Source organism: Patescibacteria group bacterium (assembly GCA_041665585.1).
GTDB lineage: Bacteria > Patescibacteriota > Gracilibacteria > JAHISY01 > JAHISY01 > JAHISY01.
Window position 1 is genome coordinate 170,569 of record JBAYIN010000001.1, and the last position, 57,127, is coordinate 227,695.

Here is a 57,127-nt window from a genome sequence, read left to right on the forward strand (position 1 = left end):
GATGGAATAATAATCAAATTAATATCATTAGTCAAACCTTCTGTTAAAGCAGAAAATCGTGGTTATCAATAAATCAGAGAAATCAAAGTTAAGCTTGATTTGCAAAAAATCAGTTTTTTTGTTAAAATAACAGCGTGAAAATAAAAACAAAAATCGGATTTTTGGCGCTCGTTTTTGTCTTTCTGGCGAGTCCGGTTTTCGCAGAATTATTTTCCGGCAGTGGTGTCGGTCCGACGGCAAGCTTCAGTGTGTCACCTTCGGTCGCCATCACTGGGAGCCCGATTGTTTTCGATGCGTCCGCTTCCCGCAATGCGATTGGCAGTACATCCGGCCTGCAGTTTCGCTGGGATTTCGAAGGCAATTATGCGTGGACGAGTTGGTCGAGCACTGCGAAAACGAAACACACTTTCACCGAGGCAAAAGATTACACGGCGCGTTTGCAGGTCAAAGATGCCGACGGCTTGGTCGACGAGACCGCATTCAAAGTCTTCGTCGGGATAAAATACATGAGCTCGTCGCCGGTGGCGCGGATTTATGTCGACCCGGCGAGTGGGGATACCACTACGAATTTTCATTTTCAAGTCTCCGTTTTTTCCAATATCGGTACGCCGACGGATCGGCTCGAAGTGCGGTGGGACTGGAATCACGACGGCACTTGGGATACGACTTGGTCCAAGGCTCGTGATTTTTTTCATGTTTTTCCTGACGCACTGAATCAAGAAGTTTGGCTCGAGGTGCGTGACGCAGATGGCTCAAGCTCGATTGAAAAAGGTATTTATGTCGAAGGCAAAGAGGACGACTCGATTCGCAATAAAGAAATCGGCTTGATTCACCTCTCAGAAGTTAGCGCGCCGCTCGCGAGCTTCACGACTTCGGCGACCTCGGTCGATCAAGGCGCGACTGTTTTGTTTGACGCGACGCCGTCAATTCGTGCAGCTGAATTTCGCTGGGATTTCGACGGCGATGGTCGTTTCGATAATTCCTGGAATGCAGCCAATCAAAAGGTGCAGCGCGTTTACAAAAATGTTGGCGTTTTTACGGCGACGCTAGAAGTGCGCAGTGCGGCAGGTGAGATCGACAAGACGACGCGGACGATTACCGTCATCGACCAATCGAATATTCTGCCGACAGCGAGTTTTACTTTGTACAATTCCACGAATCCTTCGCTCGGATTGGCACTGGCAATTTTGAACGACAAAGTTAAATTCACGGCGACCGTACGCGATGAGGATGGTATAGCGAGCAAAGCTCAGGTTCGCTGGGATTTCGACGGCGATGGTGCTTGGGACACGAATTTTTCTTCGACCAAAACTGCGACTTACCAATTCACCGCGACCGGCACGAAGTTTCCGCGACTCGAGGTGCGCGATGAGCTCGGTGCTCTCGCGACTGTGATTGGCCAGATCGAAATTGTGGCGAACACTGCGCCACGAGCGAATTTAAAAATTTCTCCGGCGAGTGGTGCGCCGGGCGCGACCTTCCGTTTCGATGCAGCTTCCTCGCGCGACGATCAGAGTGGTAAGACTAATCTGCAGTACCGTTTTGATTTTGATGGTGATGGAATTTTCGACACTAAGTTCAGTGGCACATCGGCGTATTCCAAAAAAATCGGACGCGCGGGCAATCTGACTGCGACAGTCGAAGTGCGCGATCGTGCCAATGCGACAGGACGGGCGAAGGCGACTTTTGCTGTCATCGTGCCGACGACGCCGATTGCGGGATTTGTCGTCGAGCCGCGTGTCGGCACCTTCGCGACTAATTTCGAATTCGATGCCTCGGCTTCGCGCGATCCGGCAGGTAGCAAATTGAGCTATCGTTGGGATCTGGATTACCGTGGCGAGAATGACATTGATTTTTCGTCAGGGTGGAGCACTAGTCCGATTTTTCGCTACCGATTTTCCACAGTTGGAGATTATTCGCTTCGGCTTGTCGTGCGCAATGCCGCCGGGCTGCAGGACGAGGTTTTCGGCAAAATCAAAATTCACGCAGAAAGTCTCTCGCTCCAATTTTTGCGTCAAAAGGGCATTATCTCGAATGAGGAAAATCCGGACGGACTGATCACGCGCGCCGAGCTGGCACAGATTATCGTGAAGGCGACCAAGATTTCCGCGCTCGCGCCACGCATCGCGCAGTTCACCGATGTTCCGGCGAGCGATGTGAATGCGCGCTACGCCGCGGCGGTGAGTGCCCGCGGTTGGATTTCGCCGCGCAATAATTTTGCGTGGCAGCCAAATGGTTCAGTCAATCGCGCTGAGGCGGCGAAGATCGTAATCGCGGCGCTGTATCCGCGTGTCGCGACTAAGAATAGTCTCATGTTTTTCGATGTGCCCGAATCAGCGTGGTACGCGCGTTTCGCTGAGACGGCGGCGGCTCAAAATTTGATTGCGACTGAGGATCACAGATTTAACCCAGCGCTACCGGTCACGCGCGCCGAGATTGCGCGTATGGTGGCAGTGCTGCTTGATCGCTATCCTGCGACGCGAATTTCCGCGCAATCATCCACCCCAGTCGCTCAAGAATTCTTCACCAAAATTCTCGCCAAGCTCGGTTTGGCTGATTGATTTAGCGTTCAGAAAATGTTAAAATAACCCGATAAAAATACCCAAAAATTGCAATTCAAAGTTCCCCAGAACGTGCAAATTGAAGACAAAATTTTGCCTTTCATGACGCTGCGCCAACTCATCATTTGCGGTGTGGGCGGCGGATTGACCTACCTCATTTACCTCGTGCTGGAATTTCAACCTTTCGCGATTTGGGCGCCACCAGTCTTGGTGCTCGGGCTACTGACAGTGGCGATTGCCTTCCTCAAAATTCAGGGCATTCCGTTCGTCCAATTTTTACTCCTGTTGCTTGAGCGTTATCTGAATCCGACGAAACGCGTCTGGACCAAATCTGTGGATGATGTTTTTCCGCAAAAATCTACGACCGCTAAATCGGCGGCTGCCGACAAGAATTCGCCACTAGTTAAGAAAAAATACTCTGCGGAAGAAATCGCGCGGCTCACGCAAGTGCTGGATACCAGCCAAAAAGTTTAATTTTTTTTTATGGATACTGTTCGCCAAAGTACACACAAAGATCCTGCTGGGAGCACGCAGCTCTATCTACGCATTGCTGAAATTCACGACGCCGTTGTTGTTTTGAAAAACGGCGGAATGCGCGCAGTCATCGAAGTCGAAAGTGTGAATGTCAATTTGAAATCGGAGGACGAGCAGACGGCGCTCGCCTTCGCTTACCAAAACTTTCTCAATTCGCTGGAGTTTCCGATTCAGATTGTGGTGCGTTCCAAGAAACTCGACATCTCGAATTATCTTGCGAAATTAAAAGACGCGGGCAAGAAACAAACCAACGAAGCCCTCAAGAGCCAAATTGGGGAGTATTCTGAATATGTGCGCCGACTGGTTGAGTTTGCCGACATTATGGAAAAAAGTTTTTATGTAATCGTGCCTTATAATCCGGCGAGTGCGATTTCGATGAATGTGCTGCAGAATTTTTGGAATTTTGTTCATCCGGCTGATACGAACAGTGCTTTTGAAAAGCGTAAAAAAGAATTTGCGACAATCAACAAAAAGCTTGAACAAAATGTCGAGCAGATTGAGGGTGGTCTCGCTAATTGTGGTCTCAAAACACGCCGTCTTCCGACTGCGGAACTGATTCAACTTTTTTACGGCATCTATAACCCGCTCACTGCGCGCAATGAAAAGGTCGAGAACCTAACGCAATTCGATTTGACCGACGCGCAGGCGGCGTAAAATTTTTCCGATTTCCTGCAGCGGAAAACCGATGACGGTCTCGGCTGCACCATCGATTTTTTGAACGAAATTTTTCGGCAGACTCTGAATCGCGTAACCCGCCGCAAAATTTTCAACCGGATTTTCCGCGACATATTTTTCGATTGCCGCATCTGAAATGTTGGTGAATTCAACCAAACTTTTTGCGTGACCGACGATTTCGCGTTCATCAGTTTTCACGCAAAAGCCGGAAATGACCGCATGTTGTTTGCCTGCGAGCGCGCGCAAAAATTCCGCAGCTTCTCGCTTGTCACGCGGTTTGCCCAAAATTTTTCCAGCCAGCTCGCCGAGCGTGTCGCCGCCGATGGTCACTGAATTTTTTTCAAAAACCGCACGCGCTTTTTCCGTCGCCAAAAATTCGGCGTTTGCCGTCGCGGATTTTTTCCGGTCGAGTCGTTCGTCGATTTCAGGAATTCTAATTTCAAAATCCGCCACTAGTTTGCGCAGCAGCTCGCTGCGCCGTGGGCTCGACGACGCGAGAATGATTTTCATATGCAGAGTGGGGAGAGCACGCGCAGTTCGCGCACGATTTTTTTCAATTCACGGACTGTGCGCTGGAGATCTTTGGCCGTAGTCGTTTTGCCGAGTGAAAAACGGATGCTGCCGTGCAGCCATTCGTGCGGAATTTTGAGCGCGCGTAGGACAGAGCTTGGCTCGAGACTGGCGGAGCTGCAGGCTGAGCCGCTCGACGCGCTGATGCCGACGAAGTCGAGCCGCAGCAAAATACTTTCACCCTCGATGCCAAAAAAAGAAATATTCGCATTGCCCGGCAGGCGATTCACGGCAGAGCCATTCAGCTGTGCTTGTGGAATTTCGCGCAAAACTTGCGCGACGAAATTAGCGCGTAATTTCGTGAGGCGTGCGGCTTCTTTCGCACGAATTTTTTCCGCTAATTTCAATGCCTCTGCCGCGCCGATGATGCCCGCGACATTTTCCGTGCCAGCGCGAATGCCGTTTTCCTGATGACCGCCCGAGATTTGCGGAATCAATTTCACGCCGTTTTTCACGAATAAAATCCCGACGCCTTTCGGTCCATAAAATTTGTGCGCGGAGAGTGAGAGCAGGTCGACCTTGAGATGGCGGACATCGAGCTCGAGTATTCCGCCGGCCTGCACGGCGTCAGTGTGCAGTCGAATTTCCGGTCGATTTTTTTCTAAAAATTTTCCAATTTCACGCACGGGCTGGAGCGTGCCGATTTCGTTATTCGCGAGCATGATCGAGATCAATTTCGTATTTTGGCGCAGTGCTGCCGTGACCGCAGCGACCTCCACAATTCCATTGTGTGCGACGGGAATTTTCGTCAGCTCAATACCGTTTTTCGCCAAAATTTCTGCTGTCCGCAAAACCGCCGGATGTTCGATTTCTGAAATAATTAAATGGTCACCCGGTTTTAAAACACCGCGCAGTGCGAGATTGTCCGACTCGCTGCCGCCACTCGTGAAAATAATTTCGCTTGGCTCGCAGTGCAAAATTTCCGCGACTTCTCGCCGTGCTTTTTCCACCGCATTTTTCGCTGTCTGACCCTGCGCGTGAATCGAGCCGGGATTCCCAAAATTTTCTGCCAAGAACGGCAGCATTTTTTTCAGCACTTCCGGAGCGAGCGGAGTCGTCGCGGCGTGGTCGAGGTAGATGGGTTGTTGAGTCATTGAGTCGTTAAGTCGTTAAGTCGTTAAGTCATTAAGTCACTGGGTTCGGAGGGTGATTGGTTAATTGGTTCGGAGGGTTGTGGGTCATTAGGTTCGGAGGGTCAATTGGTCATTAGTCATTGGTCAGTTGGTTGGGAATTTTTTTGCGGACAACTTTTTTGGCAAAAGCTGCAGCAACTCTTGTCTGAGTTGGCGTCAATTTTTTCCGCAAGCATTTTCGTGATTTTCTCGACGCAGCGACCGCAGCCGGTTCCGGCTTTCGTGCGTTTTTGAAATTCCGCGAAGGTGCGGTCACCGGCGCGCACTGCGAGCTCGAGCTCGCGTTCGCTCACGCCGAGGCACTCACAAATTATTTTTGCTGCTGGTTTTTTCGGTGTGCCTTTTTGTTCCAAATAATTTTCAATCGCCGCACGCAGTGCTTTGTCGCCGAGCACGGAGCAGTGAATTTTATTCGTCGGTAGACCGCCGAGTTTTTTCAAAATATCGTCGGGCGTGATTTTGAGCGCGTCCGTGATTGGCATGCCGCCTTTCGTGAGCACCATTTCCGACAGCATCGAGGTCGAGGCGAGTGCGCTCGCGCAGCCGAAAGTTTTCCAACGCAGGTCGATGATGCGGTCATCTTGCACCTTGATCCACATTTTCATCACATCGCCGCAGGCGGGCGAGCCGACCTCGCCGACACCGTCGGCGGCGAATTTTTCGCCTTCGGCTAAAAAATTCTGCGGATGCAAAAAGTGTTTTTTGACAGTTGCGGAATAGAGCCAGTCGTTCATTGGAATTAAATTAAATCGGTGATTTTAATCTTCGCCAGTTCGGCGTTGAGATTTTTTTGCACTTTCGCGAGACGGAGCACGATTTTACATTTAGCCGCATGCGCACAGCCGGCCGATTTTTTAGCTAGGCAGGCGTGTAGTGTGAGATTGTGCTCGACTGCCGCGAGTACATCTTGGAGTGAAATTTTTTCCGGACTTCGGGCGAGCGTGTAGCCGGAGCGCTGATTCGCAATCACGAGTTTCCCGGCGCGCAATTTCTGAAAAACATTGCGTAAAAAATAGAGCGATAATTTTTCTTCCCGGGCAATCGCGCCGACGCTCGCAGACGAGTGCTCGGCGCTCGCGAGATGGGTGAGCCCGAGGAGCGCGTATTCGGCAGCTTTGGAAAATTGCATCGCCGACAGCTTAACACTAATTTTGTATTAAACAAAGCATGGAGCATGAAACATGAAACATGAAGCATGAAGCACATAGCATGGAGCGGTTAGCTGTTAAGTCATTGGTCATTTAGTTCGGAGGGTCATTGGTCAGTTGGTCAATAAACCGAATTTAGAAACATTGGAACATGGAACACGAAGTATTGAGCGTTGAGCGCGGAGAGAATTTTCGAATTTTCAAGGCTCTAAATTTCCAAGTTTCCGAGGGGTAATTTTCTAATTTTTAAATAAATCTCAATTTCTAATTTTTAAAAATTTGGATTTAGACCTTATTTATAAAATTAAAAATTGTAAAAATTTAAAAATTTGTAGACTCCCGCAAGTTCACGCCGCTAAATCTCCCCAACCCTGCCTACAGGCAGGCCCTCTTTACAAAAGAGGCGCTTTTCAAGCGCTCTCTGTGTTTCATGCTCCATTTCAAGTTCCATGCAAAGGTCTTGCTTTTTGATTTAGCCCGTAATAAAATTATCTCCTTTTTTGTCAACTCGGCTTCGCGGCTTGAAAATGCGAATTCGCGCGACTGACCCAAAAAAGTTTTCCGAAGACTTGCATTCTTGTATAAATCATTTACTCTTTATCTCCCACTCACAATTCATCCAAAAATTTAACCCACCCAAAAATGGAGCTCAAATCTTTCTTCGGTTCTCGCACCCGCGTGAAATTGATGGGACTTTTTTTGATGCACCCCAAAAACGAATTTTTCATTCGTGAGATTACGCGCAAGCTTTCCGAGCAAATTAACTCGGTGCGCCGTGAGCTTAATAATCTCAAAAAGGTGGGGATGCTGCGGACATCTTCGAAAAACCGCAAAAAGTACTATTACATCAACGAAAATTTTGCTTTGCTCGAAGAATTCAAAAACATCTTCGTCAAAGTCGCGAATCCGCAGGATGAAATTATCAAAGCCGTGAGTGCGCTCGGGAAAATCGATTTCCTACTTTTCTCGGGTCAATTTGTCGGCGTGAAGGGCGAGGTCGACATGCTCATCGTCGGCGAGATCGACAAAGAAGGTCTGAAGAAATATCTCGAAGAAGAGCTGGCGGCTGCCAAAATCAAATTTACCGTGATGTCGCGCGCGGATTTCCTTTACCGTCTCGACTGCAAGGACAAATTCGTACTCGACTTGCTGACCAAAGAGGAGAAAAATGTGCCAATCAACAATCTCAAGAAATATATCGATGTTCGGATTAAGGCTCGAAATTAGTTTGCAAAAGCCTCGCTGACTGCTAAAATCACGCGGCTATTTTTCCATTTAATATGAATCAACAATTACTCGCTCATGTCGCTGCCAAGAGTCTGCGTGCCAAAATGCCCGAGCTGGCTGCGGGGATGACTGTGAAGGTCTCACAAAAGATTCGTGAAGGCGAGAAGGAACGCGTCCAAAATTTCGAAGGACTTGTGATCGCGACCAACGGCGGCAAAGGTATCGCTGCGACATTCACTGTCCGCAAAATTTTTGACGGCATCGGTGTCGAGAAAGTTTTCCCATTGCACAGCAAAAATGTCGTCAAAATTGAAATTATCAAAAAAGCCAAAGTCCGCCGCAGCAAGCTTTATTACGCGCGTGATTTGCGCGGTAAAGCAGCGCGCATGACTGAAACTTATGTCAATGAAAATGTTTACGACGAAGAAGCGGACAAAAAAGTCGCAGCGGAATTGAAGAAAAAAGAGGAGGCGGCTGCCGCGAAAGTGGAGGCTGAGAAAGCCGCAGCAGCAGCTCCGCAGGTTGAGTCCGAAGTTCCGGCAGCAGCTGAAGCCGAGCCGAAAAAAGAGCAAGCTTAATTTAACTTTAAGTTAATTCAAAAGAGCCGCTTCGTTTGAGCGGCTTTTTTCGTGTACTCAGCCTTCGGCGAGCGCGTCTGCGCCGCCGATGATTTCCAAAATCTCGGTCGTGATCGAAGCCTGGCGCGCTTTATTCATTTCGAGCGTGAGCGTGTCAATCAATTCGCCGGCATTTTCACTCGCTGATTTCATCGCGACCATGCGTGCGGATTGTTCACTCGCATTGGATTCGAGGAGCGCCTGATAGACGATGGTCTCGAGGAAGCGCGGAAGCAAGCGCTCGAAAACTGCTGTGCCGCTCGGCTCAAAAACATATTCAATCTGCGCCGCCACTTTCGTTTCCGCGTCAGCCACCGGAGGAGTGAAGGGCAGCAAAGTTCGCTCCACGATGCGCTGCTGCATCGTATTCACGAAATGGTTGTAGACGAGGCGCACTTCGTCGAATTCGCCATCCAGGAATCCTTGCACGACGAGTCGTGTAATCGGGGCGGTTTTCACGAATTCGGGTTTGTCTGACAGTCCTTCGAATTCCGCGACGACACTCCCGCCGACATGTTTGAAAAATTGCAGACCTTTGCGTCCGACGCAGAGAACCGCTTTTTCCTCAGTCTCGCCGAGTTGTTTTGTGTTGAGGTAGCGGATGATATTCGAATTAAACGCGCCGCAGAGTCCGCGGTCACCCGTGAAAAGCAGGAAAAGAATTTTCTTCGGATTCTCACGGCGCAAAAAATAAGGGTGCTCGAGATTGCCTTTCGAGCGCGCGACGAGTCCTTCGATCAGGCGTGCGAGTTCGTCGGCGTACGGTCGTCCGGCGAGCGCGGCGTCTTGCGCCTTTTTCATTTTGGACGCAGAAACCATCTCCATCGCCCGCGTGATTTTTTGCGTGGAATTAATTGATTTCAGACGGCGGCGGAGGTCGAGCAAACTCATTTAGTGCCTAGTTTTTAGCTATTAGAAATTATTCAGTCCAGCCTTTTTTGAAATCTTCAATCGCGGCGCGCAAATCTTTCTCGGTCTGTTCCTCGATTTTGCCGCTCGTGGCGATTTCCTTTTCGATTTTCGCGTAATTGGTTTGCATGAACTCGCCGAAATCTTTTTCGAATTTCGAAATTTTTTCGACGGGCACTTCGTCGAGATAGCCCGCATTGGTCGCGAAAATAATTTCAATCTGGTTCACGACGGAGAGCGGGGAATACTGACCTTGTTTCAAAATTTCGACGATACGACGACCGCGTTCGATTTGTCTCTTCGTCGCGGCATCGAGATCGGAGCCGATCTGGGAAAACGCTTCCAGCTCACGGAATTGCGCGAGCGAGAGACGCAGATTGCCCGAAACCTTTTTCATCGCTTTCGTCTGGGCGGCGCCACCGACGCGGCTGACCGAGAGACCGGCATTGACGGCTGGGCGAATGCCTTTGTAAAAAAGATCCGATTCGAGGTAAATCTGACCGTCCGTAATCGAAATCACATTCGTCGGAATATACGCTGAAACATCGTTTGCTTGGGTCTCGATGATTGGCAGAGCCGTGATCGAGCCACCACCGAGTTTGTCGCTCAGGCGCACCGCGCGTTCGAGCAGGCGGGAATGCAGATAAAAAATATCTCCCGGATAAGCTTCGCGTCCCGGCGGGCGGCGCAGGAGCAGAGAAATTTGGCGGTAAGCTGCGGCGTGCTTCGAGAGATCATCGTAAACAATCAAAACATCTTTGCCCGCATTCATAAATTCTTCCGCCATCGTGACGCCGGCGAATGGTGCGAGAAATTGCTGGGCAGCCGGATCACTCGCATTCGCGGCGACGACAGTCGTGTAATTCATCGCGCCAAATTCATCTAATTTCGCGACAATCTTCGCGACGGTCGAAGCTTTTTGACCGATGGCGACATAGAAACACAAACAATTTTTACCTTTCTGATTGATAATCGTGTCGATGGCAATCGCGGTTTTGCCAGTTTGGCGGTCGCCGATGATGAGCTCGCGTTGACCGCGTCCGACTGGAATCATCGAGTCAATCGCTTTGATGCCAGTCTGCAGTGGCGTATCGACTCCTTGGCGCTCAATAATGCCAGGCGCTTTCACTTCGACGAGGCGGGTTTTCTTCGTCGCGATTTTGCCTTTGCCGTCGATTGGCAGACCGAGCGTATTCACGACGCGTCCGATCAGTGCTTCGCCGACGGGGACCTCCATAATTTTCCCAGTCGTTTTCACTTCGTCGCCTTCCTTCAATTCTGGATTTTCTTCGAGCAACATCACACCGACGGTGTCTTCTTCGAGGTTCAGCACGACGCCGGTTTTGCCGCCGGGGAATTCCAAAATTTCCGCCATCGCCGCGCCGGATAGTCCGCTCACTTTCGTGATGCCGTCGCCGACTTCGATGACGGTGCCGAGATTGGATTTCTCAGTTGTCGCTTTAAAATCCTTAATTTGCTGAGCGAGAGCAGATGAGATTTCTGAGGCGGAGAGTTTCATTGTATTAAGGATTAAGTTTGTAAGAAGTAAGGACTAAGAACTAAGAAGTATTTAGTTCAGAGCTTTTTGCAGTCGGCTCAGTTTCCCTGTGAGCGAGAGATCGATGAGCTCGTCGCCGAGGAGGATTTTCACGCCGCCCAGGATTTGGGCATTCACGCGCGGTTCGACCGCGATTTCGCGTCCGGTCATTTTGCGCAGTGCGGCGGCGAGTCCGCGCAGTTCTTTTTCGTCGAGGACGCGCGCGCTTTCGATGAGCGCCGTCGCGACGCCGCCCGATTCATTTAGCACGGCACGGAAGCTCTCAGCGATGCCAGCGATTTCAGACATGCGCCCATGATGGACGACGAGTTTCAAAAAATTTTCAAACTTTTCGCCGGCTTTGCCGAAAACCTTAGTAACAACTTTTTCTTTTTCCACTGTCGCGATGCGGGAATTCGCGAAGAAATTCTGGGCCGTTTTTTCACTCAAAACTTCCGCCGCGAGATCGAGATTCTCAGCAGTTTCTTTCAATTCTGCGACCGAAACTTTCTCGCCGAGCGCGAGCGCCAGTGCGCGGGCGTAACGGAGAGAAGTTTTGCTCATTTGAGGGTGGAGATTTCGGTAATCGCATCGGCGACGAATTTCGACTGGTCTTTCGCATCAATCGTGCGCTGCAAAAGTTTCTCGGTGGCGAGGATTACGATTTTTGCGACTTCATTTTGAATCTGACGCGCGGCGTCGTCGCGTTCTTTCGCGATGACGGCACGACCTTCCTCGACGATTTTGCCGACTTTCGACTTGGCGGTCTCGACCAATTCATTCGCCTGAGTAGTGGCGGCTTCTTTCGAGGCGGCGATGATCTCACTCGCTTTTTGCTGCGCTTTTTTGAATTCCTTTTGCGTGAGTTCTTCGACGCGCGCGAGCTTATCTTCGACGAGTTGCGCGTGTTCTTCGGCTTTGGCGATGCGCTCCTTGCGCTCGTCAAGTAATTTCAAAACCGGCTTGTAAACCAAAAATGTGAGAATCGCGAGGAGAACAAAAAAATTCACCGCCTGCGCGAGCATCACTGCCGGATCGATTCCGAGGCTCGAAAGAATTTCCATAATAATGATTTAAACGTTCGAAATGCTCTAATTGTTCTAGATGTTCGATTGTCCGCTGCGGCGGACTTGTTCTAGTTGTTCGAAATGTTCTAAGTGTTCAATCACTCGCTGCGCTCGTTTGTTCTAAATGTCGCATAAATCACACATTTAGAACAATTCGAACAAACGCAGTGATCGAACATCTCGAGCAGGAGACTAGACGAATTTCAAAATGAGCGCGACGACGAGCGCGTAAATCGCGACCGCTTCGGCAAACGCAATCGCGAGAATCATCGCAGCTTGCACTTTACCGGCAGCTTCTGGATTGCGACCGATGGCTTCGACACCTTTCGAGCCGATCATTCCGATGGCGAGTGAAGGCATGACCGCGCCGATGGCGATCGTTCCAGCGACCGAGAGAAGTTTGATGGTTTCGGTATCCATTTTGAGGGGGTTAAAAATTAATTCCGTGAGATTTTAGCGAAACGCGCGCGCGAGGCAAGTATTCTGAATAATTTTAGTGTGCTGCACTCGCCATTTTGAAGAAAACCAAAGTTAAAACTGAAAAAACGAGGGCTTGAATCAGTCCGACGAAAATCTCCAAACCGTAAAATGGCATTGGCACGACGAAAGGTGCGAGCGAGATAATGACCGCAAGCAGCACTTCGCCAGCGAAGATATTGCCGAAGAGTCGAAATGAAAAGGAAATCATTTTCGAAAATTCCGAGACGATTTCCAGGATGCCGACGAAGAAGTGTATCGGATTCGAAAAGTTAAAAAACTTTTTGAAATAACCGCCGCCGAGTGAGGCGATGCCCATCACTTGGACGAGGATGACCGCGACGAAGGCGAGGGCGAGCGTGAAGCTGAGGTCAGCTGTGCCTGCGCGAAAAATCGGTACGAAGACAGCATGGTGCTCGGCAGATTCAGCGTGTGCTCCTTCCTCCACGGTTTCGTTTTCAGCGATTACTTCAGTGCTCTCAGAGAGGCTGACCACATCGGGCGCGACCAAGCTTTCGCCGCTAAGCTCTTCATTTTGGGCGAGTGGTGCTTCAGGGATTGCCGATTCTTCCGTAGTTTTTTCTTCTTCGAAGAAACCAATCGAACCGACGCCGGGTAGCAGTCCGGCCCAATTATTCAAAAGCACGAAGAGGAAAATAGTGAAGACAATCGGGAAAAACTGACGCGCTTGTTTGAAATTATTCGTCACACTCTCAGCGAGATCGTGAAAACTCTCAATCGCCAGCTCAATGACATTTTGTACGCCGGCGGGACTGCGCTTCAAGCGCGCGCGAAAAACCACAGCGAAAATTCCGACCAAGACGAGGACGACCCAAGTCGTGAGCAGCGAATTCGTGACCGGCAGTGGGCCGAGGTCGAAGATTTTTTCGGCAGTGAGAGAAACATGCATTTTAGTTGGTAGTTTGTAGCCCCGAAGGGGTCCCTTTGGGATTAATAGTTTTTAGTCGTTTTTTTATCGTCCCGCGCGATAGCTTGCAAAGGCTGCACAATTTTCCATACAAGCAGGATTGAAGAGATGAATCCGAGAGCGAGCCCAATCCAGAAAAAAAATTTCGTCCCGTATTTTTCATCGAGCCAATGGCCACCGAAGACGCACAAGATCGTGGTCGTCGCGACGGAGAAGCCGAGCTGTAGACTCATTCCTACGACTACTTTCAGCGGCAGCATTTCAGATTTAGCCATGCGAAGCGCGAGGAGTTTAGTTTCGAAAATTCTAACGGTCAACATTTTTCTTCACATAAAAGACTGCAAAAATAGCTTTTTTAAAATCACAAAATTTTATCGTCAAGCGAAAATACTATTTTTAAGGCACTTCGTTAAACGCCTTTAAAAAGCCCTATTTTTTCAGATTGAACAAATTTTGAATTCAGGAAAATGCTTTCGAGCTCAGCCTTTTCACGGCTGGGCGTTGCCGTGCGCAAAAAAGAGTTTTAGGATTTTGCCAATTTAACCCCTATCAAATGGCTACCAAAGCCCTCACTCAGGCGCAGGTCATTGCGCTCGTCGCAGAAAAAGCGGGAATCTCCAAAAAGGAAGGTAAAGTCGTCCTCGAGACACTTCAGGCTGCTCTCGTCAAAAACGATAAAGTTGCCACTCCATTTGGAATCTTCTCGAAAAAGGTCAAACCGGCTCGCCCGGCTCGCAAAGGCACCAACCCTTTCACCGGAGAGGAAATGATGTTCAAAGCGAAACCGAAACAGACAGTCCTCAAATATCGTCCGAACAAAGCGACGAAAGACGCGCTTAACTAAAAATAGTTTTTCAATCAAATTAAAAGCCCTGCCATTCCCTTGGGATTCCGGTGGGGCTTTTTTGTGAGTAATTTCCAATTACGCGAATCTCGAAATTAATCTTCGGTTTGAGTTGCGCAAAATTTTCAAATTTTCAAGTCTCGTAATTTTTAATTTTTTTATCCATGTTATTTTTAACCCCGGAATTAATTCCGGGGTTAGGAGTGCTGGCGCTGGAAATTCCAGTGTTTTGATTTTTGAGCTTTGAGCCTTGATGCACACCTGTCGTTAACCCACCACTTAAGTGGTGGGTTAACTCTGAGTTGGGACTTAAGTTTTATTTGAAAATTCCCTGTTCCCAAGTTACGAGATTTGGGTTGTCTGGGTTTTAATGTTTGGGCATGATTTTGTAGCTCGCACTGTATTTCTCATTGATTGTCGTCTCACCATTTTTCGCGACTTCGCGCGTCCAAAACATGCGCAGTCCGGCGAGGCGCAGATTCGTCACTGGATCGCCATTCGGATAAAAAGGTCCGGCGAGCTTCACGGCGCGACCATCACTCGTGCCGAAAAAATTCACGCGCAGGCTGGTGCCGTCGATGGCAGTTTGTATCAGGATTGGTGCGCCGGTGTCATTCAAAAATTTCAAATCGGCGGAGCCGGGATAAATCGTCGCGTCGAGCCCGGGTGGATCGTAGTAGCTCACTTTCATCGAGTGCGGTTTTTGGTCGGTGATTGGCACGCCGGCAGACAACGCCGTGCGGAAAAAAGTCGTCGAAACCTGACAGACTCCGCCGCCGACTTCCGGAATGATGTCGCCTTCTTTGATGACGAGCTCTTGGCGGTAGCCATTCGCGAGCGTCACCGGACCGAGTGCACCGACGAAAGAAAACTCTGCGCCCGGCTCGATAATTTTGCCGTTCAGCCGTCCGGCGGCGACGCGGATATTGTGCTGGCGATTCGTCGGCGAGCCGGCGTAATTCGTCACATCTTCACCGATGAGCTCGCGGATGCCGACATTTTTCAAATCTTCCGCGACTTTCACCGGCGCAGGCAAAACCCGAAACGGAATTAGGAGCTCGCGCTGGCCGTCGGCGATCGCTGCCAAAAGCTCTGTAAATAAAGCGTCACCGTCGATAGCGCGACCATTTTGCGCGATGCCGTCGAAAGCGACTGCGCCGTCGAGATTGCGCGTGATGGTGACATCGCGCGGCAACTCGCCGAGCAAAGGATTAAGCTCGTCTGTGATGAATTTGGTCACGAGTTCTTTCTTCAAAAAAATACTGTCGCTGTCGAAACCAAACCACGCGATGCGGTCGGCGAGATTGAGCTCGAAGCGCTCGTATTCGGTTTTTTTCAAAACCATTTTTTCACTGACAATTTTAGTGAGGCGCTCGCGAAAGGGCTCGAGTTCGCTTGCGAAAACTTTTGGCTCGATTGGCTCGTTCGCAATCACGACTTTCGCGCTCGAAAATTTCCCGGCGTTTTTTTGCACTGCGTCCACGATCTTGGTGAAATCTGTTTTGCGCCCACTTTTTTCCGGCAAAATCTCGAGTGTGCCAGTAGCATTCAAAAAAACTCGCGCGTCGGTCGCGCTGTATTCGAGCTCCGGGAAGTGCGTGAGCAAAACGCGGCGCAGCCTTTTGGCATTCAGACTCGTCGGTAGCGCGACTTCGCTGAAATTAAAAATCTCATTTTTCAAAACACCGACCTGCGTCGCGACGGAGAATCTCAAATCAAATTCCGCCGGTAAAATTTCGGCTGTCTGACCGGTAAATTCGAAAACGAGCGGTCGCAGTGTGTAATTTCCTGCGCGTGTTTCGAGCTCGCTGATGGCCTCGTCCGCCGTGACGAGCGAATACTCCGCGTCTGCGATGCGAATCCCGAAAGGCAGGCGCTCGACGAATTGATTGCGCACGGTGAAATAACCGACTTCCAGAAGGAGAAAAATGCCAAAAATCGCAAAGAACGGGAGAAAATTCTGAATTTCCCGTTTTTTGCTTGGACGCATTTTCTTCAGCAGTTTTTTCAACGAATAAACTTTGTACTCAGTAATTTTAGCAAATTTCTTCGCTGTCATTTTTTAGCTTTTTAATTTTTGTCTGAATCACTCTCATCAGAGTTAACCCCCGAGATATCTCGGGGGTTAACGGCTTCTATGGAAAATTTTCGCCAGATCTTTTTTGGCAACTGGTTTCGCTTTGAATTGCAGCGAAGTTTCAATTACAAAATCCTCCCTAACCCTGCCTACCGGCAGGCAGGCCTCCTTTGCGAAAGGAGGGAATTACAAAAGAGCAGTTTTAAAAGCCCCCCTTTGTAAAGAGGGGTTGGGGAGATTTTTATAGCTTAAATTTTGAAATTATTTGTAAATTTTTTAGCAAATCTCGCCGCCGCCGAGGCAAACATTTCCGCGGAAGAAGGCGACGGTCTGACCGGGCGTGATGGCGCGCACCGGTTCGTCGAATTCGAAAATTGCCCGTGTTTTTAGCAGCGTGATGCGGCCGGGTTCGGCGGGCGCACGATAACGAATTTGTGCGAGAATTTTCGCGCCATTTTTCGGTGGTGCGCCGACCCAGCTCAATTTTTTCGCGGTTAATTTTCGCGCAAAAAGTTCGCGGTCGGGGGCGACGATGAGTTCATTTTTCGCAAAATCAAAACCCGCGACGAAAAACGGCTCGGGCATACCGCCGAGCTCGACGCCGCGGCGTTGACCGAGCGTGTAAAGCGGTAGTCCATGATGTTCGCCGACGCTTGTGCCGTCGGTCGTCCGGATTTTGCCTGGACGAAAAATTTTCTTCGGCAGATTTTGCTGCAAAAAATCGCTGACTTCCATGCCTTCCAGGAAGCAGATTCCGGCGCTTTCCTTCTTCTCCGCAAAATTGCGGAAGCCTATTTTTACAGCCATTTTCTTGACTTCAGTTTTCTTCAAATTGCCGAGCGGGAAAATCACTTGCTTTAATTTTTCTTCCGTCAGGCGACAGAGGAAGTACGACTGGTCTTTCGTCGCGTCGCGACCGCGCAAAAGTTTATTTTTTTCAATGCGCGCGTAGTGTCCGGTCGCCAACTTCTCACAGCCGAGTTCGCGCATTTTGGTCATTAATTTTCCAAATTTAATTTGGGGATTGCAGACGACGCAGGGATTTGGCGTGCGATTTCGCGCATAATTGCGCAGGAAATCGGCGACGACTTGCTGCTCGAATTCAGCCCGAAAATTCAAAACATAGAAGGGGATTGCGAGCTTCGCGGCGACTTCGCGCGCGGCGGCGACGGAATTTGCTTGGTTTGGGTTAACCCCCGAGTTAACTCGGGGGTTAACTTTACTAAAAAGATCGAGATGGACGGCAATCAGCTCGTGTCCCGCTTTTTGCAAAAGCGCGGCTGAGACGGCCGAGTCCACTCCTCCCGAGATGGCGAGCAGGATTTTCATTGCAAATTATTCGACACGCTCAATCGCTGCGCCGAGATTCTGCAATTTCTCGGCAAAATTTTCGTAGCCGCGGTCGATGTATTCCACATTCGTAATCTCCGAAATGCCTTTCGCGGAGAGTGCGGCGAGGACCATCGCTGCACCGGCGCGCAGGTCGCAGCTCGCGATTTTCGCGCCACGCAATTTGTCACCGCCGAAGACGACGGCTTGGTGCGGATTGAAAACCTCGACGCGCGCGCCCATTTTTTCCAGCTCAAAAAGATAATTCAGCCGACCCTCGAAGAGCGTTTCAAAAATTCTCGACTTGCCTTGCGCCTGAGTCAAGAGCACGCCGAAGGGCGCCTGCAAATCAGTCGGAAAGCCTGGAAAAACAGCCGTTTTGATCTCGATTGGATTAAATTTCTTAGTCGGTTTGATTTCCAAAAAATTTGGTCCGACAAAAAAATTCGCGCCAACTTCCTGGAGCTTCTGGAAAAAGGAATCGAGCTGTTTCGGTACGACGCTTTCGATCCTGACATGTCCGCCAGTCAGCAGCCCGGCGAGCGCGAAAGTGCCCGCTTCGAGATAATCCGGAGTCACGGTATGTGTCGCGCTGCCTAGCTTCGGCGTACCCGAGATTTTCAAAGTGTGGCTGCCGACGCCCGTGATTTTCACGCCCAATTTTTTCAAAAATTCGCAGACATCGACGACATGCGGCTCGTAGGCCGCCATGCGAATTTTCGTTTCTTCGGGTGAAAGCGCGGCTGCCATCAAGGCATTTTCCGTCGCCGTCACGGACATTTCCGGCAGATTGAACGCGGTGGGTTTAATCCCATTTTTCGCTTCGAATTTCAAAACATTGTCCGTCGAACTATTACGACAGCCCAGTTTTTCGAGCGCGAAAGCGTGGGCGTGGATCGAGCGTTTGCCGATGACGCAGCCGCCCGGGAAAGCGATTTCCGCCTTGCCGGCGCGCGCGAGGAGCGGACCGAGCAGCAAGATCGAAGCGCGCATTTTGCCGGCGAATTCCGCCGGAATTTTCGTAGTTTTAATTTTCGCCGTCTGAATTGTCACGACATTTTTCGCAAACGAAAATTTCGCACCGAGAATTGTCAAAATCTCGAGCATGAGGCGCACATCCGCGACATCAGGAATATTGCGTAAGACGCATTCCTGCTCGGTCAAAAGTGTCGCCGCCAGCAGCGGCAGCGCCGCATTTTTCGAGCCGGAAACTTTCACGACGCCAGACAAGGGCTGACCGCCGCGAATGATAAATTTACTCACCTTTACAGGATACAGGATTAAGGAGTAAGAATTAAGGATTAAGGAGTAAGGAGTAAGTTTGCAAGGACTAAGGATTAAGGATTAAGAGTTGATCTTAGTCCTTAAGAAATTTAGGGAAAAGATTTGCTTTTTGGCGCAAATTTAAATAAATTGAGGTCTTCTAATAGTTATTTCAAAATGGTAAACAGAAATGTACTTGCGGAAATTCCGCACGCTGCCGCTAATGATGATGTGTCTCGAGAGCTTGATTTGCGGATTCAGGTTGGTGAGAAGACGATTTCGAAAGTTATCGAGGCAAGGGATAATTTAGCAGCAGTTTTAAGTCCAGCAGCAGCAAAAGATGGGCGTACAGAGATGCCTGATTTTTTGCAGTTTTACAATGCTGAATCGGGTGAGTTCGATCCAAATCCATTTGATATGATTGGCGGTTATGATTGTGACAGGGGCTGACGAATAAGCGTTGATTTCCGCGCCCATTTTTGCTAGAATTAGCAAAACAACTCCAAAATTAAACCAAAAAAAATGAGCAACCTTTCCAAAATTGCCCTGATCAAAGAGATGATCGATTCAGCCGAAGCGAGTCTTCGCGGTGCGAAGCAGCTGCTTTCGGAATTCACCGGCGAGGGTGGCGGCGCGCAGATCCGTTCCAATTTCGCGCGCGCAGCGAGCAAGCTCGACACTTCATACGACGAAGGCGGCAAAATTATTGAAGGTATTTTCGACGGCAAGTCGATGATTGGTCCGGACAAACGCGAATATCCGATTCCGGCGAATTACGCCTCCAAATCCAAACTCGTTCCGGGTGATGTGATGAAGCTGACAGTCGCGCCGGACGGCGGATTTACCTACAAACAAATCGGGCCGGTCGAACGCAAACGCGTCGTCGGACCGCTCACCTCAGAAGACGGACAGTACAAAGTCATCGCGGCTGGTCGGGCTTACAAAGTTTTGTTGGCTTCAATCACTTTTTACCGCGCTGAACCGGGCGACGAAGTTGTCCTGCTCGTGCCGGCATCAGGCGAGTCTGAATGGGGCGCGATCGACAATGTGATCCCGCGCTTGCAGGCTGAGGTCGAAGCCGAGGAAAAAATCATTTCTGAATCGAAAAAAGCTGCGAATGCGATTAGCTTCGAAGACGACGACGATTCATTCACGATTTCCGAGGAAAAGCCGAAAAAACGCGCTCCGCGCAAGAAAAAGGAGGAAGACTGAGGCTTGAGTCTTTGAGTCGCTAAGTCTTTGAGTCATTGGGTTCGGAGGGTGAAGGTCATTTAATATTTAAAATTGAAAATTTGAAAGTAATCGATTATTGGTTTGGAGGGTCATTGGTCATTTGGTTCGGAGGGTCGTTAAGTCATTGAGTTGTTGAGTCATTAGGTTTGGAGGGTCATTGGTCATGCGCACATTTTTAACTATGCCGTTAACGACATGGAGCTTTATTGGATTACGGCTTGTTGGTTGCGGCGCTAATTCCCGTTGATTTCGCGGACGAGATTCACTAATTCCCCAACATGGCTGAAAATGTAATCGGCACGATTTTTCGTGAATTCGGCGCGGTCGCAGACGCCTGTCAAAACACCGACGAAAGGCGCACCCGCATTTTTCGCCGACTCGAGATCGAGGAGCGAATCACCGACAAAAAGAATTTCGCGCGGCTTAACTCCGAGTTTTTCGCAGGCGAAAAGGATTGGCTCGGGATCCGGCTTCGGCTTCGCGACCAGGTCGCGACCGACGACGACCGCGAAGAAATCCCAAATTCCAAGCTCGCGTGCGAGCTTTTCCACGACTGCGACGCGCTTCGTCGAGACGATGCCGAGCTTGAGATGGCGCGATTGCAAGAATTCCAGGGTTGGACGGGTCTCGGCTACGAGGGCAATTTCGTTCGAATTATTGTGTGTTAATTCGATTTCGCGGAAGCGTTTTTCGAGTGCGTCGGCATTTTCGCTTGGGGCAATTTCCTGAAAAATCTCCGTCAGTGGGCGACCAATCAATTTGCGCAGGGCATTCCCGGGTGGAATGGGCAGCTGCTTTTCTGCTAAAACCTGCTTAAAAATAGAGACGAGAAGGTCGATCGAGTGGACGAGCGTCCCGTCGAAGTCGAAGCAAATGGCTTTCAATTTCATGCGTCCAGTTTTAAATCGTCACGCGCCAATTTGCAAACTTGTTTTTTGCACGAAAAAGACTAAAATTACCGCTAAAAATTCCGAAATAATACCCCAAAAAGTCAAGCCAAAAGGTTGGAAAAAAGAGGGCACCCGTGTCTAAAATCCTTGAAAGCAATTTTTTCCACCGTCTAAATCTAGTAGGTATCAGAATCTAATCCACCACATATGTTGTTTCGATCGAGAGTAAGCATCGCTGCCCGCCGGGAAAGAATCCAGAAACTCAAACAGCAGCACCCGAGTTCACCACGACGCCGACTCGCCATCCAGGTCTGCACACTCGCCAGCTCCGTTCTGCTCGCACCATTCTTCTTGCCAGGTGGCGCAGTCGCTGAATTGGCTGAAGCGGATTATGGAGGTGGCGGACCACTGGCGATTGATTCGCCGACATTCATGCTCGATACACTGGCGATGACGGAAGATGGATTTCTCATCAAAAATGCCGGTCAAAGTGCGGAGGTCGATAATTCCGGGCTGAGTGATCCGATCAAATACACCATCGAGAGTGGCGATGTACTATCGTCGATTGCACGCCGTTTCGGTGTTTCGATGGACACCATCATTTGGGAAAATAACATTTCCAATCCACAACAGCTGAAACCGGGCACGGAGCTTTCGATTTTGCCGGTTTCGGGAGTCATGCATGAGGTGAAAGCAGGTGATACGCTCGCCGCGGTCGCGAAAAAGTACGGCGTCGAGGCGGACAAGATTTCCAAGCAAAACAGCTTGGCTGATGGCACCGAATTAGTCGCAGGCGCAAAAATTATCGTTCCGGGTGGTAAGAAAATTATCGCTGCGCCACCAGCGTCGAAACGCAATTACATTGCTTCTGCTCCGGGAACCTACGCGAGCTACCGCGCGCCGGCTTCGGTCGACGGTGCCATCATCGTCGCGAATGGAGCGCAAGACAAAGACGGGGCGTGGATGATCAAGCCGACGAATGGCAATTATTCCCAGTATTTCAAAAGCGGGCACTGGGCGGTCGACATCGCTGACCGTGGCAAGCCGCCGATTCACGCTGCTGCCGACGGTACAGTCGTGAAGTCGCAGTGCGGTTGGAATGGTGGTTACGGTTGCGTGATTGTCATCGACCACGGTGATGGCTTCCAAACTTTGTACGCGCATCTCTCGGAATTGGCTGTGTCGGCTGGAGATTCCGTCAAGCAGAGCCAGAAGATTGGCACGATGGGCAACACCGGTCGCGTCTACGGTGCGACTGGTATCCACCTGCACTTCGAGGTCGTGGACAACGGCACCAAGAGAAATCCGCTCGCTTTCTACTAGATCGCGGGCGGAATCTAGAAAGCAAAGCTCAGCATCTCGTGCTGGATTTTGCTGTGAAAATGTAAGCAAAGAAAAAGGACCGGCTGCGAAGAATTGCAAACCGGCCCAATTTTCCCCTCTCCAAAGACTGAGAAACTTAAATTTTCCGTCCGAGAGCGACCGAAAAATCGCGGTATTCGCATTCATCGACTTCGACTGTTGAGATGATTGTAGTCTCGACGCGCTCGAACTCGTCAGCAGAAAGGACGACTTCCCAGCCGTCTTTATCGACGGCCGAGGAATAAAAAATGGTGTCGGCGGTAATTACGCCGCTGACGATGATAGTCGTGAACTTTGGAGCTGGGGTGATGGGGGCAGGGGCGGTGAGGTTACAATTCATCCACACAATCGTTGGGGCTGCGATAGTCAGGAAAGATACGATTACTGCAGCATAAACAGTTGGTGCCATTTTTTTAAACATTGTGGTTCCTTTCGAGAGTGGCTTTTCAAGAGCACAGCTCTCTTCTTAAAAAGTTAGTTGGTTAGCCGAGATTGGCGACTCACTCGCGAATTTCACAAGCAAATCGCCAACCTCGACTGAGTAGTGGAGAGGGGATTCGGTCTCGGATCAGCGACTTCCCTCGCGGGTTTCGCCAACCACCAAACCGAATGAATCCCCACTACGCGCGATTTCAAGGAGCAAAAAATAAACCGGGAAATAGAAATCTAAACCATAAATTGGTATTTGTCAATAGCGAAAATCGCCTAAACCACAACGCATGATTTTTCTTCGAAAATTAAGCCTGTTTCCGTAGCAGCGCGCGCATCTCCGGTGTGATTGCGCGTAGCAAAAGCAGCATCACGCCGTAGACCAAGCCGCCGACCGGAATCAAGAGCAGGATGCCCTTATTCGCTCCGAAGAAATTCAAGAAGAACGGCTCGAGCCACCAAACCGCGCCGCCCATCACGCTGGCCGCGACGAAAGCTTTCGCTGTCGTCCGCAGATTGAAAGAGATCTCAATCATTTTGCGCAGGAAGATGTAGTCGAGCGTGCAGACGAAAATCTGGCTCAGGACGCTGGCGATGGCCGCTCCGCGAAAGCCCCAGATTGGGATGACGGCGAGATTGAGCACAAGATTCAGAGCGACAGCCGAGGAATTCACATAAAAGAGCTTGATTTGACCATTGCCGGCGAGTAGCGCGAAACCGAGTAGATTGCCGAAGTAAGCGAGCAGCATGGTGAGAAGTAGGATTTGCAGCGCGAGATCCGAGCCGTAGAAGCCGATGGCGGGATTCGACAAAAATTCTGGTGCGGAGACGAGCGCGACGATGGGATAAGCGAGGACGCTGCCGCCGATGACGATCGGCAGAGCGATGACGCTCAAAAATTCAAAAGAATATTGCAGCATTTTTTTCAGGCGTTCGCGATTCGTGCGAAAAAGCCGCGAGATAGCCGGGAGTGTACTATTCAAAAATAAAATCGAAATGACGGCGAGATTTTCCATCACGCGTGCGGCGACGCCGTAAATGCCGACCTCTGTGCTGTCGCGCATCAGTGAGAGCAGAATCACATCCATGCGGACATAAATCGTCGCGAGCAGGACGGCACCGCCGTAGGGCAGAGTTTTGATCAGGATTTCTTTCCAAAAACGGAAATCAAAACGCAGTCGCAGTCGGTCGCGGCGCGCTCCCAAAAAAACGATGGCGACCTGAAAAATTCCGCCAGCGATGCCGGCGATGAGCAGCTGGAAAAATCCGGCTTCGGGATTGTCCGGGAAATATCTGAAAATGGTCGCCAGCATCCAGCCGAGTGCGATGAATTTCGAGACGACGAGCCCGAGCACATTCCACTGCATGCGCAGGTCGACCTGCAGCAGAGATGAAACTGTCCCGAACATGATTGTCAAAAAGGTCGTAGCACTGGCAATCGCTACGCCAAGGCGAATCGGGGTGCCGGCGTATTTGGGAACCAAAAAAACTGCGACAATCGATGCCAGCATCGCGAAAACCGCGAGACAGATTCTCAGCGCGAAAATATTGCCGAAGATTTCAGCGCGTTTTTCGGGGTGCGCGCTGATCTCTTTCACCGTGATTTGGAAAATGCCGAAGTCGGCGATGATGGCGAAGAAGGCGAGAAATCCATAAACCGTGGTGTAGGCACCGTAGCCGGACGCGCCGAGGTAGCTCGAAATCAGCTTCAAAATTACGATCGAGATTCCAGCGGTCGTGAGTTGCCCGAGCATTTGAATGGCAGTATTCGATAAAACTTTACGGGCAGTACTCATTTGTAAGGAATAAGTTTGTAAGGATTAAGGAGTAAGTTAGCTAGGAGTCGAAAAATTCTTGCAGAATTATCCGGGCAGATTCGGAATCCACCAAATTTTTTTGCTCGCGCGAATTTAAGTTTGCGGTTTGAAGATTGCTGGTCGCGATTTTGCTCGTGAAGCGTTCGTCCACGAATTCCAGCGGAATCGCGATTTTCGCATCCAGTCGCTCGGCAAATTTGCGCACGATGCCAGTTTGCTCAGTTTCTTCGCGGAAACCACGGGGCAGCCCGATTAAAATTTTTTCAATGCCTTCGCGTTCGATGAGCTCGACGAGATTATCCAGCGCATCGCCGTCATTCAGCAAAAAAGTTCGGGCATTCGCCACGCCGATTTCCGAGTCGCCGACAGCCACGCCGATTCTCCGCCCGCCGAAATCGAGCGCGAGCAGCTTCATTTACAGAGCTTCGCTAAAAAACCACTGCGCGAAATTCAACAAATTGAAATTGGCATTCGCCTGACGCGATTCGCGCAGATACCAAGTCGGGAGATTCGCGAGGCGGTCGCGTTTGAGTGCGATGTGACCGAGATTGAAGCCTTCGACTTTTTTATCGACGACATAGGAATAAGTCGGCGTGTAGAGCATGACTGCCGGAACTTCCTCGCTCAGGACTGCCCGCAGATTCGCGAGGCGCTTGCGGCGTTCGGTCGAGTCGAAGCTGGAGCGGATTTGCTCGAGCCAAGCATTCACAGACGAGGATTTCAGATTCGATAAATTGCTGCCGCCTTCGCGCGCTTCGCTCGAATGCCAGAAAGAATAAGCGTCGAGGTTGTAGCCGAGATTTTGACCGAAGAGCACGATATCGTAATCGCGCTTATTCAGTCGCGCCAAGAAGTCGTCCTCCGGCAAACGCTCGATGGTGAGCTTCACACCGCGTTCGCGCCACTGCCGCGCGATTTCCTCGGCGACGGACAAGAATTCCGGTTGGTTTTCCGAAATCAAAAGTTTGAGCGCGAGTGGTTCTTCGTCTTTGTAGCGTAACAGTAGGGAATTTGGCGTGTCACTGCTTGGAGTGGTGACCGCGGGAGTCGGTGTCGGAGCTGGCGCAGCCGGAGTTTTCGCGACGGCAGCCTGCTGCTCGCCGAGCCATTTTTCCCGCGCGGCGGCATCTGCGGAATAAAAAATCTTCACGCGGTCGAACTCACCAATTTGGTTGGCGACGACAAATTCATTTTCACCTTCTTTCAAAGTCCCGAGCGCGACTGAGGCTTTGTAGGTCCAGTCGGCGTCACCGGCGGTGAATTTCGAAAGCTGATAACCATTCACGATTATCTTGGTCGCATCGGTCGGTGTGGTGCCTCCGACGAAAAATTCCGTCTCCGCTGTCGCGAAAAAATCTTGGCTCGTCGGCTGATTGATAAATTTCGGCGATTTCTTGACGACGGGTGTGGAGGTGGCGCCCACGGTGACATTGGCACTGGCGGGATACAGCCAGCCGGCGTCGAAAAGCGCGCCGTCGGCACGGGCGGCGGCGAATTCGTATTTCCAATCCGCCGAGGCGATTTCGAGCAGCGGCGTGTCGATGACTTTCACGCGACCGCCGCGCGCCTCCGCGACTTTGTCTTTATTCGTCGCGAGCTGGAGACCGAGCCGCAATTTCTGGTCGCTCAAAATCGGGCGTTCAGTATTGAAAAAAAGTCCGACATACTGCGGCAGTGTGAAATCGTGCAGCTCCAGGCGCGCATCATTGCCAAAACTTTTCACGCTTTTGTCGCTCAAATCTTTGGTGCCGAGAATCCCGTCCAAATTGGCGAGCAGCTCATCTTCATCGCTGAAAATTCGGAAAATCACTGAGTCGATGTACGGCTGTCCGGCGTAGAAACCGTCGAAAGCCGAAAGGCGAATCGCATTGGCGCCGACCGAGTCGATGCGGTACGGTCCGCAACCAATCGGATTCAGATTGAAATCGCTCGACAGCAGGTCGGCAGCTTTCGTTCCTTCCAGGATGTGTTTCGGCAAAAGTCCGACGGTCGTGTTGTAAATGAAAAAGGCGTACTTCTTTTGCAGAGTCATCGTCACAGTCATGTCGTCGACCTTCTCAATTTCCACGCCGAAAAAATCATTGGCGACAGCGGGATTCGGAAAGTTCTCATTTTGGATGATGTCGTGAAAAGTGAAAATCACATCGTCAGCTGTGACCGGCTCGCCATCCTGCCACTCTACGCCGTCTTTGATGCGAAAAGTGTAAGTGCGCTGATCAGCACTAAGCTCGTGACTGGCGATGCCGTCGACAATCGTATTCGAAACCGGATCGAAGCGGGTGAGTCCGCTGAAGACGAGCGAAGTCAGGTCGCGGTCGAGATTCGTCTGGGCGAGGACCGGATTGATGAAATTAAATTCGCCGATGACACCTTCGACGAAAGTTCCGCCCGTCGCCGGTCCCGGCTCGGAATTTTCCAGATAGAAGCGATTACCAATCTGGAAAGCGGCAATCAAAATCGCCAAGCTCAAAGCACCGACCAAAATTTTTTCGGTAAGTGAGCACGAATTAAAAAGCTTGAACATACCTAAGATTTTCAGTTTTTAAATGAAAATATACGCGAGCGCCGCACCGAAAAAGACGATCGCGAAAACAATTGTTGCATTTTCGAGGATGCGGTCGACGCCGCGTTTGCTCGTAAATGCCCCGCCGCCTCCGCCGAAAGTCGCCGAGAGACCGGCTGATTTGCTCTGCGACAGAATCGTCAGGATGAGCAAAATGGCGGAGCCGATTTGGATGTAGAGAAGGATGTTTTGCATTGAAAAAAATTATTTGCGCACGAGCCAGTGCGTGAGAATATTGAAGAGTCCGAGGATAATCGCGGCGTAAAGATAAGTCAAGAAGACATTTTGTCCTTCGATCAGAACTTTGAGCGAGCTGAGGTCGAGTGTATTCAGGATCCAGACGAGCAGTCCGAAGACGACACCATTCACGACGAACATGAAAAGTCCGGCAGTGAGGAAGGTGATTGGCAGCGAGATGATTTTCAGAAACGGCTTGATCGAGACATTCAAAAGTCCGAGCGTCACCGCAGCAATTGCGAAAGCGAGCAAATTGAATTCCGGCTTGACCGGGCAAGCCACAGCAGCGCGCTCCACGAAACACAGATTGGTCAGGAAGTAGTCGACGACATACAGTCCGGCTGAATTCGCGATGATCGAGAGGATGATTCGGCTGAGCATGATTAGTTTTTAGTTCCCAGTTGGTAGTCGATAGTTTATGTAAATTAAAGATTTCTAACAACTAAAAACTATTAACTATCAACTTTCCTGACTCCGATTTTGATTGCCTCCAGCCCGCCTGACGCAGCTGGATTTGCGAGCTGGCGCACGACTTTCGTCGCGAGCGTTTCGGCGGCGATGTAGTCTGCGAATTTTTCCAAAATCGCGTCGGCATTTTCGAGCTGCAGCTCGATGCGATCGGCGACATCGAAGTCGGCTTGTTTGCGCAGCTCTTGGATCGCGCGGACGAGATCGCGTGCCTGACCTTCGAGCTCTAGCTCGGGCGTAATTTTCGTATCGAGCGCAACGACGATACCATCTTCTGACTCGACCGCAGCACCAGATTTTCCGCGGAAGCCGATTGTGATTTCTTCGCCAGACAAAATTTCGTCCAAAATTTTCACACCGCCGTCGACGATTTCAAATTCGACAGCTTTCGCAGCGGCGATAATTTTTTGAATCTTCGCGCCGAATTTTTTGCCGGCAGCACGAGCGTTTACTTCGACTGACTGCTCGGCGATTGTGTCTGGATTTTCTGCGATTTCGAGATTTTTCACATTCAACTCTTCGCGAATTGTCTCGAGATCCAGCTCAACTTTTTGTGATAACGCGACCGTCATTTTCGCGAGAGGTTGGCGGACTTTGATTTTTTCGTTCGCGCGAATCTTCAAGCCAAGCGAAATGATTTTGCGAGTCGTGTCGACTTCCGCAGACAAATTTTCGTCAATCAAATTTTCCTCGACCTTCGGCCAAGATTCGAGATGGACGGATTTGCCGCCGGTTAGATTCTGCCAAATTTTCTCCGCGAGGAATGGCGTGATTGGCGCGAGTAATTTCGCGACAGTTTTGAGTACTTCGAAAAGCGTGGCGTAGGCTGCGTTTTTGTCTGAGTCAATCTCATCAGAGTTAACCCCCGAGTTAACTCGGGGGTTAACGGTTCCTGTAGAAAATTTCCGCCAAAATCTTCTGCGGCTGCGACGGACATACCAATTCGTCAGACCGTCCAAGAATTTCTCGAGTGGTGCGACGGCTTTCTGAATTTCGAATTGCTCGAGATTCGTCGTCATCTCGCGTACCAAAATATTTAGCTCGGAAAGAATCCAAGCATCCAATTTGTTTTGCGTTTTCAGCTCTAAGTTTTTAGTTGGCTCCCAGCCGTCGGCATTCGCGTAAGTCGTGAAGAAATAAAAAGTATTCCAGAGCGGCAGCAAAACTCCGCGCAGGATTTCTTCGACGCCGCGCTCACTGAAACGCAAATCGGCGGCGTGCGTGACAGGCGAATTCATCAGATAAAGTCGCATCGCGTCCGCACCGAATTCGTCAAAAATTTTCTGCGGCGGTGGGAAGTTCTGTTTCGACTTCGACATTTTCGCGCCGTCTTCTGCCAAGATTAATCCCGAGCAAACGCAATTCGCGTAAGCGGGTTTATTCGCGAGCGCAGTCGCGAGGACATGCAGAGTGTAAAACCAACCGCGTGTTTGATCTTGCGCTTCGGCGATGAAGTCCGCTGGAATTTGCGCTTTTTCTTTCTCGCCAAATTGCGCGAACGGCATTGAGCCAGATTCGAACCAGCAATCGAGAACTTCCGGAATGCGCTGCATTTTGCCGTCACATTTCTCGCAAGGAATCTCAATCGCATCGACAAAATGTTTGTGCAGATCGGCGACTTTCTTGCCACTCAGTTTTTCGAGTTCTGCTTTTCCCGAAAGGCATTTCAGCTCACCACATTTTTCGCAGCGCCAAATTGGTAGTGGTGCGCCCCAAAAACGATTTCGTGAAATCGCCCAATCGCGTGCGCCCTCGAGCCATTTGCCGAAGCGTCCGGTTTTGATGTGTTCGGGAATCCAGTTAATACCAGAATTATTTTTGATTAAACCAGCTTTCAATTTTTCGACCGCGACGAACCAGCTCGAGGTCGCGTAATTCAAAAGCGGGGACTCACAGCGCCAGCAAAACGGATACGAGTGTTTGTAATTTTGCGTCGCGAAAATTTGGTCGCCGAGGAATTCGACAATCTTGCGGTCAGTTTTGGTTGGGTCGTCTTTCGGCTTGACCTCGACTCCGACGAAGTCGGTGACGGCGTCAGTGTATCTGCCGTCGAGCGAGACATTTTGAAAAATCGGCAGATGCTCTTTCTTCGCGAGATTGTAATCGTCCTCGCCGAAAGCCGGCGCGATGTGGACGATGCCCGTGCCTTCGTCCGTCGTGATGAAATCCGCGGCGACGACGCGAAAGCCTTGCGGTTTTTGTTCCGCAAATTTAATAGGCTGATTCACATCGTCAAAAATTTTCAACCAAGCGTATTTTTGAGGCGGGAGATTTTTTTTCTCCGGATTTTGGCGGATGTAATCAGAGACTTTGGAATATTCATCTTCAGAATAGATAAATTTTTTGTCATAGCCCTGCCTCCAAATAGGACTGTATTCATGTCCCTGACTATCTTGCCTGACAGTTAACCCCCGAGTTAACTCGGGGGTTAACGAGGACTTAAGTATTTTGCTAGAAAAACCTTTCAGGTTTTGTAAGATTTTTGGCAAGCTCTCTCCGCCTTCCTCTATCTCAATCACCAAGTGCACATGGTCTGGCATTATCGCCAGTTCGTAAATTTTGTAATTATTTTTTTCGGCGACCTCACGAAAAGCCTCGGCACAAATATCCTTTAATTTTGAGTCCGCAAAAATTGGCTCCGAATTTTCCGTATTAAATGTGATGAAATAAAGTCCAGGAATATTTTCAAAATTATCCTTACTATTGTCGTTAACCCCCGAGTCACTTATTCCGTTAACCCCCGAGTTAACTCGGGGGTTAACTGCTGCTTCAGCGAAATAATTGAAAAGTGGTTTGTAGGTTTTGCCGACGAGATCGGAACCTTTTTTCGTTTCGATAATTTTTATTTCGAGAAAAGTTTTCGTGACCGGTTCGGGGGTTTCGCGCTCGCTCAATTCTTTTACGCTTCTTTTGAAAAGATAAATTTCTTTTTCTTTCCAATTTTCGAAAATTTCTTTTGCAATCCAAAAGTTTTCTACTTCTTCGTGAAAGTTTTTTGTTTCAACTTTCACATACTCAATTTCTGGATTCACTGCCAACGCCACATTTCCCGGCAGCGTCCACGGCGTCGTCGTCCACGCGAGCAAAAAAGTATTCGGTTCGCCTTCGACTGCGAATTTCGCAATCGCGGAAAGGTCGGTGACATCTTTGTAATTCAGACCGACTTCGAAATTCGCCAACGGCGTGGCGCAGCGCGGACAGACTTGCATCGGCTTCAGTCCTTCGTAAATCAAACCCTTGTTCCAAAGTTCGCCGAAGACCCACCAAACCGAATCCATGAATTCGAGGTCCATAGTTTTGTACGCGTGCTCCATGTCGATCCAACGACCCATGCGCGCGACAGTTTTCTCCCACTCGCCCGCGAATTTCAAAACCGACTCGCGACATTTTTCATTGAATTTCGCGACACCGAATTCCTCGATGTCTTTTTTGCTCTTCAGTCCGAGTTCTTTTTCGATTAAATTCTCGACCGGCAAACCGTGGCAATCCCAACCCCAAATGCGCGGAACATGGTAACCCTGCATCGTTTTATATCTTGGAATCAAGTCTTTGATTACGCCCTGCAAGATATGACCGTAGTGCGGCAGTCCCGTCGCGAAAGGCGGACCGTCGAAAAATTTAAATTCCTTGGTCGCTGGATTCCGCGCCAAACTCTTTTCAAAAATTTTCTCCCGCTGCCAAAAGGCGAGGATTTCTTCCTCCATTTTTGGGAAAGACTGCTTCGGATCTATTTTGGGAAAAGGCATAAAAAAACAAGCCTTTGAATTTTAACAACTTTCATTCAGCAGAACTAATTTTAAACTCAGACATTACCACTTTAGAGTCGTAAACTACCTTCCCCAGAACCTTTATCAGCTGAGCAGCTTATCGGTCGAACATTACTTGCTTGCCAGTCGGTTTCTGGTTTTCCCTCAGCTAATGTTAGGATTAAGTGTGTTCTGATTTTTTGTCCCAATCGCCAATAGGCTTCTTGGGTTTTTTGCATAAGCTCCTCAACTTTTAACAAATCTTTTGAGGAACATTCTTCTAGCTGGATAGAGCTAATTAACTTTGGAATTTGCTCAAGTGCGGCTTCCAAATTTGCTAATTCAGTCGAATGACCTTTATCAAGTTGAGTCATAAAAAATAAGTTAAGGTAGGATTCTAAAATAAAACTTTCTGTCTTGCAACTTAGCCTAAATTCGCCGGGTCGACATCGACGCGGCAGGTTTCAGGAATCGTGATTCGCGCCAAGAGTTTGCGCGGATCGCCGCCACGCCAGATGACATGGAAGTGAAATTTGTTGTGCAGGCGGGCGATTAGCGCGGGCGCGAGCCAGACATTTTTCTCACCGAGTTTTTTTAATTCCGCCGCGAATTTTTCCGCCGAATTGCGCGCGACTTTTTCCGATTCGTCGACGAAAATAAATTTCACGACTTTGGAAAAGGGCGGCCAGAAATTGCTTTTGCGGTCGGCGATTTCACTCGCAAAAAATTTCTCGAAGTCGTGCGTGCGGGCGGCGATGATGGCGGGATTTTCTGCTGAATAAGTTTGAATCACGACTTCGCCTGGTTTGTCACCGCGACCGGCGCGACCGGCGACCTGAGTCAGGAGCGCGAACGATTTTTCCGCGGCGCGAAAGTCGGGAAGGTGCAGACCGATGTCCGCGAGCAGGACGCCGACCAAGGAAACATTCGGCAAATCCAGACCTTTCGCGACGATCTGGGTTCCGAGCAGGATGTCGGCCTTGCGATCACGGAAGGCTTCGTAAATTTTTTGGTGGCTGCCGCGCAGCGTCGTCGTGTCGTGGTCGGCGCGCAGGATTCTGGCTTCCGGGAAAAGTTGCGGCAACTCACTTTCGATTTTTTGCGTACCGCTGCCGAGGAAGCGAATCGCGACGGAGCCGCAGCCAGGGCATTTCGTCGGGGGAGTTTTCCACGCGCCGCAGCCGTGGCAGAGACAGCGATTGATTTTCGAGTGAAAAGTCAGCGGCAAGCTGCAGTTTTCGCATTCGAGCATGAAGCCGCAGTCGCGGCAGACGATGGAGCTGGCGAAGCCGCGCTTATTGATCAGCAAAATAATTTGTTCCTCACGCGCCAGTCGCTCGCGAATTTTCGCAACCAAGACTTCCGAAAAAGGCGAGTAATTACCGCGTTTCATTTCGTTGCGCAAATCGACGATCTCGACCTGCGGTAGTTGCGAGCCGCCGATGCGGTCGGGCAGCTCGAGCAATTCCAGCCGACCGGACTTCGCCGCGAAATAACTTTCGAGACTCGGAGTTGCGCTGCCGAGAATCAGTTTCGCGCCGCTCAATTTCGCGAATTCCATGGCGGCGGCGCGGGCGTGGTAGCGCGGATTTTGGTCATTTTTGTAGCTCCATTCGTGTTCCTCATCGAGGATGACGACGCCGAGATTTCGGACCGGCGCGAAGAGGGCCGAACGCGAGCCGATGACGAGTTTCACTTCACCCGCGAAAATTCTCTCCCAGGAATTTAATTTCTCGCCTTCCGACAAATTCGAATGCAAAACGGCGATTTCATTTTTCGGCACGGTCGCCGCGAAATAGCCGACGAGCTGCGGCGTGAGTGCGATTTCCGGGACGAGTAGGATGGCGGATTGACCTTTTTCCAAGACATCCAGAATCACGCGTAGATAAATTTCCGTTTTGCCGCTGCCAGTGATTCCTTTCAGGAGAGTTGGTAGTTTCCAGTTGGTAGTTTGTAGAATTTTTTTTAGAACCGCTGCTTGGGTAGAGGTGAGTTGTTTTTTTGGCTGCGGGACGCTTTTGATTTCAGTCAGTTTCGCTTTGCGCTTCGCCGGCTCATTCGCCCAAATGCGATTCGGTAAAAATAATTTCAGGACTTTGCCAAAATTCGCGGCGTAATATTCGCGGATGAATTTCGCTAGTTCGACCTGTTCCCGTGACAGAATGTTTTTGCGAACAAGCGCCACGATTTTTTTCGTCGCGAAATCTGGTTTGGTCTTTGAAATTGAGACGACTACGCCGTTCAAAATCTGCGCGCGCAGCGGCGCGGCGACGAGATCACCGACTGCGAGATTTTCGATTTCACTCGCGAAAGTGAAAGCCGTCGGGGAATTCGGGAAGACGATTTCAGCGAAAATCACCGGAAAATTTTAGCACTTGCAAAGGTTCTGAAATTTATTAAAATTGGGTCTTATTTTTTAACCAAAATTGAAATGCCCAACTCCAACAAAGAAGGTGATCATGGCAAGAGCATAGATTGTGATCCGGGAAGTCCGTCCCCAGAGGTTCGTGAGCCGATGGTAAAGCGGTTTCTTGATATCTACGCTAGTGAATCTGGCGAGGTACGAAAGCCAAATCCGCAAGATGCCCTGGATCAGACTGATATTTCTCCATCAGTCTAAATTTCAGCCGAAACAGCTCGCAGATTCGTAAGTGCGCTGTTTTTGGCGTTCAGAAGCCATAAATTTGCCGCTATAAAAAAACTTGCAAAATGTTTTTTATAGTTTTATAATGACAGCTTATTAATTTTATTCATGCCAAATAGTCCGGGTTCGGTTGATAAGTCCGCATCACCATCTGCGCCACAGCTCGCAAAAAACAAACCAGCAGTTAAGTTTTTGTCTGATTTTTTTTGCTCAATTAGTTTGGTTTGTCGAGTGCGCTCCGGAGTTTTCGAAATTTTGGATCATCGTACCAAAATCAATGGTGTTTCGATTGAGTTAGTTAGGAGACTGATTTCTAAGACAATGGAAGATTGTCAAATCAGTAATTTAACAGGGAACGACGAAGGCTTGAGGCAATTTTTTGAAGTCACGCTCTCGTCCGAATTGCCAAAACTTTTGAATTTGCCAGATCATAAAGTCAAGATTGATCGTTCCCATGAAAAAGACGGTTGGGATGAAGCGATAACTGTTCGTATAATTCCTCAATTAGAAGGGGGCGAGAAAAAATCTGTACAGGATGGCGGTGAGGACTAAATTTTTCGTCAAACTTTTTTCGCGCTAAAATAGTCGTCCGATGCAAAAAAGTTTTCGAGAAATTCTCGGTTTGCCGATTCGTGAGAAGCTGTCGCACGGTCTGCTCGGTCGTGTCGAGCAGCTGATCGTCAATCCGCTGAATGGTGAGATTGTCGCGTTTTTTACGAGGAAGGATCACAAATTACTTTTGCCGACGATTGATGTTGCACGGATTTCGGCTGACGCAGTCTGGGTCGAAAATCCCGAAGCGCTCGCGACTCCTGATGAAATTATTCGCATTGCCGAAGTGATCAAGCTGAATGCGCCGATTTTCGGTAATCGCGTTTTCACCGTTTCGCGCCAATTTCTCGGCGAGGTTATCGACTTCCGTTTCGAGACGAATGGTTGGGTGCTGACCAAGATCGATGTTGCGAAAAGAATCCTCGGCATTCCGACGGCGCAAAAGCTGATCAATTCTTCGCAAATCGTCCGTATCAAATCCAATGAAATCACTGTCCGTGATGCTGTCGTCCAAGTGCGTGAGAAAAAAAATGCCGACAAAGAAATTGTACCGAATCTCGCACCAGCAACTTTAAAAACAGACGAATAATTTAATATTTAAAATTTAATATTGATAATTGAAAAGGACATTTCGCTTGCCGAGTTCACGACTTTGCGCGTCGGTGGTGCAGCAGATTTTTTCGCGCGCGTCACGAATCTGGCCGAGCTGCAGTTCGCGCTCGAATTCGCAACAAGTAAAAATTTGCCCGTCTTTGTTCTCGGCGGCGGTTCAAATATTTTATTCGCGGATGCGGGATTTCGCGGTCTCGTCATTCATAACGAAATTCGCGGCATCGCTTTCGACGGTAATCGCGTCAAAGTCGGGGCGGGTGAGTCGCTCGCGAATTTGATTGCCGCGGTGGCGACAAAAAATCTCGCCGGACTCGAAAGTTTCGCGGGGATTCCCGGCACAGTCGGCGGCGCGGTCGTCGGTAATGCTAATGGCCTTGGCGAAAAAGTCGCGCGTGTGACAATTTTCGAAAACGGTGCGGTCAGGGTCCTCGAAAAAAATTCGCTTGAATTCAAATACCGCGACTCCAATTTACGCGCCTCGATTTTGGTCGAGGTCGAATTCGCATTAGAAAAAAGTTCGGAAAATCTCGTCGAGCAAATTCAAAAAATCGTGCTTGAAAAAATTGCCAAACAGCCTTTCGCCAATACGGCAGGCAGCTGGTTCAAAAACCCAGCGGGCGAATCGGCGTGGGAGTTGATTGAAGCAGCGGGTTGTCGCGGTCTGCAAATTGGCGGTGCGAGAGTATCTGAAAAGCACGCGAATTTTTTTGAGAATGCGGGTGGCGCGACAGCCGCGGATTTTCTCACACTGGAAAAGATTGTCGCTGAGGCAGTGAAAGCCAAGTTTGGAATTGAATTAGAAAGAGAAGTGGTTGCTGTTGGAAATTCCAAATCCCAAAATCCAAATCTCAAATAAATTCCAAACTTCAAAAAACAAATCCAAATTTTTAAATTGCAGCTTGTTTGAAAATTATTTGGAGATTGGAATTTAATCTTTGGAATTTGCGAAGTTTTTGACGGCTTTCAAAATTAATTTGGACTTGCGCAGGAGGTCGGTCTTTTTGTTCTTTGTCTCGAAATCGAAAAAGACTTCGACATCCGCCGCCGCGCGATAAAATTTTTCGCGTTCAGTCCAAACTTTCGCGAGTTCAGCGACCGGATTTTCTCCGGTCAGACTTGGGCGGTTAGAATTTTTCGCGACGCGCCGCGCCAGAAATTCAATCGGCGCATGGATGAAAATTACGACGCCGTTTTTTTTCAAACTCGCGACATTTTCTGGTCGCAGCACAACGCCACCGCCGGTCGAAATTACGACATTTTTTTCCGCCGCGAATTGTTTGGTGTATTGCGTTTCCAAATCCCGAAAATGTTCCCAGCCTTTAGCTGCGACGATTTCCGCAATTTTCACTTGCTCGGCTTTTTCCAGTTCGGCATCGACATCGACGAAACGAAAATCTAGAAACTGCGCCAAAGTTTCGCCGACGGCAGTTTTGCCGCTGCCGCGCATGCCAATCAAGACGAGATTTTTCTCGATTTTTTTCATGCGAAAAATTTCACAATTCCAAAAATAGCGACAAAGAACCAAACGATTTCGAGTGCGAGCGCTGGCCATGACTTTTTGACAAAAACATTCCAGCCGACGAGTGCTGCGCCGAGTGCGTTTGCGCTGAGGTAGAGCAAACTTTCGTTGGACCAGATTGCGAAAACATTCGCAGCGAAGGCACCCAAGATTAAAGTTGTGCCGAGCCAGCCCGCGATTTCAACAATTTTTTTCATTTCAAAAATTTTACCCCGAGCTGCTCCCAGACCTCCCAAAACTGCGGAAAACTTTTTGCGACGCAATCGGGTTTGTCGATTTTGATCCCAGGGATTTTCAATCCAGCCAAGAAAAAAGCCATCGCGATGCGGTGGTCGTCGAACGATTCGATTTCGGCAGGACGACCGTTTCGCGCGAGCTTAGTGTCGCCGAAAATTATTAATTCGTCGCCCTCTTCTGCGGCGAGCTCCGGTTTGATTTTGTTCAGATTTAGCACGAGTGCGGCGATGCGGTCACATTCCTTCACGCGCAAATTCGCGATGCCAGTGAAGCGAATTTCCTGACCGGAAAAAGCGGCGAGCACGGCAAGTGTCGGGACAGCGTCGGGGAAATTTTCGCCGTTGATTTCGTTCGGTAAGTGCGGAAATTGATTGATCAATTCCGCGGTGGCGGCATCCGGCTGAATCCAATTTGTCGGCGTATTCAGGAGCTCAATTTTTTGGTTGAGCAATTTTTCCGCTGCCCAAAAATAAGTCGCCGAGGAAGCATCTGGCTCGACTATGAAATCGGTCGCGCGGTATTTGCTTGGTGCGCCAGTGCAGCTCTCGCTCTCGAAACCAAAAGCTGCCATGACTTTTTCCGTGATTGCGATGTAGCCGCGTGAGGCGAGCTTACCGACAATTTCGATTTTCAGTTTTCGCGGCGCAAATGGTGCGATCATCAAAATCGCGGACAAAAATTGGCTCGAAATATCGGCGTGAATTTTTACCGCCGCACCGGTAATTTTTCCGCTGCAAGTAATGCGCAGGGGCGGACAATTTTCTTTCCCGAGAAATTCAAATTGCGCGCCGAGTTGCCGCAAGGCTTCGACGAGGTCGCCAATCGGTCGCTCGCGCATGTGTGCGTCGCCGTCGATTGTCGTCGTGCCATTCACGAGTAGCGCCGCCGCGGTCAAAAATCTTGTTGCCGTGCCGGCATTTCCCAGAAATAGTGACTTAGTCGATTCTGCCAATTTCCCATTCTGACCATGCACGATGAAAGTCGTTGCATCCGGCTCGTCAATTTCGATTCCGAGCTGGCGCAGTCCGGTCGCCATGTAGCGCGTGTCGTCTGATTTCAGTGCGCCGCGAATTTCCGATTTGCCATCGGCGAGTGCCGCTAGTAAAAGCGCGCGATTCGTGATCGATTTCGAACCGGGCAGAATGACATTTCCGACAAGTGCGCCCGTCGGCGGAAGAATCTCAAGCACGATTATATTTTAGCGAATTTGCTAAAATCGCGAGGAATGTTTGCGAAAATTATTTCTCGAATTACGCTGGCTGCTTTTGCGCTGACCTCGACAGTCGCACTGGTCTTCGCTGATCCGGCGACGACTCTGATTCCGGCATCCGGAGATCTTGTCGAAAAATTTCGCACGGGCAAATTCGAGCTTTACGATTTGCCGGCTTACATCATTTATCTGATTGATTTCTTGATTTACATTGCGGGTGGGATTGCCGTGCTTTTCGTCGTAATCGGCGGCTACAAATACATGATTGGCGGAATGGTCGATGACAAAGAGGCGGGCAAAAAAACCATTGCTTTTGCGCTCACTGGTTTCGCGGTCTCCGTGCTCGCGTGGGTCATCGTCAATTTCGTCCAAGTTTGGCTGACGAGCAGCTGAGTCGTTAAGTTGTTAAGTCTTTAAGTTGTTAAGTCACTGAGTTTTTGAGGGCGTTTTTTTGTAAAATTCAGAGGTGGATGTTTCTGAGCCTCTTTCCGAAATTCTCGCGACGACGAGTCGGCACCTCAAAAGTCTCGCCGAAATCGGCATTACGCGCGTCGCAGATTTGTTGAATTATTTTCCGCGGAAGTATGTCGATTTTTCCGCGCCGAAAAAATTTTCCGAATTGCTGCCGAATGAAGAGGCGACAGTCGTCGGCACGATTCAAAATCTGAAATCGTTTCGTACGCCGCGTGGTCGGACGATTGTCTCCGCGCGTTTGATTTCCGCTGAGGGCGGACTCAATCTGACTTGGTTTAACCAAACTTTCGTTGCGCGCATTCTGCGCAATGGCGACGAGATCGCCATCTCCGGCAAGATTCAAATCGGACTGCGCGGAGCGTTGACTTTGATCGGCGGCTCATTCGAAAAAATTTCCGACGAGATGATTCATGCGGGGCGCATTGTGCCGATTTATCGCACCCACGGCAAACTCATTTCTTCCAAGTGGCTGCGCGAAAAAATTTTTCCCTTGCTCGATTATTCAGCGCAGCTGCCTAATCTTTTGGGCGAGTTAACCCCCGAGTTAACTCGGGGGTTAACGGCGGAGACAGCGACGGCAGTCAAAAATTTATTGCCGCGCGGGGAGGCGATTCGCCAAATTCATTTTCCAGACTCATTCGCGCAGTTAGAGAGTGCGCGCGCGACGCTTGCGTTCGAAGAATTATTTTTACTTCAGCTTTCCGCCCTGCGCCGTAAGCTCGATTGGCAGATTGGTGCGGCGGGTTCGGCGCGCAAAATTCTCGCGCCCCAAAATTTCCTCGAGGAATTCGCGACGACTCTACCTTTCAAATTTACCGCAGCGCAGAAAAAAGCTTCGGCCGAGATTCTCGCCGATTTACAAAAAGATTTGCCGATGAATCGCTTGCTCGAAGGTGATGTCGGCAGTGGCAAAACCATCGTCGCTGCGCTCGCGATTTTTCTCGCGGCGAAAAATAATTGCCAAGCGGCTCTACTCGCGCCGACTGAAATTCTCGCCGCGCAGCATTTCCGCAATTTTCTCAAAATTTTGCATCCACTCGGTATTCGCGGTGAGCTCCTGACGGGCTCGACTCCGGCAGCGAAGAAAAAAGACATTGCCGCGAAATTAAAATCTGGTGCGCTCGACCTGGTCGTCGGGACGCACGCGCTGCTGGAATCCAAAATTGATTTCCAAAATCTCGGACTCGCGGTGATTGATGAGCAACATCGTTTCGGTGTCGAGCAGCGCACTTTGATTCGCAAAAATGGCACGCCGCATGTGCTCTCGCTGACGGCGACGCCGATTCCGCGCACTTTGGCACTTACGATTTTCGGCGATCAGGATGTCTCGATCATCGACGAAATGCCGCCGGGTCGGATTCCGCCAATTACCAAAATCGTTCCGAAAAACAAAAGAGTCGAGGCGGAGAGATGGATTGAGTCGGAAGTTGCGAAAGGTCGGCAGGTTTTCATCGTCTGTCCGCTCGTCGAGGAATCCGAAGTGCTCGAAATCAAATCGGCGAAAAAAGAATTCGAACGGCTTTCCAAAAAAGTTTTTCCACAACTCACTCTCGGATTGCTGCACGGCAAGATGCGCCCGAAAGAAAAAGACGCGGCGATGGCAGCCTTCGCGGCGGGCGAGATCCAGATTCTCGTTGCCACCACCGTGATCGAGGTCGGCATCGATGTCGCGAATGCGACGATCATGTTGATCGAAGCCGCCGAAAGATTCGGGCTGGCGCAGTTGCACCAATTGCGCGGGCGCGTCGGACGCGGCTCGCAGCAAAGTTATTGTTTCCTTTTTTCCGAAGCCGATTCGGAGGAGGCGCAGTCACGGCTGCACGCACTCGAAAAAATTTCTTCCGGTTTCGAGCTCGCGAAAATCGATCTCGCGAATCGCGGTCCGGGCGAAGTCTTTGGCGTGCGCCAGTCGGGAATTCCGGATCTCAAAATCGCGAAATTGACAGACCATGATTTGATCAAAAAATCGCGTGAGCTCGGTCAAGAGATTCTCGCTGCGGATCCGTTGCTCCAAAATTTTCCGGAGATTTTAAAAAAGCTGGAGGCAATAGACGAACGCAGAGAAAACAATTAAGCGGTTTTTTTTATTCGGGCACATCTTCAGAAGAATATGCGAATTTGATTTTCTCACGGGTTATTATAGAAGCGAGTTCTTTTTCCAACGAGTCTATATCTTCAAGAACTTTAGACCATTTCGCTAGAGATGATGGTCGTTGGAAAGGGGCTTTCTTTTTTGTTTCACAGATTTGCGATAATGCTTTTGTTTTCCAAAGAATTGCCCAATGAAGTTTAGAGCTTTCCATACCAGGGTTTCTTTTTAGTTCTGCTAATGCGGTGCGCAAAGATTCTAAAACTTCGGTTGCGTCTTCGAGTGATGGAGGAATTGTAATCTCAAAAATTTCAGTCTCAATTTTAGCTTCGGTTATGTTGGTATAGGTTTCGGGCATTTTTGAAAATTAAGAGAGTTAAGTTTAGCGCGCTCTTTTTTCTAAAATCAAATTTCTTTAGAAATAGATCTTTCCATCGCGGAACCATCTGATTACTTCGCCCTACTTCGTCCGCCGCGGCGGACTTCGTAGGACTTCGTTTTCCTGTGTTTAATTTAGAATTTGATTTTGTTTTTTAGAAATAGATCTTTCCATCGCGGAACCATCTGATTACTTCGGGGTACCATTTTTTTTCCAAATCCTGGACTTTGGCGCGCAGGCTTTCGACGGTTTCTTCGTCGGCGATGGCGACTGATTTTTGGCAAATGATTGGGCCGGCATCGACATCGGCGGTCGCGAGGTGAATCGTCATGCCGCTTTCTTTTTCGCCCGCTTTTAAAACTTCTTCGTGCACGCTGCCATCCATTTTCCCGGCGAATTTTGGCAGCAGGCTGGGGTGCACATTCAGAATTTTATTCTCGAATTCAGTGCAAAAATCCGGGCGCAAAAATTTCATCCAGCCGACCATGCAAATCAAATCCGGATTTAAATTTTTCACAGTCGTGAGCAGCTCAGCGTGGAAATTTTCCGCTTTACCATCGAGCACGAAAGTCGGCACGCCGCTCGCGGCGGCACGCTCGACGGCGCCGCAATTTTTATTTGCGACGAGTCCGACGAATTCCACGCCCTGCAATTTTCCAGCGGATTTTTCTGCCAGCATTGCGCCGAAATCAGTGCCATTGGTCGAGGCGAGAACGACGATACGAAAGGATTTTTGGGGATTCAAGGCAGGGGAAATTTTAGCAAACAAGTAAAATCGGTTGATTTTGGCGATAATTTTTCAAAATTAATTCGGCTTTTTTAAGCCGAAAAAACGCTGAATAAATATTTTATACAATTACTTATTATCTTCGACAAGTCATCTTTGCTTGACCTCATGAGAGAGTGCGATTACACTGATATGAAACGCTAAAGAAATCGGAAACAGCTTTTCCTTCAAATCTCGCCAGACCAGAGCAGCAGAATTCAAAACAAATTCTCGGCTGTAAAAAATCAGCTTCGGCTGTTTTGCTTCGCGATGGAGGCGGCCCAAATCACCACTCCACCCACAAAACACGCTTTCAAATAGCGTTTTCAAACAAACAGCAAACCTAAAATTTGCTACCCCGAAAACAAAAACAGAAAGTAGTCGGCGAAAGACTCTAACTTCGCAAGTGAGGCAAAGCATTTTTGGAAAGGAGAACACCTTTCTTTGTGGAAAGGGCGCATCAAGCTCTCAGTTGCAACTCGGCAATTTTTTGCCACCCGCGACCGATAGAGCGCGCTTCGACCGCAATTGAAAAACCCTGACTTCGGTTGGGGTTTTTTATTTTGATTTTTCATTTCGGAATTTTTTCAATTCTCGCTAAAATCCATCCACCTTGTTCCGCAAATTTTTCTATCGTCTCCGACCAAAAGCTCCCGAGGGCAATGTCGTCCTCGCGCTCGACATCGGCAGCGAATTTGTGAAGGCGTTGATTTTTCGGATTGAAGACAATCACGGGTTTGTGATTGGTTATTCCAAAGTCCGCCAAAAACTGGGTGACATGGCAGCGGGGACAGTCGCAAATATTGCTGGTGTGACGGAGACAGCAGGTGCGGCGATGGAGCAGGCGGCGCGATTGGCGGGTGTGCAGCCGGAGCAGGCGGTGATGGGAATCGCCGGTGAATTGGTGCGCGGTGCGACGACGACGATTTCTTACACGCGGGAAAATCCAGAAGTGCGGATCGAATTGCCGGAGTTGCGCGCGATCGTGCAACGCGTGCAGACGCGGGCTTTTGACCGCGTGCGCCGCGAGCTCGCGCGTGACAGCGGTCACAGCGAGATTGATGTGAAGCTGGTCAATGCAGCAGTCATCGATTCAAAAATCGACGGTCAGCGCAGCTCGAATCCAATCGGTTTCCAGGGATCGGAAGTGACGCTTTCCGTTTTTAATTCTTTTGCGCCGCTTGTTCACTTCGGCGCGTTGCAGACGATTGCCGCCGAGTTGGAATTGGACTTGCTCACGATTGCGACCGAACCATTCGCAGTCGCACGCTGCCTGCCGGACGAAGATCTCTCCGCGATTTTCATCGATGTCGGTGGCGGGACGACCGATCTCGCGCTGCTGCGCGGTGGTGGGGAACTCACGACCAAAATGTTCGCAGTCGGTGGACGGACTTTCACCAAGCGCATCGCCCATACTTTGAACATTTCCCAGGTCGAAGCGGAACAAATCAAAATCGATTATTCACAAAACAAGCTCAGCGACCGCCGCCAAAAAATTGTCGAAAATGCGCTCGCAGGCGATATCGATGTCTGGGCGTCGGGTGTCGAGGTCGCGCTCGCGGAGATGCTCGGTGAATCCGAATTGCCGCCGCGGATTTTGCTTTGCGGTGGCGGATCGCGCTTGCCGGAAATTAAAAAAACCCTCAGCGATCCGAAGTTTGCCGCCAATCTGCCTTTCCGCGGAAAGCCGATGGTCAAATTTCTTTGCCCCGATGACATTTCCAATTTCACTGACCAGACCGGCTTGATTCGCACGGTGCAGGATGTGACACCTTTGGCTTTGGCGAATCTCGGGATTTCGCTCGCGGGCGAAGAAGGCATGCTATCTGCGATTCTGCGTAAAACGGTGAAGCTGCTCCAAAATTGAATTCTTCAAAAATTTGAAAAGAAGGGCTAAAATGTAATCCTTTAAAATCTGAAAATTTTGTCAGAGGCTGAAAAAAAATTTCGCGCTGATATGTTTCCTGCTCCACCAAATAGATTTGGAATTAATATTTGTGCTGGTGGTCGCTGGTCATACCGAGAAGGCAAAAGTTTTATTACAGCAGCTTTGCTACGAGATAGAGTAAGGGTGGAAATAGAAATCAGTGATCCAACCGGTGAGATTTTTAATTTTGGTGAAATTTTTGCACGAATATGGAAATTCCAGCGTCCGATTGGCACTAGCGAGATTGATTGGATAGAGTTTAAAATTCTTTTGGAAGGAGAGGTTAAGGAATTAGTTGAAGGAGGAAAATATAAGATTGTTCAAGTTTTTGAAGCACCAAAATTCGCGAGCTAGCTTTTTTTGATTTGCGCAATTCATTTCTTTGCGTCTTGCGTTAAAATGTCCCGGCAGTGGGAGTTTTTGAACCAAAATTCGAAATTGTTTATGTCGACCTCGACGACGAGGTAACGACTATTTTTGGGCAGATTCGTAAAACGCCCGGGAAAAACATCGCGCTCGTGATTCCGGCACGCGCTCAAGTTTTGCAAAGTTTGGTGAGTCTCAAAATTCTCCGCTTCAAATCCGAACACGCCGGCAAGACGCTCACGATCGTGACACGCGACGAAGCCGGGCGGCGACTGGCGGGCGAAGCCGGACTGGCTGCGCTCGAAAATATGAAAGCCGTCGGTTCATCGCCCAAAAATTTGCCAGCGAGTGAACCACTCAAAATCGTCCGCCGTAAATTTAAAATCATCGAGCTTGCCGCGAAAGTTTTTCCGCAATTACAAAAACTCTCGCGTGACGAAATTCCGCTCGCGAAGCTCAGTCCGATTTCCGGTGCCAAAAAAGTCTGGCAGCGAGTCGCCGGTGCGGCTGCGCTGGAGGAATTTTCCGACGATGGCAAAGCGACGCTGGTCGTGCGCGCGCCGTCGCGCCGCATTCTTTTCGGGCTGCTCGCTGGTGCGGTCGCCCTGCTTTTCTTCATTATCTACATCGCTGTCCCCACGGCGACGATTTATGTCACGCCGCGCTCCGATCCACTTTCCAAAGTCGTGAATGTGATTTTCACGGATCGCGTCAGCTCGGGAGCTTCCGAGGCGCTCGACACGCATACGGTGGCGTCAGAATTTCTGACACTCAATTTCACGCGTGATTTGCGCATCGGTGCGACCGGTCAGATTTTCAATGGCTCGTCCTCGCGCGGCGAGGTGACGCTCTACAATCGCTCGAACAAAGACAAATTCATCGTGCCGTCGCGCTTGCGTTCGCCCGAGGGAATTATTTTTCACACGGTTCGCGCACTCACGATTCCAGCGGCGGTGGGTTCTGAGTACGGCTCAGTCGTGGCGGAGGTCGAGGCCTGTCTCACTGACGATCAGAGCTGCGACTGCGTCAATGAGCCCGATACTTGCGAAGGTACTTTCGTCGGCGATCGCGGCAATCTCGCGCCGACCTTCTTCACATTTCCGGCGATTCGGTCGCTCTCACCTTCACTTTTCTGGGGCGAATCCCAAAAGCCCTTCACTGGTGGCGTGACCAAAATTACGAAATTTATTTCCAAGGACGACCTCGACAATGTCAAAGCGACAGTCACGCGCGAAGTCACAGATCTCGCGAAAGAAGAATTGAAAAATATGATTACGCAAAAGAACGAGCTTGAAAAACGCACGCTCGTTTTGCTCGACGATCCGAAGGCAATCTCGATTGAAATTCTCTCAATCAATATTCCGCCGAATCTCGAGGATTTGAAGCAGGATGATTTCGCGGTCGCAGTCTCGGCGCGCGTGCGGGCTGTCGCGTACGAGGCGGACGATTTACGCGCGCTGCTTTTCAATCAGCTTGAGACGAAAGTTCATCCGGAAAAAACACTTGTCAAAATTAATTTTGACAACGCAGTCGTGAGTGTCGAAGAAAATAACTTCGCGGCTGGACGCTTGAAATCGTCCGTGACGATTGATGGTGTCGAGGAATATGACATCTCGAGCGACACGGAGGTCGGCGCGAGACTGGTCGAAAAAATTCGCGCGCGCATTCTCGGTCGTTCGACGGCTGAATCCGAAGCTTACATTCGTAATCTACCGGAAGTCTCGGGCGCGATTATTTCCTCTTGGCCGTTTTGGGCGCACATGATTCCGGATTTGCCGGAGAATGTGAAATTCCGCGTGAAACGCTAAATCAATGAGTAAATGATTAAATAATCCAATAATTAAATCATTCACTCATTGAATCATTTTCTTCTGGTGGGATGACGCGCCAGCGCGTTTCTTTTTCCAATTTCCCTGGGACGGCGAAACCCGCAGCTTTGACATGACCGCCGCCGCCGAATTGGCGTGCGATGGCGGCGACATCAGTCGCATCGTCGAGCGTGCGTAGGCTCGCTTTCACGAGTCCGCCGCGTTCACTCAGGAGAATCGAAAATTTCGCGTTCGGCACGGCATTCACATAATCCACCACGCCAGCGAGATCTTCGTCGCGTGCGCCTGCATTTTCAAAATCTTTCCTCTGTGCGACCGCGAGTGTCACGCCTTCGTCCGTCTGGCGCAAACTTGTCAGTACGCTGCCCCAGAGTTTCAGCGCGGGGAGCGGAGTCGAGCGGTAGATATTTTTCGCAATCGCAAAATTATTCGCACCCTGGCGCAACAATTTCGCCGCGAAACGCAGCGTTTCCGGGCGCGTGTTCGAATGGCGGAAGCTGCCAGTGTCCGTCGAAATTCCGCAGAGCAGGCAAGTCGCGACAGCGGGCGTGATTGGGATTTCCAAAATTTCAAATAACTTCGTCAAGATCGAACAGGTCGCGCAAAATTCCGGGTTCACGATTTGCACATCACCGAAATCGCTCGCGACAGGATGGTGGTCGATTTTCACCAATTTCCGCGATCCGTCGAAAAGCTCAGGTTTCGACTGGTCGAATCCGGTTTGGTGAATGTCGCCGCAGTCGAGGACGATGATGAGGTCGAATTCTGCCGCGTCGAAGTCGTTGACGATTTTTTCGCTGGTCGGCAAAAATTTCAAAATCGCCGGGGCGGGATCGAGACAGCCAGCAGTCACGACGCGTCCGGCTTTCGCCAAAACTTGGAATAAGGCGAGCAAGCTGCCGAGCGCGTCGCCGTCCGGATTTTTATGTGTGAGCAATAAAATCTTGCGTGCAGTGAGCAATGCATCTTCGAAGTTCGCGATTTGTTTTGGGTCAAGATTTAGCATGGAACATTAAGCATGGAACATGGAACATGGAGCAACGCGAGGTTTATTTTTCTCGATAATTTGAATTTTTTCGCGCGCTTGTTTGTGAAGATGTGAAGATAAGGACTGATTCTAGTTTTTCCAAAAAAGCGAAGCTAGTAAATCAGCTTGCGTCTCGCTCAGAATGTTGGCGAATTATTTCTCGAGGTGGTATTTGCCAGCCTGCAAATCACTTACGAGCTTGCCGCGCTCGATACGAATCACTCTTTTTTTGATGCGGTCGACGGTCTCGCGGTCGTGCGTCGCGAGGATGACAGTCGCGCCAGCTTTATTGATATCGAGCAAGAGATCGATGATTTCCGCGCCGGACTGCGGATCGAGATTGCCGGTCGGTTCGTCGCCGATGATGAGCGCCGGTTCGTGGACGAGTGCGCGCGCGAGCGCGGTGCGCTGGCATTCGCCACCGGAGAGCTGTGACGGAAAAGCATTTCTGCGGTGGGTGAGTCCGACGATGCCGATGACTTCATCGACTCTTTTTTTAATCAGGCTCGACGGATCGCCGCAGACTTCGAGCGCGAAGGCGATGTTTTCGAAGACCGTTTTCTTCGGCAGTAATTTGTAGTCTTGGAAAATCACGCCGACTTTGCGGAGATAAAGCGCACGCGAAATTTCATCGAGATTATTAATCTCATAATTATCGACGGAGACTGAGCCCTCGGTCGGATGAATCGCACCAGTCAAGAGATTCACGAAAGTCGTCTTGCCTGCACCGCTCGGCCCGACGACGCTGACGAATTCGCCGCCGCCGATTTCGCAATTCACGCGATCCAGCACCGTGCGGCTACCGTATTTTTTCGTGGCGTTTTCGAAGACAATCACGAGTGGAATTTTAGATTTAAAATTTAAAATTTAAAATTGAAGTTTGGAGATTTAGTGTTTGAGAAAACTTTTAGAATTTTGAGAACTTTACGAAAAACAAATTTTCAAAATTGCGCCGTTCCTCGTTCTGGGCTGAATGATGTAAAATCCCCCTCGTGGACAAAATCGCTGTTCTCGACTTCGGCGGGCAGTACGCTCACTTGATTGCGAATCGCATTCGGCGGGCGGGGGTTTTCGCTGAGATCATCATTCCCCAAAATCTCGTCGATCCAGCCACTGAGCTGAAAGATTTCCGCGCGGTGGTTTTGAGCGGCGGTCCGCAGTCCGTGCTCGAAAAAAACTCACCCAAAGTTGATCCGGCGATTTTCGCGATCAAAAAACCGATTCTCGGGATTTGTTACGGTCTGCAATTTCTCGTTCATGCGCTTGGTGGTCAAGTCAAAAAAGCGGCGGGCGGGGAGTTCGGTGAAGCGAAATTAAAAATTACCGGTAAGTCGAAATTACTGGCTGGTCTGCCCAAGGCTTCGACCGCTTGGATGAGTCACGGCGATGAAGTCAAAAAATTACCAAAAGGTTTTGAGAAAATTGCTTCGACTGCGGACTGCGAATTTGCTGCGATTGAAGATTCTGCTCGTCAAATTTTCGGCGTCCAATTTCACCCTGAGGTGAAGCACACGGAATTCGGCGAAAAGATTCTGGCGAACTTTCTCAAAATTTCCGGCGCGAAAAAAAGCTGGGACCTCGACAAATTTCTGAAAGACGAAATTTCCAAAATTAAAAAGCAGGTTGGTCAGAAAAAAGTTTTTCTACTCGTCTCGGGTGGAGTGGATTCGACGGTTGCCTTCGCACTGCTCGAAAAAGCACTCGGCAAAAAACGCGTTTTCGGTCTGATGATTGACACGGGTTTGCTGCGCCAAAACGAAGCCGAAGAAGTTCACAAGAGTTTGACCAAGGCGGGCTTCGCCAATTTAAAAGTTGCGAATGAGGCTGGTCACTTCGCGGCTGCGCTCAAAAATATCACTGACCCGGAAGAGAAACGCCGTATCATTGGGCGCGTTTTTCTCAAGGTGCAGCGCAAAGTTTTGAAACGCCTGCGTTTCAATCCGCGCGAGTGGCTGCTCGGACAGGGCACGATTTATCCGGACACCATCGAGTCGGCGGGGACAGCCAATTCCGACAAAATCAAAACACACCACAACCGTGTCGAGGAGATTGAAAAAATGATTGAAAAAGGTTTACTCGTCGAGCCGCTCGCGGAACTTTACAAGGACGAGGTGCGTGAAGTCGGTCGCAAATTGAAGCTGCCGAAAAATTTAATCGAACGCCATCCTTTTCCGGGGCCAGGTTTGGGTGTCAGGATTCTTTGCGGTGAATCCGAAAAACCGAAAACGACGAATAAGATTGAGACTGAGATTAATCGCAAATGGAAAATTCGCGGCAAAGTTTTGCCACTGCGTTCAGTCGGTGTGCAGGGCGATGCGCGGACCTTCGCGCACCCGGTCGCGCTCTTCACCGCGTCGCGCGATTTCGACAAGCTCTCGGCGATGGCGACCTGGATCGTCAATAAATTCCCCGAGATCAATCGTGTCGTTTTAGGTCTCGATGTCGCGAAAGCGCCGCGCGTTTTTTTGGCGGCTCCAGCGAAGCTGACCACCTCGCGCGTCGAGCTGGCGCGCGCCGCTGATGCCGTCGTGAATCAGGCTTTGTCCGCGCAAAAACTTTACGCCAAGGTTTGGCAATTTCCGGTCGTGCTGGCACCGGTTTTCGAAAAAGGCGGCGAGGCGATTATTCTGCGACCGATTAATTCAGAAGAGGCGATGACCGCGAATTTCGCGCGCTTACCCAAAACTTTTTTCGCGACGGTCACCAAAAAATTACTCAAGCTTGATGGTGTCGAGCATGTTTTTCTCGACCTCACGAATAAACCGCCGGCGACGATTGAGTGGGAGTGAAGGAATTTAAAATTTAATATTTTCGATTGAAAATTAAGAAAAGTCGGAAAGCGTAAATCTGAGATTTTTTGTTACTTTTTTAGAAATTTTCCGTAGAATATTAAAGCAAACAAATTTAACCCTTTTAAAATGCCTTCTCCTCATCCTTTTCAAAACTTCGATTGGTCACTCAAGTCGATTGCGAAGATTTTCGTGGCGTTTTTGATCGGCATCGTCGCACTCGCACTCGTCGCCGGTATCATCTCGTTCGCTTTCCAGACGATTGTCTCGCCATTCACTGGCAGCAATTACGATCGTGGATACGCCGAGACGGCGATGATGGATGCGAGCTATTCCAAAGGCATGGGTTTGAGCTCGTCGAATATCATGCCGCCGATTCCTAGTCCGGAGGGTGGAGTCGTCGATGCGACTGCCGAAGATTACGAAGTCAAAACCTATTCGGCGAATTATCAGCCGAATGATAAAACTAAAATTTGCGCCACGATTATCGGTCTGAAATCGGATCCGGAGATTGTCTTCTCGAATTCAAACGAAGACGAGCAAAGTTGCTCTTTCACCTTCGAGATTCCGAATGCGCGTGCGGAGGAAATTGTCACCTTGCTTAAAAATCTCAATCCGGAAAACCTGAGTGCGAATATCTACACGATTCAAAAAGCGGTCGAGGGGACGAGTGACCAACTTGCGATTCTTACGCAAAAATTGGAACAAACCGAGGCGACGCTCACAGAAGCGCAGGCATCGTATGCGGATTTGATGAAGCTCGCGACGAGCTCACGCGACATCACTAATTTGACGCAATTGATCACGCTCAAGATTTCGGCGATTGAGCAACTCGCGCAAACCAAAATTTCCATCAACCAAGAGATTGAACAAGTGCAGCGCAGTCGCGCTGACTTGTTGCGCCAGATTGCCAACACGACTTTCAATGTCTCGGTTTACGAGCAAAAATTCATCGACTGGAAACAGATTGGCGATAGCTGGAAACAGGCAATTCGCGATTTCGTTTCGAGCGTCACTGATCTGACTCAATTCGTCTCAATCCGACTCGTGAGCTTCACTCTGTATGCTGCGGCGGCGATTGCCTATCTCGCGATTGTGTTCGCCTTCCTCAAAGTGCTTTGGTTGCTGGGTAAAAAAGTTTGGAAGTTCGAGCGCAAGAAATAATTCAATTTGAAATTGGCATTGTAGAGACGCGATTAATCGCGTCTCTACTTTTTTGTTAAAATCTCGCAAATGAAGAATTTTTACATTACGACTTCGCTGCCTTATGTGAATGCCGCGCCGCATGTCGGCTTCGCGATGGAGGCGATCGAGGCGGATGCACTCGCGCGATTCCACAAGCAAAGAGGTTTCACGGTCCGCCTCCAGACCGGGACGGACGAGCACGGTCTCAAGATTCAAAAAACCGCAATCGAAAATTCGACCACGCCGGAAAAATTGACCGCGGAGAATTCCGCAAAGTTCCGCGGGCTCAAGAGCGCGCTTGATTTTGATTTCGACGATTTCATCCGCACTTCGGACTCGCCGCAACATGCCGCTGCCGCGCAAAAACTTTGGCAGAAAATCGCGGCGGCGGGCAAGCTAGAAAAACGCAAATATGCCGCGAAGTATTGCGCGGGTTGCGAGGAGTTCAAGAGCGAAAAAGATTTGGTTGATGGTCATTGCCCGAATCATCCGAATTTAGATTTGGAAGATATCGAGGAAGAGAATTATTTTTTTCGGCTCTCGGATTTCTCCGCGCAGATTCTCGCAATTCTCGGCAAAAAAGTTGAAATTCTGCCGCACTTCCGCGCGAAAGAATTTCTCAATGTGGTCAAGGAAGGATTGCACGACATTTCATTTTCGCGCTCTTCCAAAAAATTAAAATGGGGAATTCCCGTGCCAGGCGATGCTTCGCAGACGATGTATGTTTGGTGCGATGCTCTCACGAATTACATTTCCGCGATTGATTTCGCGAATGAAGGCGCGGACTTCCAGAAGTGGTGGCTTGATGCCGAAAAAATTCATATCATTGGCAAAGACATTGTCCGTTTCCACGCTGGGATCTGGCTCGGGATGTTGCTCGCGGCGGATGTGCCACTGCCGGACAAAATTTACATTCACGGCTTCATCACTTCTGAAGGTGAGAAGATGTCGAAGTCGCGCGGCAATGTCGTCGATCCGTTTGAGATTTCCAAAGAGTGGGGCAGTGACGCGCTGCGTTTTTATCTGCTCTCTGAAATTCCAAATGGTCAGGACGGTGATTTTTCGCAAACGCGTTTTGAAGAGGTTTACAATTCGCAACTCGCGAATGGTCTGGGCAATTTGGTCAGTCGGGTTATTATTTTGGCTTTGAAGTTGGGTACAAATTTAAATTTGGCTGAAACTAAAAGTAGCGACGCATCTCGAAGCGTAGAAAAAATGTGGCAGCAAATTGAAAATTCAATGAGCGGTGAGTTTGATTTTCGCGAAAGTTTGCGGGCGATTTTCGATTTGGTTGAATTTGCTAATAAGTTTATAGCTGACCAAAAACCATGGGAGTTAAAAGATGGGGACGAGAAAGAAGAAAAGGTCACGATTTATTTGAGTTTACTTTTTCAAATTGCGCTTGCGCTTAAACCTTTTCTTCCCAAGGTTTCCCAAAAAATTGCGCAAAGTTTGGGAGTGAGCTTGGAAGGTAATTTCGACAATTTGAAAAAATGGGGCGCAGTTTCGGAATTTAAATTAACCAAGCCGGAAATTTTGTTTCCGAAAAAAGCTTAGAATCAACTGTTGAACTATGATAGGCATCACGCCAAGAAGGCACTCTCGTTAACCCCCGAGATATCTCGGGGGTTAACTGCCTCAAAAATATTCAAAGATTGAAAATTAGTCTCATAAGATTGCTTCGTCGCTGCGCTCCTCGCAATGACAAATGCCAAAAACTACCAATCCTGAAGGGACTCCTTCGGGACTACCAACTACCAACTACCAACTATTAACTATTAACTAAGAATGAAGGGAATTATCCTCGCCGGCGGAAAGGGAACGCGCTTGCTACCGCTGACGAAATTCACGAATAAGCATTTGCTGCCGGTGCATGATCGACCGATGATTTTTTTTCCGCTCACAACTTTAAAAAATTCAGGTGTTCGCGAAGTCTTGGTTGTGACAGATGGAAAATATTTGGCTGAGTTCAAAAAAGTTTTGGCTAAATTTCCCGGTCTCAAAATTTCCTTCGCGCTGCAAAAAAAACCGGACGGCATCGCGGGTGCTTTGCGCTTGGCGGAAAAATTCTCCGCTGGTGAAAATATCGCGGTGATTCTCGGCGACAATATTTTCGAAGCTGATTTCAAAAAGGATGTTTGCGAATTCAGATCTGGCGCCAAAGTTTTTCTCAAAAAAGTCGCCGACCCGGAAAGATTCGGCGTCGCTGAAATTCGCGGGACGAAAGTCAGCAAAATTATCGAGAAACCAAAAAATCCCCAAAGTGACCTCGCAGTCGTAGGACTCTATTTTTTCGATAAAAGCGTGTTTGACATCATTCGCAAAATGAATCCGAGTAAAAGAGGCGAGCTTGAAATTACCGATGTGAATAATTTTTATCTTCAAGAAAAATCACTTATTTGCTCGAAAATTAAAGGTTTTTGGACCGATGCCGGGACTTTCGAGAGTCTCGCCGCGGCGACAAAATTAGTTCGGGAAAAAGGTCGAAAATAAATTTGTTTTGGTTTTTCAAAAAATCTAAAATTTTCGCAACAAATTTAACCCCCCCAAAAAAATGCAACTCATCCAAAAACTGCGTGACCGCAAAGGTTTCACGCTCGTTGAGCTTATCGTGGTAATCATGATTATCGGTATTCTCGCCGCGACGCTCTTGCCGAAGGTGATGGGTGCTCCGGCGAAAGCGCGTGATGCCGCTCGTGAAGCTGACTTCAATGCAATCGCGACTGCGATGGAAATGTATTACGCGGACAATAGTGTTTATCCAACTCCTTCAGCTGATGATACAGTTGGGGCTTTGTTGGTTACTAACGGTTATATGAAAGCAGATTTGAAAGATCCGCAGGATGAAGCGGCGTATATTTATGTCTACTGTACAGCCTCGCGTAATGGTATTGCTAACCAAGCTTTTGCGCTTGGCACCTATTTAGAGTCTTCGACTGGTGCTGTTCGTCATCTAGAAGTTGGTGATCCAATTATTACTCCGGCGGCAGATGGTGCGACGAAAGCTGCTCCGAAGTCACCCGCGACGATTGGAACATACGAGTATGGGCTCAGCGTCTGTGTGGATTTATAAGAACTTCAAATAGTTTTAAGAAAAGAGGGTGCGATGCGCCCTCTTTTTATTTCCGGCTTTCCGCAAAGCACTTCCAAAAGGTGAATTCGTTGTAGCCAAACTTTTGGATGATCCGGCAGTTTTTCAGCAGAAACTTTTTTGGCAAGAGCTCGCCTTCGCTGTAAATTTGCTTCGACGATTTGATGCTGTTTTCTCCCGTGATGACGAGAGGGACTTTGGTCTGGCTGAGATTGCGCAGTCTTTTTTCTGTTGAAGCAATTCCAATAGTTTCCCACTTCGCGTATGTATCGAAGTCGTGCTCGAAAATTTGACGATTCGCCATGAGCGCGAGTAGTGGCGTCAGATTCCCAATGCCCCAAATTGCTTCACTCGGTTTGGTCTCTCGCTCTAAGATTTGCAGCATTTGCTCTAGGTCTGCGATTTGACCGAGATTGCCATCCACCTTGTAATAATCCCAAACGCTATAAAGTGAGCTGAAAACAAGCGTAATAAGAATCAGCGGCAAGATGAATTTTTTAACGCCTGGATTTTTTTCCAGGAATAGCTGACCAAGTAAAATTGCGAGGATTGCAGCCAGTGGCTGAAAGTAGAAATAAAAAATTTCGTTGAAAAATGCGCAAAAAATCAAAATACCTACGGAGCTGATGACGGCGGGTTTGAGGAGGGCATTTTTTTGTTGTAGCCAAAATCCGACACCAAGCGTCACGACCAGCGCGGAATTGTATTTTAGCAGCGCCAGGAAGATGGATGCTCTTTCGGATACGGGTTTGGCGAAGTGATTGAAAAAAATTAAATCAAGATATTTTCCGCCAATCGTGAGCCAAAAAAATAAATTTGGAATTCCGAACGAGACGAATCCGCCCAAAATAAAACTAAAAAAAGCCTTTCTGTTTTTTAGTAGCGGAAGTAAAAAAATTGCTGGTATTATCCCGTAGAGTTTCGTCAGCGCGGCTAAGCCGAAAAATATGCCTGCGAAGAAAAATCTTTTTTGCTGGAAAAAAATTAGCCCAAGAATGACAAAGGGAGTGAGGATGGTCGCGCCAAGTAAGAAATCCGCATGGGCAAAAACTACGCCCGCAAAAAGAAAAGTAATCGCAGCGAGCAAGCCGGCTTGAAATTGTCGCTGCAGGCTGAAAAAAGTGAAAATTAAAAAACTCGAAATAATTGTGATTAGCTGCGGAACAATCAAGGCAGCCGTGAGATTGAACCCGAAAAACATTTGCCACAGCGCCGTGAAATAGGGAATCAGCGGTGGAGAAGAATAAAAAAAGTCGCGGTAAGGCAGATTGCCATTCAGAATCTCTTTGCCGGCATACCAGTAAATCCAGGCGTCGCCGCTGCGCGGAGCGAGAAATCCGAGGCGAAATTTCCACCAAGCAAAAACAATTAAGCCAAACAGGAGCCACCAAAAAAACTTGTTATTTGTGAGGCTGTAGTTCTTAAGTTTGGCAAAATTTGGCATCAGCGCAAATCATCGTAGCTTTTCAGCGCTTCATTTAGCACGAAGAAAGTCAGGAGGAGCGCGCCGAAATTTAAGAAAATGTGGGAGAGCATTTAAGCGAACAAGAAGCCATTGCCGCAGCCGTCAACAAAAATTTTTTCGCCAGGACGCGGAGCGCAGAGAATTCGTCCATCGCTCGCCTCGATGCGCGTGTGTCCCTTGCGCTTGTACACGACGCGTTGCTCGTCCATCCAAGTGCGTGGCGCGATTTTGAAGATTTTTAGCATTGTATTTACATTGTCACCACGAGCGGAGCGAAGTGGTCTCGTGGACTCTTATGCTCGTGCCGGGATTGCTTCGTCCGCCGTGGCAGACTCGCAATGACATTTATCGTTCACTCAAAAAGCGGCGCGAGAGTCTTCACGAGCCAGCTTTTTTTACGGGTTTTCAGGTTCAAAATTTCGTTTTGTTCATTCAAAACTTGGCAGTACGGACAGCGTTCTTGTTTGGTAGAAATCGCTTTTCCGCATTCTAGGCAGCTTGTAATCATGGAGTGGTGAGCATTTGACTGTCGAGAAATTTCTCGATGTCGCTCTCCCGGATCCGATAAACCCGACCAATTTTCGCACCGCGCAATTTCCCGTCTTTGATGTAGTTCAGGATGGTAAAAGGGTGCAATTGCAGCATTTCGCCGACCTGATCGGGAGTGAGGATGCGATCTTGCATAATTCGTCGTTTGAAGGGATCGAATTTTATTCAATCCGAGACGATTTAGCAAGATTTGAGTCAAGGTAATTCAACCGGGAGCAACTAAATGTAGTATAGGCAGTCTAGGCTCGATTATCAACATTTTAGTCAAGTTAATTTAAAAAGACCCAATTTAATTAAAGCTGATTAAATTTAATTAAAGTTGGGATGCTTTGGTCTCGCCCGAGACAACGGAATCAAAATTTGTTCAAGCCCAAGATATTGTAGCACAAAACAGCTTGAAAGAAATAGTTTTATCGTTTTTGGCGAAACTTAAAACCATTCGCGAGAATTTCAAGTAGCTTCGGACAAGTTAGAAAAATTTGAGACGATTGGGAAGTGGTTTAAAAGAAGTGCTTAAAGCTTAGCGAGACAGTGAACACATTTTTTATGGTAAAATCATATTCGAGATGGCAGGCAATACTTTCGGCAGCGTCCTCAAAATTACGACTTTCGGTGAGTCACACGGCGTCGCGCTCGGTTGTGTGATTGACGGCGCGCCTGCGGGCATTTCGATTTCCGCTCGGGAAATTCAGCTCGAGCTCAATCGGCGACGACCGGGTCAGTCGAAAGTGACGACGGCGCGTGATGAAAAAGATCAGGTTGAAATTCTTTCGGGA

57 protein-coding genes (1 of these 57 cut by a window edge) are annotated in these 57,127 nt (G+C 49.2%); 23 read left to right on the plus strand and 34 right to left on the minus strand.

The window, feature by feature from the left end:
* The first annotated feature begins 134 nt into the window (after positions 1-134).
* Genes WCV72_00900 through WCV72_00910 form a run of 3 tightly spaced genes read left to right on the plus strand, consistent with a single transcriptional unit; the run spans position 135 to position 3,749 of the window.
* Entirely contained in the window at positions 135-2,561 is a 2,427-nt protein-coding gene (locus tag WCV72_00900) for a PKD domain-containing protein (GenBank protein ID MFA6457932.1), read from the plus strand.
* Positions 2,562-2,609: 48 nt separating this feature from the next.
* Positions 2,610-3,035 (plus strand): PrgI family protein, encoded by a 426-nt coding sequence (locus WCV72_00905; GenBank protein MFA6457933.1) that lies wholly within the window; start codon positions 2,610-2,612, stop codon positions 3,033-3,035.
* A 9-nt stretch (positions 3,036-3,044) separates the two neighbouring features.
* Entirely contained in the window at positions 3,045-3,749 is a 705-nt protein-coding gene (locus WCV72_00910) for a hypothetical protein (GenBank protein ID MFA6457934.1), read from the plus strand.
* On the opposite strand, the gene WCV72_00915 is transcribed toward WCV72_00910, so the two are convergent.
* From WCV72_00915 to WCV72_00930, 4 genes are all read right to left on the minus strand, one after another.
* On the minus strand, positions 3,711-4,280 hold the full coding sequence (locus WCV72_00915; GenBank protein ID MFA6457935.1) for a Maf family protein: 570 nt from the start codon (positions 4,278-4,280) through the stop codon (positions 3,711-3,713). The two genes, WCV72_00910 and WCV72_00915, sit on opposite strands and share 39 nt — an antisense overlap.
* Positions 4,277-5,434 (minus strand): cysteine desulfurase family protein, encoded by a 1,158-nt coding sequence (locus WCV72_00920; protein ID MFA6457936.1) that lies wholly within the window; start codon positions 5,432-5,434, stop codon positions 4,277-4,279. The genes WCV72_00915 and WCV72_00920 overlap by 4 nt, the downstream gene beginning before the upstream one ends.
* Before the next feature lie 116 nt (positions 5,435-5,550).
* Positions 5,551-6,207 (minus strand): iron-sulfur cluster assembly scaffold protein, encoded by a 657-nt coding sequence (locus WCV72_00925; protein MFA6457937.1) that lies wholly within the window; start codon positions 6,205-6,207, stop codon positions 5,551-5,553.
* Between the two features lie 5 nt (positions 6,208-6,212).
* The gene (locus WCV72_00930) at positions 6,213-6,602 is read right to left on the minus strand and encodes an Rrf2 family transcriptional regulator (protein ID MFA6457938.1); all 390 of its coding nucleotides are present in this window, start codon (positions 6,600-6,602) and stop codon (positions 6,213-6,215) included.
* 661 nt (positions 6,603-7,263) lie between these two features.
* On the opposite strand from WCV72_00930, the gene WCV72_00935 reads away from it, so the two are divergent.
* Positions 7,264-7,848: a hypothetical protein gene (locus WCV72_00935; protein MFA6457939.1), complete on the plus strand. Its 585-nt coding sequence runs from the start codon at positions 7,264-7,266 to the stop codon at positions 7,846-7,848.
* A 53-nt stretch (positions 7,849-7,901) separates the two neighbouring features.
* A complete protein-coding gene (gene rplS / locus WCV72_00940) occupies positions 7,902-8,426 on the plus strand; it encodes a 50S ribosomal protein L19 (protein MFA6457940.1) in 525 nt (174 codons plus the stop codon).
* A gap of 57 nt (positions 8,427-8,483) precedes the next feature.
* Here rplS and atpG read toward each other — a convergent pair whose 3' ends face one another.
* The 7 genes from atpG to WCV72_00975 form a co-directional block, all read right to left on the minus strand.
* Positions 8,484-9,356, minus strand: coding sequence for an ATP synthase F1 subunit gamma (gene atpG / locus WCV72_00945; protein ID MFA6457941.1), 873 nt, complete (start codon positions 9,354-9,356; stop codon positions 8,484-8,486).
* Positions 9,357-9,384: 28 nt separating this feature from the next.
* On the minus strand, positions 9,385-10,893 hold the full coding sequence (gene atpA / locus WCV72_00950; GenBank protein MFA6457942.1) for a F0F1 ATP synthase subunit alpha: 1,509 nt from the start codon (positions 10,891-10,893) through the stop codon (positions 9,385-9,387).
* A gap of 51 nt (positions 10,894-10,944) precedes the next feature.
* Positions 10,945-11,475: an ATP synthase F1 subunit delta gene (gene atpH / locus WCV72_00955; GenBank protein ID MFA6457943.1), complete on the minus strand. Its 531-nt coding sequence runs from the start codon at positions 11,473-11,475 to the stop codon at positions 10,945-10,947.
* The gene (gene atpF / locus WCV72_00960) at positions 11,472-11,975 is read right to left on the minus strand and encodes a F0F1 ATP synthase subunit B (GenBank protein MFA6457944.1); all 504 of its coding nucleotides are present in this window, start codon (positions 11,973-11,975) and stop codon (positions 11,472-11,474) included. Before atpF ends, atpH begins: the two co-directional genes overlap by 4 nt.
* A 195-nt stretch (positions 11,976-12,170) precedes the next feature.
* Positions 12,171-12,398, minus strand: a complete 228-nt coding sequence (atpE, locus tag WCV72_00965; protein ID MFA6457945.1) for an ATP synthase F0 subunit C — start codon at positions 12,396-12,398, stop codon at positions 12,171-12,173.
* Between the two features lie 73 nt (positions 12,399-12,471).
* Positions 12,472-13,365, minus strand: coding sequence for a F0F1 ATP synthase subunit A (gene atpB / locus WCV72_00970; protein ID MFA6457946.1), 894 nt, complete (start codon positions 13,363-13,365; stop codon positions 12,472-12,474).
* 41 nt (positions 13,366-13,406) lie between these two features.
* Positions 13,407-13,658, minus strand: a complete 252-nt coding sequence (locus WCV72_00975) for an AtpZ/AtpI family protein (protein MFA6457947.1) — start codon at positions 13,656-13,658, stop codon at positions 13,407-13,409.
* A 278-nt stretch (positions 13,659-13,936) separates the two neighbouring features.
* Here WCV72_00975 and WCV72_00980 point away from each other — a divergent pair, with 278 nt between their 5' ends.
* Complete coding sequence (locus WCV72_00980) at positions 13,937-14,227, plus strand: HU family DNA-binding protein (protein MFA6457948.1); 291 nt, start codon at positions 13,937-13,939, stop codon at positions 14,225-14,227.
* 367 nt (positions 14,228-14,594) lie between these two features.
* Here the strand turns inward: WCV72_00980 and WCV72_00985 are convergent, their stop codons facing one another.
* From WCV72_00985 to murA, 3 genes are all read right to left on the minus strand, one after another.
* Complete coding sequence (locus tag WCV72_00985) at positions 14,595-16,286, minus strand: VanW family protein (protein ID MFA6457949.1); 1,692 nt, start codon at positions 16,284-16,286, stop codon at positions 14,595-14,597.
* A 294-nt stretch (positions 16,287-16,580) separates the two neighbouring features.
* Positions 16,581-17,633 carry a tRNA 2-thiouridine(34) synthase MnmA gene (mnmA, locus tag WCV72_00990; protein MFA6457950.1) on the minus strand — a complete coding sequence of 351 codons (1,053 nt, stop codon included), beginning with the start codon at positions 17,631-17,633 and terminating at the stop codon, positions 16,581-16,583.
* A 6-nt stretch (positions 17,634-17,639) separates the two neighbouring features.
* Entirely contained in the window at positions 17,640-18,896 is a 1,257-nt protein-coding gene (murA, locus tag WCV72_00995; protein MFA6457951.1) for a UDP-N-acetylglucosamine 1-carboxyvinyltransferase, read from the minus strand.
* Positions 18,897-19,073: 177 nt separating this feature from the next.
* Between murA and WCV72_01000 the strand changes: the two genes are divergently transcribed.
* Both WCV72_01000 and WCV72_01005 read left to right on the plus strand, forming a co-directional pair.
* Positions 19,074-19,346, plus strand: coding sequence for a hypothetical protein (locus tag WCV72_01000; protein ID MFA6457952.1), 273 nt, complete (start codon positions 19,074-19,076; stop codon positions 19,344-19,346).
* A gap of 72 nt (positions 19,347-19,418) precedes the next feature.
* Entirely contained in the window at positions 19,419-20,108 is a 690-nt protein-coding gene (locus tag WCV72_01005; protein MFA6457953.1) for a hypothetical protein, read from the plus strand.
* A 254-nt stretch (positions 20,109-20,362) separates the two neighbouring features.
* Here the strand turns inward: WCV72_01005 and WCV72_01010 are convergent, their stop codons facing one another.
* Positions 20,363-21,019 carry an HAD family hydrolase gene (locus WCV72_01010; protein MFA6457954.1) on the minus strand — a complete coding sequence of 219 codons (657 nt, stop codon included), beginning with the start codon at positions 21,017-21,019 and terminating at the stop codon, positions 20,363-20,365.
* A gap of 207 nt (positions 21,020-21,226) precedes the next feature.
* On the opposite strand from WCV72_01010, the gene WCV72_01015 reads away from it, so the two are divergent.
* Positions 21,227-22,342: a peptidoglycan DD-metalloendopeptidase family protein gene (locus tag WCV72_01015; protein ID MFA6457955.1), complete on the plus strand. Its 1,116-nt coding sequence runs from the start codon at positions 21,227-21,229 to the stop codon at positions 22,340-22,342.
* A gap of 136 nt (positions 22,343-22,478) precedes the next feature.
* On the opposite strand, the gene WCV72_01020 is transcribed toward WCV72_01015, so the two are convergent.
* From WCV72_01020 to priA, 9 genes are all read right to left on the minus strand, one after another.
* Positions 22,479-22,790, minus strand: a complete 312-nt coding sequence (locus tag WCV72_01020) for a hypothetical protein (protein ID MFA6457956.1) — start codon at positions 22,788-22,790, stop codon at positions 22,479-22,481.
* Between the two features lie 328 nt (positions 22,791-23,118).
* Positions 23,119-24,606: a flippase gene (locus WCV72_01025; GenBank protein MFA6457957.1), complete on the minus strand. Its 1,488-nt coding sequence runs from the start codon at positions 24,604-24,606 to the stop codon at positions 23,119-23,121.
* 40 nt (positions 24,607-24,646) lie between these two features.
* On the minus strand, positions 24,647-25,042 hold the full coding sequence (ruvX, locus tag WCV72_01030; GenBank protein MFA6457958.1) for a Holliday junction resolvase RuvX: 396 nt from the start codon (positions 25,040-25,042) through the stop codon (positions 24,647-24,649).
* On the minus strand, positions 25,043-27,151 hold the full coding sequence (locus tag WCV72_01035; protein MFA6457959.1) for an ABC transporter substrate-binding protein: 2,109 nt from the start codon (positions 27,149-27,151) through the stop codon (positions 25,043-25,045).
* Between the two features lie 18 nt (positions 27,152-27,169).
* Positions 27,170-27,385, minus strand: a complete 216-nt coding sequence (secG, locus tag WCV72_01040) for a preprotein translocase subunit SecG (protein ID MFA6457960.1) — start codon at positions 27,383-27,385, stop codon at positions 27,170-27,172.
* Between the two features lie 9 nt (positions 27,386-27,394).
* The gene (locus WCV72_01045; GenBank protein ID MFA6457961.1) at positions 27,395-27,808 is read right to left on the minus strand and encodes a phage holin family protein; all 414 of its coding nucleotides are present in this window, start codon (positions 27,806-27,808) and stop codon (positions 27,395-27,397) included.
* A 71-nt stretch (positions 27,809-27,879) separates the two neighbouring features.
* The gene (locus WCV72_01050; protein MFA6457962.1) at positions 27,880-31,641 is read right to left on the minus strand and encodes a class I tRNA ligase family protein; all 3,762 of its coding nucleotides are present in this window, start codon (positions 31,639-31,641) and stop codon (positions 27,880-27,882) included.
* 71 nt (positions 31,642-31,712) lie between these two features.
* Complete coding sequence (locus tag WCV72_01055) at positions 31,713-32,015, minus strand: hypothetical protein (protein ID MFA6457963.1); 303 nt, start codon at positions 32,013-32,015, stop codon at positions 31,713-31,715.
* Positions 32,016-32,065: 50 nt separating this feature from the next.
* Positions 32,066-34,000, minus strand: coding sequence for a primosomal protein N' (priA, locus tag WCV72_01060; GenBank protein ID MFA6457964.1), 1,935 nt, complete (start codon positions 33,998-34,000; stop codon positions 32,066-32,068).
* 393 nt (positions 34,001-34,393) lie between these two features.
* Here priA and WCV72_01065 point away from each other — a divergent pair, with 393 nt between their 5' ends.
* From WCV72_01065 to murB, 3 genes are read left to right on the plus strand one after another with little or no spacing between them, the layout of a single operon-like run.
* Positions 34,394-34,837, plus strand: coding sequence for a hypothetical protein (locus WCV72_01065; GenBank protein ID MFA6457965.1), 444 nt, complete (start codon positions 34,394-34,396; stop codon positions 34,835-34,837).
* Positions 34,838-34,877: 40 nt separating this feature from the next.
* Positions 34,878-35,426, plus strand: coding sequence for a hypothetical protein (locus WCV72_01070; GenBank protein ID MFA6457966.1), 549 nt, complete (start codon positions 34,878-34,880; stop codon positions 35,424-35,426).
* Positions 35,427-35,447: 21 nt separating this feature from the next.
* On the plus strand, positions 35,448-36,305 hold the full coding sequence (gene murB / locus WCV72_01075) for a UDP-N-acetylmuramate dehydrogenase (protein MFA6457967.1): 858 nt from the start codon (positions 35,448-35,450) through the stop codon (positions 36,303-36,305).
* Positions 36,306-36,377: 72 nt separating this feature from the next.
* Here murB and WCV72_01080 read toward each other — a convergent pair whose 3' ends face one another.
* The 3 genes from WCV72_01080 to aroA are packed head-to-tail and all read right to left on the minus strand — an operon-like array spanning position 36,378 to position 38,400.
* Positions 36,378-36,932, minus strand: coding sequence for a shikimate kinase (locus WCV72_01080; protein MFA6457968.1), 555 nt, complete (start codon positions 36,930-36,932; stop codon positions 36,378-36,380).
* Complete coding sequence (locus WCV72_01085; GenBank protein MFA6457969.1) at positions 36,929-37,165, minus strand: hypothetical protein; 237 nt, start codon at positions 37,163-37,165, stop codon at positions 36,929-36,931. The genes WCV72_01080 and WCV72_01085 overlap by 4 nt, the downstream gene beginning before the upstream one ends.
* Positions 37,162-38,400 carry a 3-phosphoshikimate 1-carboxyvinyltransferase gene (gene aroA, locus WCV72_01090; protein ID MFA6457970.1) on the minus strand — a complete coding sequence of 413 codons (1,239 nt, stop codon included), beginning with the start codon at positions 38,398-38,400 and terminating at the stop codon, positions 37,162-37,164. The genes WCV72_01085 and aroA overlap by 4 nt, the downstream gene beginning before the upstream one ends.
* A 30-nt stretch (positions 38,401-38,430) precedes the next feature.
* On the opposite strand from aroA, the gene WCV72_01095 reads away from it, so the two are divergent.
* Positions 38,431-38,808, plus strand: a complete 378-nt coding sequence (locus WCV72_01095) for a pilin (GenBank protein ID MFA6457971.1) — start codon at positions 38,431-38,433, stop codon at positions 38,806-38,808.
* A gap of 73 nt (positions 38,809-38,881) precedes the next feature.
* A complete protein-coding gene (gene recG, locus WCV72_01100) occupies positions 38,882-40,963 on the plus strand; it encodes an ATP-dependent DNA helicase RecG (protein ID MFA6457972.1) in 2,082 nt (693 codons plus the stop codon).
* A gap of 10 nt (positions 40,964-40,973) precedes the next feature.
* Here recG and WCV72_01105 read toward each other — a convergent pair whose 3' ends face one another.
* Complete coding sequence (locus WCV72_01105) at positions 40,974-41,336, minus strand: hypothetical protein (protein MFA6457973.1); 363 nt, start codon at positions 41,334-41,336, stop codon at positions 40,974-40,976.
* A gap of 175 nt (positions 41,337-41,511) precedes the next feature.
* On the minus strand, positions 41,512-42,102 hold the full coding sequence (gene purN / locus WCV72_01110) for a phosphoribosylglycinamide formyltransferase (GenBank protein ID MFA6457974.1): 591 nt from the start codon (positions 42,100-42,102) through the stop codon (positions 41,512-41,514).
* A gap of 634 nt (positions 42,103-42,736) precedes the next feature.
* On the opposite strand from purN, the gene WCV72_01115 reads away from it, so the two are divergent.
* Genes WCV72_01115 through WCV72_01125 form a run of 3 tightly spaced genes read left to right on the plus strand, consistent with a single transcriptional unit; the run spans position 42,737 to position 46,224 of the window.
* On the plus strand, positions 42,737-43,990 hold the full coding sequence (locus WCV72_01115; protein MFA6457975.1) for a cell division FtsA domain-containing protein: 1,254 nt from the start codon (positions 42,737-42,739) through the stop codon (positions 43,988-43,990).
* A 57-nt stretch (positions 43,991-44,047) separates the two neighbouring features.
* Positions 44,048-44,404: a hypothetical protein gene (locus WCV72_01120; protein ID MFA6457976.1), complete on the plus strand. Its 357-nt coding sequence runs from the start codon at positions 44,048-44,050 to the stop codon at positions 44,402-44,404.
* A 56-nt stretch (positions 44,405-44,460) separates the two neighbouring features.
* Positions 44,461-46,224, plus strand: coding sequence for a hypothetical protein (locus tag WCV72_01125; protein MFA6457977.1), 1,764 nt, complete (start codon positions 44,461-44,463; stop codon positions 46,222-46,224).
* 37 nt (positions 46,225-46,261) lie between these two features.
* Here the strand turns inward: WCV72_01125 and WCV72_01130 are convergent, their stop codons facing one another.
* On the minus strand, positions 46,262-47,251 hold the full coding sequence (locus tag WCV72_01130) for a bifunctional oligoribonuclease/PAP phosphatase NrnA (GenBank protein ID MFA6457978.1): 990 nt from the start codon (positions 47,249-47,251) through the stop codon (positions 46,262-46,264).
* A 174-nt stretch (positions 47,252-47,425) separates the two neighbouring features.
* Positions 47,426-48,109 carry an ATP-binding cassette domain-containing protein gene (locus WCV72_01135; GenBank protein ID MFA6457979.1) on the minus strand — a complete coding sequence of 228 codons (684 nt, stop codon included), beginning with the start codon at positions 48,107-48,109 and terminating at the stop codon, positions 47,426-47,428.
* 155 nt (positions 48,110-48,264) lie between these two features.
* Here WCV72_01135 and guaA point away from each other — a divergent pair, with 155 nt between their 5' ends.
* The 5 genes from guaA (at position 48,265) to WCV72_01160 (ending at position 54,319) form a co-directional block, all read left to right on the plus strand.
* On the plus strand, positions 48,265-50,061 hold the full coding sequence (gene guaA, locus WCV72_01140; GenBank protein ID MFA6457980.1) for a glutamine-hydrolyzing GMP synthase: 1,797 nt from the start codon (positions 48,265-48,267) through the stop codon (positions 50,059-50,061).
* A 129-nt stretch (positions 50,062-50,190) separates the two neighbouring features.
* On the plus strand, positions 50,191-51,225 hold the full coding sequence (locus WCV72_01145; protein MFA6457981.1) for a hypothetical protein: 1,035 nt from the start codon (positions 50,191-50,193) through the stop codon (positions 51,223-51,225).
* Positions 51,226-51,294: 69 nt separating this feature from the next.
* A complete protein-coding gene (locus WCV72_01150) occupies positions 51,295-52,803 on the plus strand; it encodes a methionine--tRNA ligase (protein ID MFA6457982.1) in 1,509 nt (502 codons plus the stop codon).
* A gap of 231 nt (positions 52,804-53,034) precedes the next feature.
* Positions 53,035-53,739 (plus strand): sugar phosphate nucleotidyltransferase, encoded by a 705-nt coding sequence (locus WCV72_01155; GenBank protein ID MFA6457983.1) that lies wholly within the window; start codon positions 53,035-53,037, stop codon positions 53,737-53,739.
* 61 nt (positions 53,740-53,800) lie between these two features.
* Positions 53,801-54,319 (plus strand): prepilin-type N-terminal cleavage/methylation domain-containing protein, encoded by a 519-nt coding sequence (locus WCV72_01160; protein ID MFA6457984.1) that lies wholly within the window; start codon positions 53,801-53,803, stop codon positions 54,317-54,319.
* A gap of 46 nt (positions 54,320-54,365) precedes the next feature.
* Here the strand turns inward: WCV72_01160 and WCV72_01165 are convergent, their stop codons facing one another.
* The 3 genes from WCV72_01165 to WCV72_01175 form a co-directional block, all read right to left on the minus strand.
* Positions 54,366-55,781: a glycosyltransferase family 39 protein gene (locus tag WCV72_01165; GenBank protein ID MFA6457985.1), complete on the minus strand. Its 1,416-nt coding sequence runs from the start codon at positions 55,779-55,781 to the stop codon at positions 54,366-54,368.
* A gap of 92 nt (positions 55,782-55,873) precedes the next feature.
* Positions 55,874-56,047: a hypothetical protein gene (locus WCV72_01170; protein MFA6457986.1), complete on the minus strand. Its 174-nt coding sequence runs from the start codon at positions 56,045-56,047 to the stop codon at positions 55,874-55,876.
* 259 nt (positions 56,048-56,306) lie between these two features.
* Positions 56,307-56,486 (minus strand): helix-turn-helix domain-containing protein, encoded by a 180-nt coding sequence (locus WCV72_01175; protein ID MFA6457987.1) that lies wholly within the window; start codon positions 56,484-56,486, stop codon positions 56,307-56,309.
* 431 nt (positions 56,487-56,917) lie between these two features.
* On the opposite strand from WCV72_01175, the gene aroC reads away from it, so the two are divergent.
* Positions 56,918-57,127 carry the start of a chorismate synthase gene (gene aroC, locus WCV72_01180; GenBank protein ID MFA6457988.1) on the plus strand. It continues 849 nt past the right edge of the window, so 210 of the gene's 1,059 nt are visible here — the first part of the coding sequence; the start codon lies at positions 56,918-56,920; the stop codon falls past the right edge of the window.

What these genes read in the sequence shown, in the direction of transcription:
- WCV72_00935 (MFA6457939.1), top strand. Translation starts at nt 7,264, where the DNA reads ATGGAGCTCAAATCTTTCTTCGGTTCTCGCACCCGCGTGAAATTGATG.
- mnmA (MFA6457950.1), bottom strand. Translation starts at nt 17,633, where the DNA reads ATGAAAATCCTGCTCGCCATCTCGGGAGGAGTGGACTCGGCCGTCTCA.
- atpA (MFA6457942.1), bottom strand. Translation starts at nt 10,893, where the DNA reads ATGAAACTCTCCGCCTCAGAAATCTCATCTGCTCTCGCTCAGCAAATT.
- WCV72_01150 (MFA6457982.1), top strand. Translation starts at nt 51,295, where the DNA reads ATGAAGAATTTTTACATTACGACTTCGCTGCCTTATGTGAATGCCGCG.
- WCV72_01035 (MFA6457959.1), bottom strand. Translation starts at nt 27,151, where the DNA reads ATGTTCAAGCTTTTTAATTCGTGCTCACTTACCGAAAAAATTTTGGTC.
- rplS (MFA6457940.1), top strand. Translation starts at nt 7,902, where the DNA reads ATGAATCAACAATTACTCGCTCATGTCGCTGCCAAGAGTCTGCGTGCC.
- WCV72_01130 (MFA6457978.1), bottom strand. Translation starts at nt 47,251, where the DNA reads ATGCTAAATCTTGACCCAAAACAAATCGCGAACTTCGAAGATGCATTG.
- WCV72_01065 (MFA6457965.1), top strand. Translation starts at nt 34,394, where the DNA reads ATGCCAAATAGTCCGGGTTCGGTTGATAAGTCCGCATCACCATCTGCG.
- WCV72_01005 (MFA6457953.1), top strand. Translation starts at nt 19,419, where the DNA reads ATGAGCAACCTTTCCAAAATTGCCCTGATCAAAGAGATGATCGATTCA.
- atpF (MFA6457944.1), bottom strand. Translation starts at nt 11,975, where the DNA reads ATGGAAATTCTTTCGAGCCTCGGAATCGATCCGGCAGTGATGCTCGCG.
- WCV72_01015 (MFA6457955.1), top strand. Translation starts at nt 21,227, where the DNA reads ATGTTGTTTCGATCGAGAGTAAGCATCGCTGCCCGCCGGGAAAGAATC.
- WCV72_01160 (MFA6457984.1), top strand. Translation starts at nt 53,801, where the DNA reads ATGCAACTCATCCAAAAACTGCGTGACCGCAAAGGTTTCACGCTCGTT.
- atpE (MFA6457945.1), bottom strand. Translation starts at nt 12,398, where the DNA reads ATGGATACCGAAACCATCAAACTTCTCTCGGTCGCTGGAACGATCGCC.
- WCV72_01070 (MFA6457966.1), top strand. Translation starts at nt 34,878, where the DNA reads ATGCAAAAAAGTTTTCGAGAAATTCTCGGTTTGCCGATTCGTGAGAAG.
- secG (MFA6457960.1), bottom strand. Translation starts at nt 27,385, where the DNA reads ATGCAAAACATCCTTCTCTACATCCAAATCGGCTCCGCCATTTTGCTC.
- WCV72_01085 (MFA6457969.1), bottom strand. Translation starts at nt 37,165, where the DNA reads ATGAAAAAAATTGTTGAAATCGCGGGCTGGCTCGGCACAACTTTAATC.
- WCV72_01170 (MFA6457986.1), bottom strand. Translation starts at nt 56,047, where the DNA reads ATGCTAAAAATCTTCAAAATCGCGCCACGCACTTGGATGGACGAGCAA.
- WCV72_01165 (MFA6457985.1), bottom strand. Translation starts at nt 55,781, where the DNA reads ATGCCAAATTTTGCCAAACTTAAGAACTACAGCCTCACAAATAACAAG.
- WCV72_01145 (MFA6457981.1), top strand. Translation starts at nt 50,191, where the DNA reads ATGCCTTCTCCTCATCCTTTTCAAAACTTCGATTGGTCACTCAAGTCG.
- WCV72_01175 (MFA6457987.1), bottom strand. Translation starts at nt 56,486, where the DNA reads ATGCAAGATCGCATCCTCACTCCCGATCAGGTCGGCGAAATGCTGCAA.
- WCV72_01095 (MFA6457971.1), top strand. Translation starts at nt 38,431, where the DNA reads ATGTTTGCGAAAATTATTTCTCGAATTACGCTGGCTGCTTTTGCGCTG.
- WCV72_00930 (MFA6457938.1), bottom strand. Translation starts at nt 6,602, where the DNA reads ATGCAATTTTCCAAAGCTGCCGAATACGCGCTCCTCGGGCTCACCCAT.
- WCV72_01105 (MFA6457973.1), bottom strand. Translation starts at nt 41,336, where the DNA reads ATGCCCGAAACCTATACCAACATAACCGAAGCTAAAATTGAGACTGAA.
- WCV72_01045 (MFA6457961.1), bottom strand. Translation starts at nt 27,808, where the DNA reads ATGCTCAGCCGAATCATCCTCTCGATCATCGCGAATTCAGCCGGACTG.
- WCV72_00915 (MFA6457935.1), bottom strand. Translation starts at nt 4,280, where the DNA reads ATGAAAATCATTCTCGCGTCGTCGAGCCCACGGCGCAGCGAGCTGCTG.
- WCV72_01080 (MFA6457968.1), bottom strand. Translation starts at nt 36,932, where the DNA reads ATGAAAAAAATCGAGAAAAATCTCGTCTTGATTGGCATGCGCGGCAGC.
- atpH (MFA6457943.1), bottom strand. Translation starts at nt 11,475, where the DNA reads ATGAGCAAAACTTCTCTCCGTTACGCCCGCGCACTGGCGCTCGCGCTC.
- WCV72_01055 (MFA6457963.1), bottom strand. Translation starts at nt 32,015, where the DNA reads ATGACTCAACTTGATAAAGGTCATTCGACTGAATTAGCAAATTTGGAA.
- WCV72_01155 (MFA6457983.1), top strand. Translation starts at nt 53,035, where the DNA reads ATGAAGGGAATTATCCTCGCCGGCGGAAAGGGAACGCGCTTGCTACCG.
- WCV72_01020 (MFA6457956.1), bottom strand. Translation starts at nt 22,790, where the DNA reads ATGGCACCAACTGTTTATGCTGCAGTAATCGTATCTTTCCTGACTATC.
- WCV72_01000 (MFA6457952.1), top strand. Translation starts at nt 19,074, where the DNA reads ATGGTAAACAGAAATGTACTTGCGGAAATTCCGCACGCTGCCGCTAAT.
- WCV72_01050 (MFA6457962.1), bottom strand. Translation starts at nt 31,641, where the DNA reads ATGCCTTTTCCCAAAATAGATCCGAAGCAGTCTTTCCCAAAAATGGAG.
- WCV72_00975 (MFA6457947.1), bottom strand. Translation starts at nt 13,658, where the DNA reads ATGGCTAAATCTGAAATGCTGCCGCTGAAAGTAGTCGTAGGAATGAGT.
- WCV72_01025 (MFA6457957.1), bottom strand. Translation starts at nt 24,606, where the DNA reads ATGAGTACTGCCCGTAAAGTTTTATCGAATACTGCCATTCAAATGCTC.
- WCV72_00925 (MFA6457937.1), bottom strand. Translation starts at nt 6,207, where the DNA reads ATGAACGACTGGCTCTATTCCGCAACTGTCAAAAAACACTTTTTGCAT.
- atpB (MFA6457946.1), bottom strand. Translation starts at nt 13,365, where the DNA reads ATGCATGTTTCTCTCACTGCCGAAAAAATCTTCGACCTCGGCCCACTG.
- WCV72_00985 (MFA6457949.1), bottom strand. Translation starts at nt 16,286, where the DNA reads ATGACAGCGAAGAAATTTGCTAAAATTACTGAGTACAAAGTTTATTCG.
- atpG (MFA6457941.1), bottom strand. Translation starts at nt 9,356, where the DNA reads ATGAGTTTGCTCGACCTCCGCCGCCGTCTGAAATCAATTAATTCCACG.
- WCV72_00980 (MFA6457948.1), top strand. Translation starts at nt 13,937, where the DNA reads ATGGCTACCAAAGCCCTCACTCAGGCGCAGGTCATTGCGCTCGTCGCA.
- ruvX (MFA6457958.1), bottom strand. Translation starts at nt 25,042, where the DNA reads ATGAAGCTGCTCGCGCTCGATTTCGGCGGGCGGAGAATCGGCGTGGCT.
- WCV72_01010 (MFA6457954.1), bottom strand. Translation starts at nt 21,019, where the DNA reads ATGAAATTGAAAGCCATTTGCTTCGACTTCGACGGGACGCTCGTCCAC.
- WCV72_00920 (MFA6457936.1), bottom strand. Translation starts at nt 5,434, where the DNA reads ATGACTCAACAACCCATCTACCTCGACCACGCCGCGACGACTCCGCTC.
- WCV72_00910 (MFA6457934.1), top strand. Translation starts at nt 3,045, where the DNA reads ATGGATACTGTTCGCCAAAGTACACACAAAGATCCTGCTGGGAGCACG.